Source organism: Bifidobacterium choerinum (assembly GCF_000741135.1).
Classification (GTDB): domain Bacteria; phylum Actinomycetota; class Actinomycetes; order Actinomycetales; family Bifidobacteriaceae; genus Bifidobacterium; species Bifidobacterium choerinum.
Window position 1 is genome coordinate 1 of record NZ_JGYU01000012.1, and the last position, 57,428, is coordinate 57,428.

The 57,428-nt window shown below is 64.1% G+C and carries 52 protein-coding genes and 2 pseudogenes (1 of these 54 running past the window's edge); 37 read left to right on the forward strand and 17 right to left on the reverse strand.

Annotated features, from left to right (window positions below; translation table 11 throughout):
• The 3 genes and pseudogenes from BCHO_RS09300 to BCHO_RS07690 form a co-directional block, all read right to left on the reverse strand.
• Positions 1 to 707 (reverse strand): annotated as a pseudogene (locus BCHO_RS09300) (hypothetical protein); the annotation flags it as partial.
• Between the two features lie 335 nt (positions 708 to 1,042).
• Complete coding sequence (locus BCHO_RS09755; RefSeq protein ID WP_420306754.1) at positions 1,043 to 1,177, reverse strand: LuxR C-terminal-related transcriptional regulator; 135 nt, start codon at positions 1,175 to 1,177, stop codon at positions 1,043 to 1,045.
• A gap of 9 nt (positions 1,178 to 1,186) precedes the next feature.
• Positions 1,187 to 1,654, reverse strand: coding sequence for a response regulator (locus BCHO_RS07690; protein WP_237743066.1), 468 nt, complete (start codon positions 1,652 to 1,654; stop codon positions 1,187 to 1,189).
• Between the two features lie 128 nt (positions 1,655 to 1,782).
• Between BCHO_RS07690 and BCHO_RS07695 the strand changes: the two genes are divergently transcribed.
• Entirely contained in the window at positions 1,783 to 3,390 is a 1,608-nt protein-coding gene (locus BCHO_RS07695; protein WP_024540601.1) for a bifunctional folylpolyglutamate synthase/dihydrofolate synthase, read from the forward strand.
• Positions 3,391 to 3,978: 588 nt separating this feature from the next.
• Here the strand turns inward: BCHO_RS07695 and BCHO_RS07700 are convergent.
• From BCHO_RS07700 to BCHO_RS07710, 3 genes and pseudogenes are all read right to left on the reverse strand, one after another.
• Positions 3,979 to 5,061: a hypothetical protein gene (locus BCHO_RS07700; RefSeq protein WP_156097599.1), complete on the reverse strand. Its 1,083-nt coding sequence runs from the start codon at positions 5,059 to 5,061 to the stop codon at positions 3,979 to 3,981.
• Between the two features lie 1,104 nt (positions 5,062 to 6,165).
• A pseudogene (locus tag BCHO_RS07705) lies at positions 6,166 to 7,158 on the reverse strand (lipid II:glycine glycyltransferase FemX); the annotation flags it as partial.
• Between the two features lie 56 nt (positions 7,159 to 7,214).
• Complete coding sequence (locus BCHO_RS07710; RefSeq protein ID WP_024540598.1) at positions 7,215 to 8,744, reverse strand: UDP-N-acetylmuramoyl-L-alanyl-D-glutamate--2,6-diaminopimelate ligase; 1,530 nt, start codon at positions 8,742 to 8,744, stop codon at positions 7,215 to 7,217.
• 179 nt (positions 8,745 to 8,923) lie between these two features.
• Between BCHO_RS07710 and BCHO_RS07715 the strand changes: the two genes are divergently transcribed.
• Complete coding sequence (locus BCHO_RS07715; protein ID WP_162146634.1) at positions 8,924 to 9,640, forward strand: sigma-70 family RNA polymerase sigma factor; 717 nt, start codon at positions 8,924 to 8,926, stop codon at positions 9,638 to 9,640.
• Positions 9,641 to 9,684: 44 nt separating this feature from the next.
• Positions 9,685 to 9,924, forward strand: coding sequence for a hypothetical protein (locus BCHO_RS07720; RefSeq protein ID WP_024540596.1), 240 nt, complete (start codon positions 9,685 to 9,687; stop codon positions 9,922 to 9,924).
• 87 nt (positions 9,925 to 10,011) lie between these two features.
• On the opposite strand, the gene BCHO_RS09760 is transcribed toward BCHO_RS07720, so the two are convergent.
• Both BCHO_RS09760 and BCHO_RS07725 read right to left on the reverse strand, forming a co-directional pair.
• Positions 10,012 to 10,086, reverse strand: a complete 75-nt coding sequence (locus BCHO_RS09760) for a 50S ribosomal protein bL37 (protein WP_369803150.1) — start codon at positions 10,084 to 10,086, stop codon at positions 10,012 to 10,014.
• A gap of 78 nt (positions 10,087 to 10,164) precedes the next feature.
• Positions 10,165 to 11,118: an aldose 1-epimerase family protein gene (locus BCHO_RS07725; RefSeq protein ID WP_024540595.1), complete on the reverse strand. Its 954-nt coding sequence runs from the start codon at positions 11,116 to 11,118 to the stop codon at positions 10,165 to 10,167.
• A gap of 104 nt (positions 11,119 to 11,222) precedes the next feature.
• Between BCHO_RS07725 and BCHO_RS07730 the strand changes: the two genes are divergently transcribed.
• Positions 11,223 to 12,257, forward strand: a complete 1,035-nt coding sequence (locus tag BCHO_RS07730) for a 4-hydroxy-3-methylbut-2-enyl diphosphate reductase (protein WP_272944788.1) — start codon at positions 11,223 to 11,225, stop codon at positions 12,255 to 12,257.
• A 40-nt stretch (positions 12,258 to 12,297) separates the two neighbouring features.
• Here BCHO_RS07730 and ybaK read toward each other — a convergent pair whose 3' ends face one another.
• The 3 genes from ybaK to BCHO_RS07745 all read right to left on the reverse strand — a co-directional run bounded on the left by ybaK (position 12,298) and on the right by BCHO_RS07745 (position 14,957).
• Positions 12,298 to 12,807, reverse strand: coding sequence for a Cys-tRNA(Pro) deacylase (ybaK, locus tag BCHO_RS07735; protein WP_024540593.1), 510 nt, complete (start codon positions 12,805 to 12,807; stop codon positions 12,298 to 12,300).
• Positions 12,808 to 12,914: 107 nt separating this feature from the next.
• Complete coding sequence (gene gap / locus BCHO_RS07740; protein WP_024540592.1) at positions 12,915 to 13,973, reverse strand: type I glyceraldehyde-3-phosphate dehydrogenase; 1,059 nt, start codon at positions 13,971 to 13,973, stop codon at positions 12,915 to 12,917.
• 231 nt (positions 13,974 to 14,204) lie between these two features.
• Complete coding sequence (locus tag BCHO_RS07745) at positions 14,205 to 14,957, reverse strand: thiamine diphosphokinase (RefSeq protein WP_024540591.1); 753 nt, start codon at positions 14,955 to 14,957, stop codon at positions 14,205 to 14,207.
• 104 nt (positions 14,958 to 15,061) lie between these two features.
• Here BCHO_RS07745 and BCHO_RS09430 point away from each other — a divergent pair, with 104 nt between their 5' ends.
• From BCHO_RS09430 to BCHO_RS07810, 13 genes are all read left to right on the forward strand, one after another.
• Complete coding sequence (locus BCHO_RS09430; RefSeq protein WP_029675357.1) at positions 15,062 to 15,493, forward strand: spermidine synthase family protein; 432 nt, start codon at positions 15,062 to 15,064, stop codon at positions 15,491 to 15,493.
• A complete protein-coding gene (locus tag BCHO_RS09405; protein WP_202805367.1) occupies positions 15,490 to 16,701 on the forward strand; it encodes a fused MFS/spermidine synthase in 1,212 nt (403 codons plus the stop codon). Before BCHO_RS09430 ends, BCHO_RS09405 begins: the two co-directional genes overlap by 4 nt.
• Positions 16,702 to 16,999: 298 nt before the next feature.
• The gene (infC, locus tag BCHO_RS07760; RefSeq protein ID WP_024540590.1) at positions 17,000 to 17,713 is read left to right on the forward strand and encodes a translation initiation factor IF-3; all 714 of its coding nucleotides are present in this window, start codon (positions 17,000 to 17,002) and stop codon (positions 17,711 to 17,713) included.
• Positions 17,714 to 17,730: 17 nt separating this feature from the next.
• Positions 17,731 to 17,922 (forward strand): 50S ribosomal protein L35, encoded by a 192-nt coding sequence (gene rpmI / locus BCHO_RS07765; RefSeq protein WP_024540589.1) that lies wholly within the window; start codon positions 17,731 to 17,733, stop codon positions 17,920 to 17,922.
• A gap of 47 nt (positions 17,923 to 17,969) precedes the next feature.
• Positions 17,970 to 18,353, forward strand: a complete 384-nt coding sequence (gene rplT / locus BCHO_RS07770) for a 50S ribosomal protein L20 (RefSeq protein ID WP_024540588.1) — start codon at positions 17,970 to 17,972, stop codon at positions 18,351 to 18,353.
• Between the two features lie 540 nt (positions 18,354 to 18,893).
• Positions 18,894 to 19,817 (forward strand): site-specific tyrosine recombinase XerD, encoded by a 924-nt coding sequence (xerD, locus tag BCHO_RS07775; protein WP_024540587.1) that lies wholly within the window; start codon positions 18,894 to 18,896, stop codon positions 19,815 to 19,817.
• A 106-nt stretch (positions 19,818 to 19,923) separates the two neighbouring features.
• Positions 19,924 to 20,763: a ParA family protein gene (locus tag BCHO_RS07780; protein ID WP_024540586.1), complete on the forward strand. Its 840-nt coding sequence runs from the start codon at positions 19,924 to 19,926 to the stop codon at positions 20,761 to 20,763.
• 294 nt (positions 20,764 to 21,057) lie between these two features.
• The gene (locus tag BCHO_RS07785) at positions 21,058 to 21,882 is read left to right on the forward strand and encodes an NUDIX hydrolase (RefSeq protein WP_024540585.1); all 825 of its coding nucleotides are present in this window, start codon (positions 21,058 to 21,060) and stop codon (positions 21,880 to 21,882) included.
• Positions 21,883 to 21,981: 99 nt separating this feature from the next.
• Positions 21,982 to 23,382 (forward strand): MFS transporter, encoded by a 1,401-nt coding sequence (locus tag BCHO_RS07790; RefSeq protein ID WP_024540584.1) that lies wholly within the window; start codon positions 21,982 to 21,984, stop codon positions 23,380 to 23,382.
• A gap of 294 nt (positions 23,383 to 23,676) precedes the next feature.
• Positions 23,677 to 25,611: a translational GTPase TypA gene (gene typA / locus BCHO_RS07795; protein WP_024540583.1), complete on the forward strand. Its 1,935-nt coding sequence runs from the start codon at positions 23,677 to 23,679 to the stop codon at positions 25,609 to 25,611.
• A gap of 183 nt (positions 25,612 to 25,794) precedes the next feature.
• Entirely contained in the window at positions 25,795 to 26,316 is a 522-nt protein-coding gene (locus BCHO_RS07800) for an alcohol dehydrogenase (protein WP_237743067.1), read from the forward strand.
• The gene (locus BCHO_RS07805) at positions 26,316 to 27,356 is read left to right on the forward strand and encodes a prephenate dehydratase (RefSeq protein WP_024540581.1); all 1,041 of its coding nucleotides are present in this window, start codon (positions 26,316 to 26,318) and stop codon (positions 27,354 to 27,356) included. Before BCHO_RS07800 ends, BCHO_RS07805 begins: the two co-directional genes overlap by 1 nt.
• A 56-nt stretch (positions 27,357 to 27,412) precedes the next feature.
• Positions 27,413 to 28,456 carry a prephenate dehydrogenase gene (locus BCHO_RS07810; RefSeq protein WP_051354857.1) on the forward strand — a complete coding sequence of 348 codons (1,044 nt, stop codon included), beginning with the start codon at positions 27,413 to 27,415 and terminating at the stop codon, positions 28,454 to 28,456.
• Here BCHO_RS07810 and BCHO_RS07815 read toward each other — a convergent pair.
• From BCHO_RS07815 to BCHO_RS07825, 3 genes are all read right to left on the reverse strand, one after another.
• Positions 28,446 to 28,694: a DUF6725 family protein gene (locus BCHO_RS07815; protein ID WP_024540579.1), complete on the reverse strand. Its 249-nt coding sequence runs from the start codon at positions 28,692 to 28,694 to the stop codon at positions 28,446 to 28,448. The two genes, BCHO_RS07810 and BCHO_RS07815, sit on opposite strands and share 11 nt — an antisense overlap.
• A 149-nt stretch (positions 28,695 to 28,843) precedes the next feature.
• Positions 28,844 to 31,678: an ABC transporter permease gene (locus BCHO_RS07820; protein ID WP_024540578.1), complete on the reverse strand. Its 2,835-nt coding sequence runs from the start codon at positions 31,676 to 31,678 to the stop codon at positions 28,844 to 28,846.
• 7 nt (positions 31,679 to 31,685) lie between these two features.
• Positions 31,686 to 32,471, reverse strand: coding sequence for an ABC transporter ATP-binding protein (locus tag BCHO_RS07825; RefSeq protein ID WP_152595891.1), 786 nt, complete (start codon positions 32,469 to 32,471; stop codon positions 31,686 to 31,688).
• Between the two features lie 646 nt (positions 32,472 to 33,117).
• Here BCHO_RS07825 and BCHO_RS07830 point away from each other — a divergent pair.
• Together BCHO_RS07830 and BCHO_RS07835 are read left to right on the forward strand one after the other, a co-directional pair.
• Positions 33,118 to 34,035: a tyrosine recombinase XerC gene (locus tag BCHO_RS07830; RefSeq protein WP_024540576.1), complete on the forward strand. Its 918-nt coding sequence runs from the start codon at positions 33,118 to 33,120 to the stop codon at positions 34,033 to 34,035.
• A 359-nt stretch (positions 34,036 to 34,394) separates the two neighbouring features.
• Complete coding sequence (locus tag BCHO_RS07835) at positions 34,395 to 36,020, forward strand: peptide ABC transporter substrate-binding protein (protein ID WP_024540575.1); 1,626 nt, start codon at positions 34,395 to 34,397, stop codon at positions 36,018 to 36,020.
• Between the two features lie 140 nt (positions 36,021 to 36,160).
• Here the strand turns inward: BCHO_RS07835 and BCHO_RS07840 are convergent, their stop codons facing one another.
• Entirely contained in the window at positions 36,161 to 36,448 is a 288-nt protein-coding gene (locus BCHO_RS07840) for a hypothetical protein (protein ID WP_024540574.1), read from the reverse strand.
• A 90-nt stretch (positions 36,449 to 36,538) separates the two neighbouring features.
• On the opposite strand from BCHO_RS07840, the gene BCHO_RS07845 reads away from it, so the two are divergent.
• From BCHO_RS07845 to BCHO_RS09435, 10 genes are all read left to right on the forward strand, one after another.
• Positions 36,539 to 37,465 (forward strand): ABC transporter permease, encoded by a 927-nt coding sequence (locus BCHO_RS07845; protein ID WP_024540573.1) that lies wholly within the window; start codon positions 36,539 to 36,541, stop codon positions 37,463 to 37,465.
• Positions 37,466 to 37,479: 14 nt separating this feature from the next.
• Positions 37,480 to 38,433, forward strand: coding sequence for an ABC transporter permease (locus tag BCHO_RS07850; RefSeq protein ID WP_024540572.1), 954 nt, complete (start codon positions 37,480 to 37,482; stop codon positions 38,431 to 38,433).
• A gap of 20 nt (positions 38,434 to 38,453) precedes the next feature.
• Positions 38,454 to 40,469, forward strand: coding sequence for a dipeptide ABC transporter ATP-binding protein (locus BCHO_RS07855; protein ID WP_024540571.1), 2,016 nt, complete (start codon positions 38,454 to 38,456; stop codon positions 40,467 to 40,469).
• Between the two features lie 121 nt (positions 40,470 to 40,590).
• A complete protein-coding gene (locus BCHO_RS07860; RefSeq protein ID WP_024540570.1) occupies positions 40,591 to 41,451 on the forward strand; it encodes an exodeoxyribonuclease III in 861 nt (286 codons plus the stop codon).
• Between the two features lie 182 nt (positions 41,452 to 41,633).
• Complete coding sequence (locus BCHO_RS07865) at positions 41,634 to 42,620, forward strand: DUF3710 domain-containing protein (protein WP_024540569.1); 987 nt, start codon at positions 41,634 to 41,636, stop codon at positions 42,618 to 42,620.
• 4 nt (positions 42,621 to 42,624) lie between these two features.
• Positions 42,625 to 43,428, forward strand: a complete 804-nt coding sequence (locus BCHO_RS07870; protein ID WP_024540568.1) for a DUF3159 domain-containing protein — start codon at positions 42,625 to 42,627, stop codon at positions 43,426 to 43,428.
• Positions 43,412 to 44,023 (forward strand): type 1 periplasmic-binding domain-containing protein, encoded by a 612-nt coding sequence (locus BCHO_RS07875; RefSeq protein WP_237743068.1) that lies wholly within the window; start codon positions 43,412 to 43,414, stop codon positions 44,021 to 44,023. The genes BCHO_RS07870 and BCHO_RS07875 overlap by 17 nt, the downstream gene beginning before the upstream one ends.
• Positions 44,024 to 44,104: 81 nt before the next feature.
• Complete coding sequence (locus BCHO_RS07880; RefSeq protein WP_024540566.1) at positions 44,105 to 45,424, forward strand: class I SAM-dependent RNA methyltransferase; 1,320 nt, start codon at positions 44,105 to 44,107, stop codon at positions 45,422 to 45,424.
• A gap of 150 nt (positions 45,425 to 45,574) precedes the next feature.
• Positions 45,575 to 46,603, forward strand: a complete 1,029-nt coding sequence (locus tag BCHO_RS09305) for an IS3 family transposase (RefSeq protein WP_024540565.1) — start codon at positions 45,575 to 45,577, stop codon at positions 46,601 to 46,603.
• Between the two features lie 131 nt (positions 46,604 to 46,734).
• A complete protein-coding gene (locus tag BCHO_RS09435) occupies positions 46,735 to 47,022 on the forward strand; it encodes a DUF262 domain-containing protein (RefSeq protein ID WP_024540564.1) in 288 nt (95 codons plus the stop codon).
• 118 nt (positions 47,023 to 47,140) lie between these two features.
• Here the strand turns inward: BCHO_RS09435 and BCHO_RS09440 are convergent, their stop codons facing one another.
• Positions 47,141 to 47,581: a hypothetical protein gene (locus tag BCHO_RS09440; RefSeq protein WP_202805368.1), complete on the reverse strand. Its 441-nt coding sequence runs from the start codon at positions 47,579 to 47,581 to the stop codon at positions 47,141 to 47,143.
• Positions 47,582 to 47,759: 178 nt separating this feature from the next.
• Between BCHO_RS09440 and BCHO_RS07895 the strand changes: the two genes are divergently transcribed.
• The 5 genes from BCHO_RS07895 (at position 47,760) to BCHO_RS07915 (ending at position 51,466) form a co-directional block, all read left to right on the forward strand.
• A complete protein-coding gene (locus BCHO_RS07895) occupies positions 47,760 to 48,134 on the forward strand; it encodes a hypothetical protein (RefSeq protein ID WP_198405412.1) in 375 nt (124 codons plus the stop codon).
• Positions 48,135 to 48,281: 147 nt separating this feature from the next.
• The gene (locus tag BCHO_RS07900) at positions 48,282 to 50,210 is read left to right on the forward strand and encodes a heavy metal translocating P-type ATPase (RefSeq protein ID WP_024540563.1); all 1,929 of its coding nucleotides are present in this window, start codon (positions 48,282 to 48,284) and stop codon (positions 50,208 to 50,210) included.
• A 22-nt stretch (positions 50,211 to 50,232) separates the two neighbouring features.
• Entirely contained in the window at positions 50,233 to 50,460 is a 228-nt protein-coding gene (locus tag BCHO_RS07905) for a heavy-metal-associated domain-containing protein (protein WP_024540562.1), read from the forward strand.
• Between the two features lie 49 nt (positions 50,461 to 50,509).
• Positions 50,510 to 50,791: a hypothetical protein gene (locus BCHO_RS07910; protein ID WP_033491400.1), complete on the forward strand. Its 282-nt coding sequence runs from the start codon at positions 50,510 to 50,512 to the stop codon at positions 50,789 to 50,791.
• Positions 50,792 to 50,851: 60 nt separating this feature from the next.
• Positions 50,852 to 51,466, forward strand: a complete 615-nt coding sequence (locus BCHO_RS07915) for a Crp/Fnr family transcriptional regulator (protein WP_202805369.1) — start codon at positions 50,852 to 50,854, stop codon at positions 51,464 to 51,466.
• A 72-nt stretch (positions 51,467 to 51,538) separates the two neighbouring features.
• Here the strand turns inward: BCHO_RS07915 and BCHO_RS07920 are convergent, their stop codons facing one another.
• A complete protein-coding gene (locus BCHO_RS07920) occupies positions 51,539 to 51,790 on the reverse strand; it encodes a membrane protein (RefSeq protein ID WP_024540560.1) in 252 nt (83 codons plus the stop codon).
• 57 nt (positions 51,791 to 51,847) lie between these two features.
• Between BCHO_RS07920 and BCHO_RS07925 the strand changes: the two genes are divergently transcribed.
• From BCHO_RS07925 to acnA, 3 genes are all read left to right on the forward strand, one after another.
• On the forward strand, positions 51,848 to 52,393 hold the full coding sequence (locus tag BCHO_RS07925; protein ID WP_024540559.1) for a hypothetical protein: 546 nt from the start codon (positions 51,848 to 51,850) through the stop codon (positions 52,391 to 52,393).
• Between the two features lie 530 nt (positions 52,394 to 52,923).
• A complete protein-coding gene (locus BCHO_RS07930) occupies positions 52,924 to 55,446 on the forward strand; it encodes a cation-translocating P-type ATPase (RefSeq protein ID WP_024540558.1) in 2,523 nt (840 codons plus the stop codon).
• 61 nt (positions 55,447 to 55,507) lie between these two features.
• Positions 55,508 to 57,428, forward strand: partial view of an aconitate hydratase AcnA gene (gene acnA / locus BCHO_RS07935; RefSeq protein ID WP_024540557.1) — the 5' portion only. 782 nt of this gene lie beyond the right edge of the window; 1,921 of the gene's 2,703 nt are visible here — the first part of the coding sequence; the start codon lies at positions 55,508 to 55,510; the stop codon falls past the right edge of the window.

The following is a 57,428-nucleotide window of genomic DNA, read 5'->3' on the forward strand; positions in this document are numbered from 1 at the left end:
GATTCCACGCGATTTTGTAGCATCGTCAAGCCATGGTTCGAGCACTGAGGCTCGTCGTGTTCTTCGATGCGCATATCGTTGATGGTGACGATTCTCACCGCGATGGCGGTCGTAAAGGTGATCTGCACCATGTATGAGTCACTTCCATGCTTCATTATGTTGTTACACAGTTCAGTGCGCATTGAATTGACGACGTTTGCCAATTGAGATTCGGGATTGCTGGTGCAAATAATGGATCCTTTGAAATGAGCAGTTTCGAGTCTATGCTGCTGTTTGATAATGTTTTGGCATAGTTGTGTATATCCATTGGTTGGATTATGCGAATCATCGCGTAAGGCGGCGGCTGTGTTTGCCGATAACGGCGTGATCACATGGTTTCGCAGTGTTTGCAAAGTATCTTCAAGTGTTGCGATGATTGTCGGCAGAGGCGTTTGCGTTGTGCTGTCGCCGGGTGAGTCTTGCATGCTGCGACAGAGCAGTAGCATGTATGATAATGATCCGGCAACTTCGTCATGCAGTGTTGAGAGCAGCTGAGGCTGTTCCCCTTGGCGCTGTTCGGCATATTTCATTTGGGTGTATTTGCGATTGCAGCGCAGCATTATGCCCATGATATTTGCGAGCAGAAACGAACAAACGAACGTTACGGCACTGGCTGTGGTCATTTGCTGTTGATACATGGTGAGTGTTGCGGTACTGGCGGCGACCATCACACCTATGGGGATTGACCAGCGTGGTCGGATCTCGGCTCCTGGAACGCCGAGTGCTACCTAGGCGCTCCAGAATATGGTGGGCATGTGCACGACGAAAGGCGGTAGGAATGCCGTTGCCGTAAAGACGCAGATCACAATGCTGAATACAATTGGTTTCCATGCAATCGCAATGGTGAGGAGTAGGAATAACCAGCTGAATATAGTTTCAAATAGTGAAAGATGATGCCATACCATCAGCCATTCGATGCAGTAGAACGCGACGCAGCAACAGACGGCAATGAGGATTACGCTGTGATTTGTCAAAGCGCGACGTAGTGTGTTCATGAGTGCCCCTAAATCCAATCGTTGCGCACACAAGTTACGATCGCTTCGGTGCGTGAATGAACGTTCAGCTTTCTGCATGCGCGTTTCACGAATGTTTTCACGCTCGACTCGGACACGTTCATCAAGTGGCAGATGGCGAGCATTGTCTTGCCCTACGCATAGCAATCGAGCGCCCGCAGTTCGGCGTCGGACAGCGGGTTGGCGTGCGGGCTCTGCGGGAACCAGCGGGTCAGCGAATCGTCGTGCAGCAGCATGCCCGCCAGGCGGACGATCTCCTCGACCCGCGATTCCTTGGGCAGCACCACTAGGCCGGGTTCGGCGACCAAGTCGGGAAATGCGGAGATGCCGATGACCACCATTTCGGGGTGGCGTTCGCGCAGTGTATGGAACAGCTCACGTCCGTTCATGCCCGGCATTTCGATGTCGGTGAGCACGATTGCGGGGTGAGTGCCTTCCTGCCCGCAACGGGTCAGCGCCTGCCCGGCGTCGGTGAGCGCCCACAGCACGTCCATCGGTGTGTTCGCGAAACCATGCGCGAGGAAATCGGCGACCAGCGGGTCGTTGTCCACAATGCCGAGCGTGTACCGCCGATCCGTTGCCATGCTCACATCGTCATCCATACCGCCCCCCCATGTTTAACCATGTAGGAAACACCATAGCGTGCGCTCGCGGTGGACGGTCTGGCACGGGCATAGAATGGACGGTTGTATCAATCGCTGACGCAGACAGCGGGAAGGGCGGAACACGCATGGCAGACAAGAGCAGCATCCACGACGTCGAACGCGACATCATGAGCCGTCCGAGCGAGAGGAACACGACGAACCTCGACCTCAAACGGATGAAGATGATCCTCGACCTGCTCGGCAACCCGCAGGACTCGTTCCGCGTCATCCACATCACCGGCACGAACGGCAAAGGGTCGACGGCGCGCATGGCGGAGGCGATCTGCCGCGCGTACGGCATGCGCACCGGCCTGTACACGTCGCCGCACCTCGAACACGTCAACGAACGCATCGCGATCGACGGGCAGCGTTTGTCCGACGACGACTTCGTCGACCTGTGGGATCAGGTCAAGGACTTCGTCGCGCTCGTCGACAAGAAGATGGACGAGGAGGGCGCGCCGCGCATGAGCTTCTTCGAAGTGCTCACGGCGATGGCGATCTGGAAGTTCGCGGACGCGCCGGTCGACGTCGCGATCGTCGAAGTCGGCATGGGCGGACGTTGGGACGCGACGAACGTGCTCGACGCGGACGCCGCCGTCATCGGACCGATCGACATGGATCACATGGCGTGGCTCGGCGACACCGTCGAACAGATCGCGCAGGAGAAGGTCGGCATCATCAAGCAGGGCTCGACGGCGATCATCGGCCGGCAGCCGCACGAGGACGAGGTCATGCCGATCATCGAACAGGCGGCCGCGGAGAACCATGCGACGCTCGTGCGCGACGGCGTGGAAGCGGAGGTCGTCACGCGCGTGCCCGCCGTCGGCGGACAGGTGATCACGCTGCACACGCCGAGCGGCACCTACGCCGACGTGCCGCTCGACAAGTTCGGCGAGCATCAGGCGCACAACGCGCTTGCGGCGCTGTGCGCGGCCGAGGTCGTCATCCCGGTCACCGGCGCGCTCGACGGCGATCTGGTCGCCGAGGCGCTGAGCTCGGTGAAGATTCCGGGACGCATCGAACAGGTGAGGAACTCGCCGACGATCATCATTGACGGCGGACACAACGTCAACGCCGCCGAAGCGCTGCGCGCGGCGATCGAGGAGAACTACGACTTCACTCAGCTCGTCGCCGTCGTTGCGATGATGGAGGACAAGCAGGTCGAGGAGTATCTCGGCGTGCTCGAGCCGATCGTCAGCGAGCTCATCGTCACCGAGAACTCGTGGAGGGACCGCGTGATGCCGGCGGACAAGCTCGCGAAGATCGCGCGCGGCGTGTTCGGGCCGGAACGCGTCACCTGCATCCCGTCGCTGCCCGACGCGATTCAGGAGGCCGTCAACCGTGTGGACGCCGACGACGAGCTCGGCGTCGGCTACGGGCACGGCGTGCTCATCTGCGGCAGCTTCGTCACCGCAGGCGACGCGCGCATGCTGCTCAAGGAATCGATTCATCCGGATCTGCAGAAGACGAAGGAGGAGCGTGTGCATCAGGTCGCGGTGACGCCCGAGGCGCGCGGTGCCTCGGATGCTGCGTCTGCGAATGTTGCGTCTGCGGATGCGGAGATGGACGCCGCCGAGCGTGAATACGAATCCGACGAGGACACCGATTTCGACGTCTTCGACGTGCGCGGCATCATCGGCGCGGACGATGCGGACGATGCGGACGATGGCGCGGACGGCGCAGCAGGAAACTGATTGAGTCGCCGTCAGTGGCATTCTATGGGTGTGACACCCATAGAATGCTGCCGATGGGCTGAGCGGCGGCATTTTGTGGGTGGGGTTACCCATAGGATGCCGTCTGTTGGTTATATGGCGGTATTCTGTGGGTGAGGTTACCCATAGGATGCCGCCGATGGGTTGAGCGACGGCATTCCGTTGGTGAGGTTACCCGTGGAATGCCGCCGCTGACATGTGTGGCGCCGTTTTGTTGGTGACTCACCTATGGAATGACGTCTATAGGCTGGTAGATGGCATTCTATAGGTGTGCCCACCTACAGAATGCCGTCGCTGGGTTGATGGATGGCATTCCGTGGGTGCGGTTGCCCATAGAGTGCCGTTGCTGATGTGTACGACGGCATTCCATTGGCGGCTCACCGAGGGGATCCCATTCGTGGACTGGGAATTGGCGTTTTGTGGGTGTGCCCGCCTGCAAAATGTCATTGGCGGCATGTGCAGTGGCATTTTGTAGGCGTGCTCACTCGTAGATGGCCGCCTGCAGGTCGGCGGAAGGCGTTTTGCGAGTTGGACGCACTCTTAGATCGACCTTGTGCGGGGTGCCGCAAATCAGCGAATGCGGGGGACGCCAGCCTCATCGAGTTTGCGGTACAGACGTTCGCGATGGATGATGTCGTCGAAGTTGAAATGCACGATTTTCGTGACACCACATGCCCTGAGATGATCATCGCGCTCGCATTGCATGCTCACATGCGTGTTCACTTCGGTCCATGTCGCACCGTACTTCGCCATGCCATCGTATTCACCGACGATGATGGATCCGTCGGGGAACACCCATGCGAAGTCGACGCGTAACGGGAAGTCGGGATTGTTCGGGTTGGGGAACGGATACTGCAGTTGGGGAGGCAGATAGCCGCCCTCCTCGATGACGGCGCGCGCCCGCGATTCGGCGCCGTTGTCGCTGCGAGGATCGGCGTGGGTGACAATGGCGTTGATTCTGTTTGCATCGTCGAGAGATGAGACAGGGAATTGCGTCAGCGACGTGATGTCGAAGCCACCGCCCCTGATCGCCGAATCGGCGAGCGGCAATGCAAGCTCGAACGGTAGCAGACGGGCGCAGTCGAACAAGGTTCGCGCGAGGGATGTGACCTGCACGCCGCCGGACATCGTCGTCGGCATATCGGGAACGTACAGTGTGCGCTTCACGAAACCGTGTTTGATGCAGACATAGGTGCTGCTGCGTGCAGGAGAGGCAATCGTCAGTTCGCCATCCGGATGGATCTCGTAGGGCTGCTCGATATCGAACATGCAGATGGCGCTTTCAGCGGCGAAGACCCATGTCGGATGGATCGTCGACAATGCTCTCACGATGGCTCGTTTGCGTTTGGTCGGATTGAGTCGTTCCCACACATCGGCGCGAATGTACAGCAGCGGGTATGGGTTGACGAGTTCGCCCGATGCGAAGCGGCGGGCGCACTTGCGGCGCATGTTCGCGTCGGCCGGTATCGCGCACCGGCCCTGTCGTTCCGCGGCGTCCAGAAGCTCTTCGATTTGCGTGTCCTTGTTCATGCCACGACGGTACGAACGTCGCGCATCGGAACGCAAGCGTGAACGGGGTATGTGACCGGAAGGGTGTGTCGCGCCCGAAAAGTGGATAACCGGCAGTCTTAGCGGAAAAATGTGGATAACCATGTGGAAAACAAGATGTCGGTATGGCGCCGGGCATCGGTGTCGCAGGAATGACACAGTGGCTGTGGCTCAGTCATATGCCGATCCGTTGTCATGGTGCAGTTCCGTTGTCATGGTGCAGTGGCATTCCGTAGGCGATGCCATGCGTCTTCACTGACCGTTTCATAGGCACATTCACTCGTAGAGCGCCGCTGATGGGCTGCGTGGCGGCATTCTGTAGGTGATATCACTCAAATACTGCCGTCGCCGGAGTGATCTGTGACATTCTATGGGTGAGATTACGCGGATATTGCCATTGGTGTGGCGGTGAATGGTCTTCTGCTGGTACGGCCACCTATGAAATGCCGTCTGCAGGATGATCAATGGCATTCTGTCGGTGTGGTCACCTGTGGAATGCCGTCTGCAGGATGATCAATGGCATTCTGTCGGTGTGGTCACCTGTGGAATGCCATTGTCGGGTTGAATGGTGGCATTTTGTAGGTGAGGCTACGCGAATACTGCCATCGATGGGGTGGAGGATGGCATTCCGTAGGTGTGCCACTCATGGAATGCCGTCGATGATTTGCGGCGTGACATTTTGTAGGTGAACTTACGTATGGACCGCCGTTGGCAGAGGTTGTGGTGGCAGTCGGTGGCTGAGTCCGATCACATACCGCCGTTGGTAGAGGTTGAGGCGGCAGCTGTTGTTGGGATCGATCACATACCGCCATTTGAAAGACATGGAAGCGGGCCGATGACCGTGAAGAGGTCGCCGGCCCGCACAGCGCAGTGGGAGAATGGAGACTACTTGGCGGAGTCTCCCTGCTGCTCGGCGGCGGTCTTTTCCGTCTGTGCCGGCTGCTTCGCGGTCTCCGTCTGCATCTGGGGCTGCTGCGTCGTCTGCTGCGGGACGGATGCGGCAGCCGCCTGCACTGCCTGCACGGCCTCCGTCTGGGGCTGCTTCGCATCGGTCTTCGTCTGTGCGGCCTGGGACGCCTCCTGCCTTACATCAACCACCGTCCGCGCCTTCGTCTGCTGCGCCGCCTTCATCTGCGCTTTCTGCGCGGCGGCCTTCTTCTCGGCGGCCTCACGCTGCTCGGCCTTCTCGGCGTTGCCGTGCACCTTCGGGCGCAGCGCGCGGCGCACGTCTTGCAGCAGCCGCAGCGACTTGTAGAACGTCTTCTTGATCGGGACGTCACGGCCGGCGGCGATCGTCGTCGTGGTGTCGGAGAACTTCGTCTTGAACTCGTTGAGCGACTTGAGCGACGGCGCGAAGTCGTTGCCGATGCCCATCAGGTCGAGTTTCTCGTAGCCCATCTGTCCGAGCTCGCAGGCGACCGTGTACAGCAGCTTGTCCGGCACATGCTGCCGCTTGACGGACGTGAGCATCGACGCGTAGTAGTAGACGCCGGTCCTGCCCTGCAGCGTGACGATCGTCCATGCGACGACCTTGCCGTCGATGCGCGCGCCGAACACGCGGCAGTGTTCGGGGCCGAGCGCCTTGATCATGTCCGTGTAGTCGCTCATCGGCGCCGGCATGAAGCCGTCGCGCTTCGCCGTCTCCACCATGACCGCGTAGTAGTCGGTGAAGTCCTTCGTCGCGATCGCGGTCTCGTCGGCGCACGTCGCCGGCGATTCGCGCAGCGCCTTGCGCACGTCGCGCCTGCCACGCTTCTTCATGCGCGCGAGGAGCTCCTCGTCACCGCCGGTGATGTCGAGCACGACCGTCTCGTTGTACGGCACCGTCGACAGCACCGGATACGTGTTCCTGTCCGACCATGTGTCGATGCGCAGGAACACGACATGCCTGTCATGCGATTTGACGAAGTCGACGAGTTCGGCGATGACCGCCTGTTCGAGCCGCTCGTCCGGCTTCGTCTTCCAGACCGGGCCGTGCATCGCGCGCAGATAGTGGTAGCCGTGCGTCTCCATGTCGATCAGCGAGATGACGGCGACCACCGCGTTGTCGTCGCGGATGACGAGGCAGCCCCACGGCGCGCGTCCCTCGACGCCCGCCTGGAAGTCCGCCCACACCGACGTCTGCTCGATCGGCAGTTCGATGCCGTTGGCGTCGGCCTCGCGTTCCATCGTCTGCGGACTGACGCGTTCGATCGTGATCATGATGTCCTTTCGTTCCTTGGCGTCCCTATTCTAAGCGTTGCGCGCGTCCGGCGCGTTCAGCTGAACAGACGCCTGATGATGCTCGAGTCGCCCTCGTACGGCACATGCCTGTTGTGCATCTTGATCCAGCGTTCGTCGCCCTTGCCGATCAGCAGCAGCACGTCGAAGCCGTCATGCTCTCGCGCTTCGGCGACGACGTCCTCGACGGCGCCCGCGCGGTCGATGATGATCGACGCGTCGACGTCCGGATTCGTCACGTAGCCGAGCATCTCCTCGGCGATCGCCATCGGATCTTCGGTGTTCGTGTCCTCGGTCGTGAGCATGATGCGCTGCACGCGGTCCTGCGCGGCCTCGATGATCTCCCGGCGGCGGTCGAGCGCCTTGTCTCCCGCCGACCCGGTGAGCAAGGTGATCCGCGGACGCCGCGCGCCGTACTTGCGTTCGACGAAGTCGAGCAGCGCGTTGACGGAGGCGTAGTTGTGCGCGTAGTCGACGATGGCGACCGTGTCCGACTGCGGATCGCGCGTCTCCTCCATCCTGCCGGCGATGTGCACGTCGGCCATCGACTGCAACGCGCGCGGATCGTGGATGTCGATGCCGACGATCTGCGCGAGCGCGAGCGCCGCGCAGGCGTTCGCGTAGTTGAAGTCGCCTTCGAGCGCGAGGCTCAGCTCGCCGATCGGCTGGCCCTGCGTGAACAGGAAGGTCGTGTGCGTGTCGTCGATCGGCTGCGCGGTAACGTCGGCGGTCGCCTCGTCGATCGAGAAGGTCGTGACCGGAACGTTCGCGATCGTCGCGTCCTCGGCGACGAGATTCGCGTAGTCGCCGGGCACGCCGAGCACGAGCGCGTGCGTGTTGCGCACGATCTGGCGCTTGCAGTGCAGGTAGTCCTCGAAGGAGGGGTGTTCGATCGGGCTGATGTGGTCGGGGGAGATGTTGAGGAACGCGGCCGCGTCGAAGGTCAGGCCGTAGACGCGGTTGACCTTGTACGCCTGCGAGGAGACCTCCATGACGAGGTAGCGCATGCCGTTGTCGACGGCCTCGCGCATCATGCGCGCCGCGTCGAGCGATTCGGGCGTCGTCAGGTCGGATTCGACGTAGTGGACGCCGTCGACGCAGTTGTCGACCGAGGAGAACAGCGCGCACTCGTTGCCGCTCATCGCGTTGATGATCGCGTGCGTGAAGTATGAGGTCGTCGTCTTGCCCTTCGTTCCGGTGACGCCGATGAGCTTGAGCTCGCGTTCCGGATAGTCGTAGAAGGCCTGGGAGAGCAGGCTGAGCGCCTTGCTCGCGTCGTCGACGATGAGGCCGGGGGCGCGCGTGACGCCGCTGTAGTCGTGTTCGGCGACGTAGGCGGCCATGCCGCGCCCGTCGGCGCCGTCGAGGTATTCGGCCTTGAAGTTGCCCTTGCAGCACATGAGCGTGTGCGGCTCGATCTGCTTGGAGTCGTAGGTGATGTGCGCGAAGGGGACGTCGGAATCGGGGATCGTGGACGCAAAGTCGGTCCAGCGGTCCGGTGTGATGATCTCCCGCAGCAGATCGTGCTCGCCCAGCAGTGCGGCTGCGGATTGCAATGTCAGCGTCATGGCTCGTGCGCTCCTTGAGGTACCCGGTGATGTCGTCCAAGCATTCTACCGCGCGGCTTGCATCGGGCCGCCGGCTCGGCCTGCGGCGGACCATAACGCCGTGGGCTTGAGCGCCCGGATCCGCGTGCGGTCTGCGTACAATGGAAGGCGTGACCGAACAAGAGACGAAAGCCGAGACGATGGAGGCCAAGCGCGCGCGCTTCGAGAAGCTCGCGATGCCCGCCGTCAACGCGCTCTACCGTCAGGCGATGAAATTCACCAACAATCCGGAGGATGCGCAGGACCTCGTCCAGGACACCTTCGAACGCGGCTTCAAGGCCTTCGACTCGTTCAAGCCGGGATCGAACTTCGAGGCGTGGATGACGACGATCGAACGCAACGCCTTCTTCAACCAGTACGCAAAGGCCAAGCGCCGTCCGCAGCGGGCGAACGACTCGACCGGCGAATACGACGACTGGGACATCTACGCCGCCTCCGAGCACGCCTCGCAGGGCCTGCGCTCGGCGGAGCAGGAGTATCTCGAGGCCTTCGCGCCCGAGGAGATCATGGCGGCGCTCAACAAGCTGCCCGAGGAACGCCGGCAGGTGTTCATCGACGCGGCGATCGACGGCAAGTCGTACCAGCAGGTCGCCGACGAGCAGGGCATCAAGATCGGCACCGTCATGAGCCGGCTCAACCGCGCGCGCACGCAGCTGCGCAAGGAGCTCGCCGAATACGCGGCGGCGCGCGGCTACGGCAAGGGCTCGGACGGCGCGAAGACGACGCGCCGGCGCGGCCGCAAGCCTGCCGCCGACGTCGTCGCCGTCGTCAGCGGAAATAAAAAGACGTCGAAGACCGTTGAATCTGATAGCGACCACGAACTCGTGGACAATACGGCGAAGGGCGGTGCGCGATGAACGCGGAGGAACGGCCCGGACGGGAACAACTGGGAAACGACGAGATGAACGATGCGAACAAGGAAGCGAGCGGCGGCGACTGCTTCGATCCGGACACCTGCTGCGACCATTACGAGCAGATGATGATCCGTGCGATGCGCGCGGTGCTGAGGCCCGAGGAGGCGCCCGAATGCCTCTATGAGAAGCTCAGGATGACGCTCGACGCCTGCTGCGGGCACGCCCATGTGACGCATACCGTCGTCACGCACACCGTCGTGCGCCACCATGGCGCCGACGGGCAGTGAACGGTCCGCGGATACGAAAGAAGGCCCCTTGGGAACCTCGGTTCCCAAGGGGCCTTCTTTCGCGTTGTTCAGAACGAACCCGGCGAATCAGGCATTTGGCCTTTTGCCGTGGTTCGCAGCCTTTTTGCGACGAGCCTTACGCTTGCGTCCGCGCATTCCCATGATGGACTCCTTTGGATAGAACAATCAATGCTAGCCTTGATTAGCCTACAGGATTATCGCATGGCGTGCCGACGTGGCTCAGTCGAGCATGCCGATGAACATGCGCGTCTCGCTCGTCTGGGCGGGTTCGATGCGGATCAGGTCGATGCCGGTGTTGAACGCGTTCGCGTACGCCGTCTGCGGTTCGACGGCGACGCCGGCGGGGCGGATGGCCGCCGGGAAGCCGGTGCCGGTGCAGATCTGGAACGACGTGACCGTCGCGTCGCCGCCGACGGCGACGCGCCTGCCGTCCGGACGCGTCAGCGTCGCCGTCGCGTTGCCGGACATGTCGTGGCGCACGTCGGTGAGCGCGTCGTCGTACGGCTGTTCGTCGAGCGCGCGCGGTGTGCGGAAGTCGAACTTCGTGCCGTCGACCGGCTCGGTGCCGACCGGGATGAGGTCATCGTCGACCTGCACATGCGTGGCGGCGTCGATTTCGAGCGTGCACTGCGCGTTCTGCGCGTCGATCTCGTCGCCGTAGCCGTCGAGACCGTTCGCGATCCACGGGTGCATCGCCAGCGCCCACGGCGCCGCATGGTCGGAATGGTTGTGCGCGCGCACGAGGATGTGCAGGCCGTCGTCGTCGAGCGTGTAGGTCACGGTGACGAGCAGGTCGAAGGGGTAGTAGGGGGCCGGCGGCATGCGCCACGACAGCGTCGCCTCGCATTCGTCGAGCCGTTCGAGACGCCAGTACTGGTCCTTCGCGAAGCCGTGGATCGCGTTGTCGCGGTCCGGCTCGTTGATCGGCAGCTGGTAGTCGACGCCGTCGAAGCCGTAGCGGCCGCCGGCGACGCGGTTCGGGAACGGGATGAGCAGCTGCCCTTCGCAGCAGCCGACGATGTCGTTCGCGCCGAGAGGAACGGTCACGTCGACGCTGTCGCAGGTCAGGACGCGCAGCGTCGCGCCGAGTTCGGTGATGACGGCACGGTACCGGCCGTGCTCGATCGTGTACTGGTCGCCGGTGCGCGGCGGCAGATTGGTCGTCAGGGACATGGCATGCTCCATTGGTTGCCTGGGGCGGCCGCGCATGCGTCAGGCGCGGCCACCCCGGAGGGTTGATGATTCACCGAGCCATCATAGTCGTCGCCGGCTGCGACGTGTACGTCGTTTGCTATCGTGGGGAGTCGTTTCGAAACAGGAGGGCCGAGGACATGGCACGACGCATCATTCTGGCGAATCCGCGCGGGTTCTGCGCGGGGGTGGACCGCGCGATCCAGACGGTCGACACGATTCTCAGGGCCGCGCATGGGCCGCGCGCCGACGGACTGCCGCCGGTCTACGTGCGCCGGCAGATCGTGCACAACCGGCACGTCGTCGAACAGCTCGCCTCCCGCGGCGCCGTCTTCGTCGAGGAGCTCGACGAGGTTCCCCACGAGGCCGCGGCCGCCGGCATCCCGGTCGTGTTTTCGGCGCACGGCGTATCGCCGGCCGTGCAGCGCGAGGCGGACCGGCGCGGGCTGGCGGTCGTCGACGCGACGTGCCCGCTCGTGGGCAAGGTGCACCGCGAGGTGCTGCGCTTCGTGCGCGAGGGGTATGAGATCGTCTACATCGGGCACAACGGCCACGACGAGGCCGTCGGCGTCGTCGGCGAGTCGCCGGAGCATGTGCATCTGATCGAGCACGCCTCCGACGTCGACGGCCTCGACTTCGCGCCGGACACGAAGCTCGTGCTGCTCACGCAGACGACGCTCAGCGTCGACGAGACGGCTGACGTCATCGCCGCGCTGCAACGGCGCTTCCCGTGGATCGAGCTGCCGCCGAGCTCGGACATCTGCTATGCGACGTCGAACCGGCAGGAGGCCGTCAAGCTCGTCGCGCGGCAGGCGGACTGCATGGTCGTCGTCGGTTCGGCGAACTCGTCGAACTCGGTGCGGCTGATGGAGGTCGCGAACGAGGCGCTCGGCGCGCGCGGCGAGGCGCACCGCGTCGACGACGCCGACGAGATGGATCCGTCATGGTTCGACGGCGTCGAGTCGGTCGGCGTCTCGTCGGGCGCATCCGTCCCCGACGAACTCGTCGCCGGCGTCGTCGCAAGGCTGCGCGGGCTCGGTTTCACCGAGGTCGATGCCGTCGAGACGATCCAGGAGAACATGCATTTCGTGCTGCCGAAGGAGCTGCGCGCGCGGCGCTGACCTGTGCGATGCGCCGGCCAGCGCGCGCCGCGCTTCGCGCTCAGTACGATTTGTTCGTCGTGCCGATCGGCGCGACGGTGGCGCCGAGCACGTCGACGAGGTCGTGCGGGTCGACGCCGAGGCTCAGGCCGCGCTTGCCGCCTGAGACGAGGATGACGTCGAAGTCCATCGCCGAGGCGTCGAGCACGGTCCTGTGCCGCGTCCTCTGGCCGAGCGGGGAGATGCCGCCGACGACGTAGCCGCTTTCGCGCATCGCGACCTTCGGATCGGCCATCTCCGCCTTCTTCGCGCCGACGGCGTGCGCGAGCTCCTTGAGGCTCATATGGCCGTTGACCGGCACGATGCCGATGACGCGTTCGTCGCCGGTGTCCGCCATCAGCGTCTTGAACACCTGCCGTTCGTCGTAGCCGAGCTTGCGCGCCGCCTCGAGGCCGTAGCCCTCCGCGTCGTCGTTGCTGTGCTCGTATTCGTGGATCGTGAACGTGACGCCCGCCTTCTCCAGCTGCGCGATCGCCGGCGTCGCGGCCGCCTTCTGCTTCTTCTTGCCCATGGCACCAGTGTAGGGCGGCCACAGGGCAACGAAAAAGGGGCTTTCGCATCAGCGAAAGCCCCTGCCGTCAGCGATGCCGTTCAGGCATCAGCATGACATGAGGTGACTCACTCGGAGAGCTCGGCGAAGTACTCGAGCGTGCGCACCATGTTCGACGTGAAGCCGTACTCGTTGTCGTAGAAGGCAACGGTGCGGGCCATCGTCACGCCGTCGACGGCGTTGACGTCGGTCTGCGTCGGATCGAAGACGCCGCCGTGGGTGTCGCCGATGATGTCGCCGGAGACGATCTCGTCATCGTTGTAGCCGTAGTAGTCGCAGTTCTCGAACGCGTCCTTGAACGCGGCGTTGATCTCGTCGGCGGTCGCCGGCTTGTCGAGGACGGTGAACAGCTCGGTGATCGAGCCGTCCGGGACCTGCACGCGCTGGGCATGGCCCTGCAGCTTGCCGTTGACCTCCGGGACGACCTTGCCGATCGCCTTCGCGGCGCCAGTCGAATGCGGGATCGTGTTGACGGCGGCGGCGCGCAGCGCACGGCCGGTCTTGTTGCCACGCGGGCCGTCCAGGATCATCTGGGTGCCGGTGTAGGCGTGGATCGTCGTCATGAAGCCGGCCTTGATGCCCCACTTGTCGTTGAGCAGCTTGACCATCGCGGCCATCGAGTTGGTCGTGCAGGAGCCTGCGGAGACGATGTTGTCGTCCTTCTTGAGGATGTCGTGGTTGACGCCGAAGACGACGGTCGGGGTGGTCTCGTCCTTCGCCGGGGCGGAGATGAGGACCTTCTTGGCGCCGGCGTCCAGGTGGGCCTGGGATTTCTCGGCGGAGGTGTAGAAGCCGGTGCACTCGAGCACGAACTCGACGCCGTCGTTGGCGACCCACTTGAGGTCGCGCGCGTCGCGCTCGGCGTAGACCGGGTATTCCTTGCCATCGACGACGATGGCGGTGTCGGTGGCCTTGACGTCGACCGGGGTGCCGTCGACGTGCTTGAAGACGCCGTGGGTGCTGTCGTACTTGAGCAGGTAGGCGAGAGCGGCCGGCGAGGTCAGATCGTTGATCGCGGTGACCTCGATGTCGGCGGCTTCGCCACCCTTCTCCTGCAGCTCGAAGATGCGGCGGAACGCGAGGCGGCCGATGCGGCCGAAGCCGTTGATACCAATCTTAACTGTCATGTAGTTTCTCCCTTGGGGACAGCTTCGGGACGTTCGCACGCCCTTCGGCTTGGTTAACCAACGACTCTCACTCTAATGGCTTTGCTTGACTTAGGCCATTCTCCGCGCGCGCCGAAAACCGTTGCAATTGCCGTGCGAACGTATGCACATCGTGCTACGTGCGCGCGGTGTCGCACGCCGCCGCGCGAGGCCGTCGGACGCCGCGGTCGTCGTCGCATATGCCGCCCGCGCTCAGCGCCGCACGAGCGCCGACGTGACCTGCGTCGACGGCGCGCCGAGGTCACCGTGCGCATGCGCACCGACGAGCGCCGGCAGCGGCGCCGCGTCGTCGAACACGACGATCAGGATGCCGCGGCGCACCGCGATGCGCGACGCGAGGCCGTCGACGAACTCGTTGCTCAGGCCGTTGACCTCGAGGTTCGTCATCGTCGCGTCGTCGAGCCCGTACTTGAGACCTTCCTCGCACACGCCCTCGGCGACGTCGGTGTGCGCGAACACCGAGACGTACCGCGTCGCGGGCACCGCATGCGCCGGGAATTCGAGCGCGGCGTCGGCGAGCGCCGTGACGACGCGGCCGTCGCCGTGCAGATAGGCGATGCCGCCGTGCGCGGCGACGAGCGCGGTCTGCTGGATGTTCGATATCGTATGGTCGACGCGGCCGCCGAGCGCGCCGTAGACGTGGAACTCGCGCGCGCCGTGCCTCCAGCCGATCTTGAGCGCGCTCAGCAGGTCCGGGTCGTCCTTCTGCGACGGCAGCGCGACGGTGCGCGCGCCGATCGCCTCGCGCGCAGTCGACGTCGAATCGAAGTCGCCGACGACGACGTCGACTTCGACGCCGAACGCGCGCGCATGGTCGTAGCCGCCGTCCGCGGCGACGACGAAGGCGCCCCGTGGCGGCATCTGCGGTGCGCCGTAGTAGTCTCCGGCGCCGAAGACGACGCAGACCGGCGACGACGGCCGTGACGACGATGATGGATGCGGCATGGTCCCTCGATTCCCTCGCTCGCTATGATTTTCGATGATAATCGCGGCCCGCGCCCACGCCGATATGCGCGCGGCCCGCGCGAGGGAGACAAGAGGGAGGCACGATGCAGGTCGAAGGCGACGAGGACGTCAGGCGTCCGATCCTCAAGTCCAAGGTGTTCCTGTACGTCACCGAGTTCTTCTCGGGCATGGCCGTCATGGCCGCCGAGCTCGGCGCGCAGCGGCTGCTCGCGCCGTACTTCTCGAGCTCTCAGATCGTGTGGACGATCATCATCGGCACGATCATGATCGCGCTCGCGCTCGGCGCGGTCCTCGGCGGCTGCTGGGCGGACAGGGACCCCGATCTGGACAGGCTGTACATGCGCGTGCTCGTCGCCGCCGTCTGGATCGCGCTCGTGCCGCTCGTCGGCAAGTACATCGTGCTGCTCGTCTCCGGCGCGCTCATCGTGACGGTGTCGACGAACTTCCTCGTCGTCGCGGCCTTCGTCAGCTGCATCGTCATCTTCGTGCCGCCGCTGTTCCTGCTGGCACGGTGACGCCGGGGCTCAACAAGTTCGCGACGACGTCGCTCGCCGACAACGCGTCGGTCGTCGGAAGGCTGTCCGCATGCAACACGGTCGGCTCGATCCTCGGCACGTTCCTGCCGACCTTCGTGACGATCCCGGCCGTCGGCACCTTCGTCACGTTCCTTATTTTCTCCGGCGCGCTGCTCGCATTGCCGATCGTCTACTTCCTGTCCGCGCACGCGCACCGCGTCGCCTGCGCGGTCTCGGTCGTCCTGTTCGCGATCTCGGCGCTGTGTTCGCCGATGACCGGCTTCGCGTTCTGGATGAACAAGGACACGCTCGCCTACGAGGGCGAGTCGATGTACAACTACCTGCAGGTGCAGAACCTGCCCGACCGCACGATCCTGCCGACGAACGTGCTCTTCGGCGTGCAGTCGGTGACGATGAAGAGCGACGAGCCGACCGGCATGTACTACGACGTCGCGCTCGCCGCGCCGGCGCTCGCGACGCACGCCGACTCGGCGCTGATCCTCGGCATGGGCACCGGCACCTATGCGCGTGCGCTGCGCCGCCACTCGCCGCAGACGAAGGTGACCGGCGTCGAGATAGACGGCAAGATCACGCGTCTGGCCGGCGAGTACTTCGACGAGCCGAGCGACATCGACGTCGCGACCTACGACGGGCGCGCATGGCTCGCCGCGAGCAAGGAGCGCTTCGACGTCATCATGGTCGACGCGTATCAGGACATCACGATCCCGTTCCAGATGAGCTCGCGCGAGTTCTTCCGGCTCGTCTACGGCCATCTGGCCGACGGCGGCGTCATGGTCGTCAACATGAACATGATCAGCGACGGACACGGCTCGATCAACGAGGCGCTCACCGACACGATCGCGTCGGTGTTCGGCGCGGGCAACATCGTGACGGCGGACGTGCCGAACACGACGAACCGCGAACTGTTCGCGCCCAGGCGCGCCGGCGCGTCGTCGCCGTCGATCGGGCAGCGGATCGCGGCGATGCGCGCCGGGGGCACGCGGCTCGACCGCGCGGTGCGGCAGGTCGACCCGGTGTTCCGGCCGGTCGCCGTGGACGCGGACGCGACGGTGCTCACCGACGACAAGGCGCCGGTCGAACTGCTCGGCATGCGCGCTATCGACGGCATCATCGCCGAACAGGCCGGCCCGTACCGTGAGATCCTCGAACGTGACGGCATCGGCGGGCTGCTGCGCGCCGTGCAGTAGAGGATGACGGATATGGACGTGCGGACGGCGCGCCGCAGACGGCCGTGTCGCGAAAGTCCGGGGATGTGGTATTATCGTTCAGGCTTGAGAAATCAAGAAAGTGGGAAACCCACCTGGAAGTCCATCATGACTTCGGGTCATAGGCACGGCCTTCGCGGTGATTCGTCACGGCGTCGGCGTTGCGCGCGGCCGGTGGACGGCATGTCCGGCTCGGCGTCGCGCGGCAGGGAACGGCAGATCGGATGATCGACGGTGTTCCACGATGCCTGTGCATCGATCATGATGACGCCCGGATGGCGTGACCACTGCAGGAAACCATAGGATTGGAGTCATCATTAGCGACGAACCACGCATTAACGACGAGATTCGCGTCTCACAGGTGCGCCTTATCGGACCGAACGGCGAGCAGGTGGGGGTCATCGCGACTTCCGTCGCACTGAACCTGGCCAAGGAAGCGAACCTCGATCTCGTCGAGGTGGCACCCAACGCGAAGCCTCCGGTTGCCAAGCTGATCGACTACGGCAAGTTCAAGTACAACGAGAAGATCAAGCAGCGCGAAGCGCGCCGCAACCAGAGCACCGCGGAAATCAAGGAGATCCGTTTCCGCCTCAAGATCGACGAACACGACTTCGAAGTCAAGAAGGGCCACGTCGAGCGCTTCCTCAACGGAGGCGACAAGGTCAAGGTCACGATCATGCTGCGCGGACGCGAGCAGTCGCGCCCGATCGGCGGCGTCGAGCTGTTGCAGCGCCTCGCCGACGAGGTCTCGGATTCGGGAACGATCGAATCCGCGCCGAAGCAGGAGGGCCGCAACATCATCATGACCCTCGCCCCGAAGGGCAAGAAGGTGCACACGCAGTCCGAGCAGCGCCGCCGCGGTGCGGAATCCCGCGCCGAACGCCAGGCGCGCCAGGCCGCCCGCCTCGCCGCCAAGCAGGAGGCCAAGGCCCAGGAGGCGAAGGAAGCACAAGCCGTCGTCGCCGAAGCAACCGAGACTTCAGCAACGAAGTAACAACAAGGAGGGCAGCAATGCCGAAGATGAAGACAAAGACCGCGGCCGCCAAGCGCGTTCGTGTGACCGGTTCCGGTAAGCTCATGCACGCTGGCTGCGGCATGCGCCACAACCTCGAGCACAAGTCCGCTCACAAGCGCCGCGACCTGAAGCGCGACTCCGCTCTGCCGACGTCGCAGGCCAAGAAGATGAAGGGCCTGCTGGGCTGAGACCGGCAAGTCGAGATCGTTTCAAGAAAGAAAGCTGAGGAACAACAATGGCACGTGTCAAGCGCGCAGTGAACGCCCACAAGAAGCGTCGTACAGTACTCGATAGGGCCTCGGGCTACCGTGGCCAGCGTTCCCGCCTGTACCGCAAGGCGAAGGAACAGCTGCTGCACTCCTTCAACTACAACTACCGCGACCGCAAGGCGCGTAAGGGCGACTTCCGCAAGCTGTGGATCCAGCGCATCAACATCGCCGTGCGCAACGAGGGCATCACCTACAACCGCTTCATCCAGGGCCTGCGCCTCGCCGGCATCGAACTCGACCGCCGTGCGCTTGCCGATCTGGCCGTGAACGATCCGGAGACGTTCAAGACGATCGTCGAGCAGGCGAAGGCCGCGCTGCCCGAGGACGTCAACGCTCCGGTCGCCGCCTGAGCCGAGGACGCCATGCCGACGCGCCGGCGCATCGAACGATGGCCGGCCGCGGCGGAGCATGCTTCAAGAGCCGAACCCACCTCGCGCGGGTTCGGCTCTTCGCATAGCCGTCGACGGCTGTGGCGGCCGCGTCGGCTGGACGACTGCGGACGCCTGTGGCGTTTTGTGGGTGAGTCACCAAAGCAATGCCGTATTGGGTGCCGCAGGTGGTCGTTTGTGTGTGAGGTCACCTACGGAATGCCACATCAGCTGGCACAGCTGGCATTCTGCATGTGCGTCACCGATGGAATGCCGTGTCGGATGCTGCAGACGGCATTCTACGGGTGAGGTCACCAATGGAATGCCACATCAGTTGTCGCAGTTGGCATTCTGTGGGTGAGTCGCCAATGGAATGCCGTGTGATCGGCTGCGGATGGTCGTTCGTAGGTGCGGCACCTGCGGAATGCCGGCGTGCGGCGGTGGACGGGCCGCAGCGGGGTGCGTCGGCGGATATAAACGGATATAAATAGGAACAGACGGCATCGGCGAAGGAGGATGGGGATGGCGAACGGGCTGCGGATGGCGGAGTCGAAGTTCCTCGCGTACATCGACGTCGAACGCGGATTGGCGAAGGCGACCGTCGAAGCGTACGAACGTGACCTCGACCGCTATCTGCAGTGGCTCGACGCGCGCGGCATCGACGACGCGCGCGCGATCACGCCGCTGCACGTCGAGGCCTTCATCCAGTCGCTCGCGATCGACGGGCAGAGCGCGACGAGCCGCGCGCGGCATCTCGCGAGCGTGCACATGTTCCACCGCTTCATGCTCGGCGAACATCTCGTCGACGACGACGTCTCGCAGCAGGTGAAGGCGCCGAAGGCCGGGTCGGCGCTGCCAGACGTGCTCGACGTCGACGAGGTCGCCGCGCTGCTCAAGGCGGCGCGCCCCGAGGGCACGGACGACGCCGCCGGACTGCGCGACGACGCATTGCTCGAGTTCATGTACGCGACCGGCTGCCGCGTCAGCGAGGCCGTCGGCACGAACCTCGACGACTTCGACTTCGACGAGCAGGTCGTGCGGCTGACCGGTAAAGGCGACAAGCAGCGGCTCGTGCCCTTCGGCGACTACGCGCGCGACGCGTTGGACGCCTACCTCAGATACGGACGCACGCCGCTGCAGGAGAAGGCGAAGGGCGCGCCGGAATTGCGCGCGGTCTTCCTCAACCTGCGCGGGAGGCGGCTGTCGCGGCAGTCGGTGTGGGAGATCATCCGCCGCGCCGGCGAGCGCGCGCACATCACGCGGTCGCTGCACCCGCACACGCTGCGGCATTCGTTCGCGACGCACCTCATCCAGGGCGGCGCGGACGTGCGCACCGTGCAGGAGCTGCTCGGGCACGCGTCGGTGAAGACGACGCAGATCTACACGCACATCAGCCCCGAAGCGCTCATCGAAACGTACATCACCGCTCATCCACGCGCCAAATAGGCGGTTGCGGGGAGCCCGAAGCGGTACACTGGAAACTTAGTGAAGACAGGACGTCGTCGCAGCGTCGGCGGCGTCGGCACATGCATGACCTGATAAAGTGAGCGGTATGCCTACGGATTTGCTTGGACGAGAATACGAGACCTTCCCGGTACCCGAGCCGTTGCAGCAGCACGGTCCGGCGCGGGTCATCGCGATGTGCAACCAGAAGGGCGGCGTAGGCAAGACGACGAGCTCGATCAACATCGCCGGCGCGCTCGCGCAGTACGGCAGGCGCGTACTCATCGTCGACTTCGACCCGCAGGGCGCGGCGACGGTGGGTCTCGGCATCAACGCGAACGTGCTCGACAACACGATCTACACGGCGCTGTTCGACCCGAAGATCGACGTGCACGACATCATCCAGCCGACGAAGTTCGAGGGGCTCGACATCATTCCGGCGAACATCGACCTGTCGGCCGCCGAAGTGCAGCTCGTGACCGAGGTCGGCCGCGAGCAGATCCTCGCGAGCGTGCTGCGCCCGGTCATCAAGGAGTACGACGCGATCATCATCGACTGCCAGCCGTCGCTCGGTCTGCTCACCGTGAACGCGCTGACGGCGGCGGACGGCGTCATCATCCCGGTGGCCGCCGAGTTCTTCGCGCTGCGCGGCGTCGCGCTGCTCATGCAGTCGATCGAGAAGGTGCAGGCGCGCATCAACCCCGGACTCGAGGTCTTCGGCGTGCTCGTGACGATGTACACGCACACGTTGCACTGCGACGAGGTCGTGCAGCGCATCTACGAGGCCTTCGGCGACAAGGTGTTCCATTCGGTCATCTCGCGGTCGATCAAGCTGCCCGACGCGAACGTCGCGGCGGCGCCGATCACCTACTACGCGCACAACCACAAGACCGCGCGCGAATACCGCGAGGTCGCGCGCGAGCTCATCGCGAAGGGGATCATCGCCTGATCCGTCTGTTTTTTTCGATCGCGCGGCCACTGCGCCGCGTGGGGCGAAGGCTCCGCGGCCACGAATATATCGTGGCCGCGGAGCCTTCGCCGTTTGCGGCGTCCGGCGTCTCCCCGTGCGGATTCCGCATGCCCGGCCGTCGTATCGACCACAATATGGACAGCACTTATAGTCATATTGACTATAAGTGATACGCTGACGATGACCGCGGCGGCGGCTCCGGCCGTCGGACCGCCGACGGATATGCGGACATGAACGACGACAAACGACGATACGCGTGGAGGAGTGCGGACGGTGGGCATCGGCAACGTCAGCGAACGCCGCGACGAGGCGCCGCAGGTGGGCGTCACGTCGGTCATCCTCGCGCTCGGACCGGCCGACGGAGGCGCGCGCCGCCGCCTGTGGCTGCCGCTCGTGCGTCGCGTGCGCGAGCCGTTCCTCGGCGCGTGGGCGCTGCCCGGCGGCCCGCTCAGGGCCGGCCGCTCGCTCGAACGCTCGGCCTACGAGACGCTCGCGTCGACGACCGACCTGCATCCGGGCTATCTCGAGCAGCTGTACACCTTCGGCGACCCTGAGCGTTCGCACGGGGGAGTGCCGATGGTCTCGATCTGCTACTGGGCGCTCGTCGGCCAGGTGGACGTCGCCTCGCTCGAACCGAAGCACAACGTGGCCTGGTTCGCCGAGGACGCGCTGCCCGAGCTCGCCTTCGACCACCGTCGCATCGTCGACTACGCGATCTGGCGGTTGCGGCATCGTCTCGACATGCCGAAGGTCGTGCGCGAACTCGTCGGCGGGACCTTCACGCTGCGCGAACTGCACGCCGTGAGTGAGGCGGTCGAGGGACACCCGATCGATCTTGCCAACTTCCGCAGGCGCACGCTCGCCTCGGGAATGCTCGAGGAGACCGGAGAGCATCGCCGCGTCGGCCGCCAGCGGCCGGCCGCGCTCTACCGTTTCCGCGCCGACGTCGCGCCGGCGGACGACGGCGCGCTGCCGCAGGGATTCGACGCCGGCGACCTGTCGCGGATCGCCGCGCATGCGGCGGACGAACGCACGGCGGGCGGGCACGACGGCCATCCCGACGCGATCGCCGCGTTGACGACCGACGTGCGGCCGTAGCGGCGCAATGTGATCGATCAGCCCCGGCCGACCAATCGGTTCCAATCACACAATCCAATCCAATCAACCATCACCACTCGCAGCACATGGGAGGTACCAATGACCGCTGCAGAACGCACATTCGGCGTACCCTCGCGCGGCGCGGACGCGGACGCCCCGGAATCGCGCGCCGACATCACGACGCCCACGCGCAACGAACGCCTCGACAGGCTTCCGCTCAACCGCGCGCACCGCAAGCTGCTCGTCGCCTCGGGCATCGGCTGGGCCTTCGACGCGATGGACGTCGGCCTCGTCTCCTTCGTCGTCGCTGCGATCGCCGCCGACCCGCACTTCAACCTCGACGCCGTGCAGAAGTCGTGGGTGCTGTCGATCGGCTTCATCGGCATGGCGATCGGCGCCGCGCTCGGCGGCTGGTTCGCCGACCGCTGGGGACGCAAGACCGTGTTCACGGCGACGATGGTCATCTTCGGCATCGCCAACGGCGCGATGGCGTTCTCGTGGACGCTCGCGATGCTGCTCGCCGCGCGCTTCGTCATCGGCCTGGGCCTCGGCGCCGAACTGCCGGTCGCCTCGACGCTCGTCTCCGAGTTCTCGCCGGCGAAGCAGCGCGGACGCATCACCGTGCTGCTCGAATCCTTCTGGGCCGTCGGCTGGATCGTCGCGGCCGCGATCGGCTACTTCGTCATTCCGAACACCGGCGACTGGGGCTGGCGCTGGGCGCTGCTCATCGGCGCGCTGCCGCTGCTCTACGCGATCGTCGCGCGCCGTCAGCTGCCCGAGTCGGTCCGTTTCCTCGAGGCGCAGGGCCGCGACGAGGAGGCCGAGCGTTCGGTGCGCTACTTCGAGGCGGCGAGCGGCGTCGAACCGGTCGAAAGCCGCAAGGCCGTCAAGCTGCCGAAGATCCGCACGCGCGAGCTGTTCGGCCGCAGATACCTCGGCGTGACGGTGGCGATCTGGGCCACCTGGTTCTTCGTCAACTTCTCGTACTACGGCGCGTTCACATGGATGCCGAGCCTGCTCGCCGACCAGTTCGGCTCGCTGACGAAATCCTTCGGCTACACGTTGGCGATCTCGCTCGCGCAGCTGCCCGGTTACTTCCTCGCCGCATGGCTCGTCGAACGCTGGGGACGTCGCCGCACGCTGAGCGTCTTCCTCGCCGTCTCCGCCGTCGCCGCGTTCCTGTTCTCGCGCTCGGCGAACGTGACGCAGGTGCTCGCCTTCGGCATGCTGCTGTCGGCCTCGAACCTCGGCGCGTGGGGCGTCCTCTATGCGGTGACGCCGGAGATCTACCCGACGCGTCTGCGCGGCGCCGCCTCCGGCGCGGCGGCCGCCTGTGGACGCGTGGCCGCGATCATCGCGCCGCTGCTCATGCCGTGGTTCCTGTCGATGGCCGGCGGCGACAAGTCGATCGCCTTCGTCGTCTTCGCCGTCGCCTTCGTGCTCGCCTGCGTCGCCGCGCTCTTCCTGCCCGAGAAGACCGGCGCCGCGCTCGACGACTGATCCGCGGAGACGAAAGCGGCCGCCCGTGTCCGGAACTTCCCGTCGATTGCGACGGATCCGGACGCGGGCGGCCGCTTTCGTCTCCGCATTCCCCCCCGACGACAACGGAATCGGACACGGGCGTTCTGCAGGCGTCCGTGTCTCCAACCGGGCGTCGCGGAACCGGACGCTGAGCCCCGCGCATGCCGTGTCAGCATCGTCGCGTACCATATCGATGGTTTGTGTACGAATGGTGAACCGGACAGGGTTCGGCACGGTTACGCAGGAAATCAATGGCTTTAGGAGAAAACATTCATGGCGGTTCGCGGCGATATTCGTAATGTGGCAATTGTGGCTCACGTCGACCACGGCAAGACCACGCTCGTCAACGCAATGCTTCAGCAGTCCCATGTATTCAACGAACGCGAGGAAGTCCCCGATCGCGTGATGGATTCCAACGACCTCGAGCGCGAGAAGGGCATCACGATCCTCGCGAAGAACACGGCCGTACAGTACACCGGCCCGCTCGCCGAGAAGTACGGCCACCCCGAAGGCATCACGATCAACGTCATCGACACCCCGGGCCACGCCGACTTCGGCGGCGAGGTCGAACGCGGCATCTCGATGGTCGACGGCGTCGTGCTGCTCGTCGACGCCTCCGAGGGTCCGCTGCCGCAGACCCGCTTCGTGCTGCGCAAGGCGCTCGAGGCGAAGCTGCCAGTCATCCTGTGCGTGAACAAGGTCGACCGTCCCGACGCGCGCATCGACGAGGTCGTCGGCGAGGCCTCCGACCTGCTGCTCGGCCTCGCGCAGGACGTCATCGAGGAGGGCGTCGACCTCGACCTCGACTCGCTGCTCGACCTGCCGGTCATCTACTGCGCGGCGAAGGCCGGCTACGCGTCGACCGACCAGCCGGCGAACGGCCAGCTGCCGGACAACGACAACCTCGAGCCGCTGTTCGAGGCGATCATCAAGAACATCCCGGCGCCCGAATACGATCCGGACGCGCCGCTGCAGGCCCACGTCGCGAACATCGACTCCTCCGACTTCCTCGGCCGTCTCGGCCTTGTGCGCATCTACAACGGCACCCTCGAAAAGGGCAAGACCTACGGCCTGTCGCGCGTCGACGGCTCGATCGAGAACTTCCGCGTCTCCGAGCTGCTGCGCACGCAGGGCCTCGACCGTCTGCCGGTCGAATCGGCGGGACCCGGCGACATCGTCGCCGTCGCCGGCGTCAACGACATCATGATCGGCGAGACGATCGTCGACCCGAACGACCCGCGCCCGCTGCCGCTCATCCACGTCGACGACCCGGCGATCTCGATGACCTTCGGCACGAACGACTCGCCGCTCGCCGGCACCGAAGGCAAGGACCACAAGCTGACGGCCCGCATGATCAAGGACCGCCTCGACCGCGAGCTCATCGGCAACGTCTCGATCAAGGTGCTGCCGACCGAACGCCCGGACGCCTGGGAGGTGCAGGGCCGCGGCGAACTCGCGCTCGCCGTCCTCGCCGAGCAGATGCGCCGCGAAGGCTACGAGCTGACCGTCGGCCGCCCGCAGGTCGTCACGAAGACGATCGACGGCCAGCTGTGCGAGCCGATGGAGTCGACGACGATCGACGTGCCGGAGGAGTACATGGGCACCGTCACGCAGCTGATGGCCGACCGCAAGGGCCGCATGGAGTCGATGTCGAACCACGGCTCCGGCTGGATCCGCCTGCAGTTCACGGTCCCGTCGCGTGGCCTCATCGGCTTCCGCACCGCGCTGCTGAGCGCGACGCGCGGCACCGGCATCTCCTCGTCGCTGTCCGCCGGCTACGCGCCGTGGGCTGGCCAGATCGTCACCCGCCAGAATGGCTCGATGGTCTCCGACCGCCAGGGCGTCGCCACGCCGTACGCGATGCAGCGCCTGCAGGCGCGCGGCAACTTCTTCGTCGAGCCGCAGTCGCCGGTCTACGAAGGCCAGGTCGTCGGCGTCAACAACAAGCCCGACGAGCTCGACGTCAACATCACGCTCGCCAAGCACATGACGAACATGCGCTCGGCGACCGCCGACGTCCTCGAGACGCTGACGCCGCCGATCAAGATGAGCCTCGAGGAGTCGCTCGACTTCGCGAACGAGGACGAGTGCGTCGAGGTCACGCCGGAGTCGATCCGCATCCGCAAGATCATCCTCAACCGCGAGGACTGGTACAAGTGGCGCGCCAAGCAGCGCCGCGCGAACAACAACGCGCAGAACGCGAAGTGAGCCGTATCCGACGGCGCACGATCTGACGGGGCTCCGCACATCATGTGCGGGGCCCCGTCGTCTCTATGCGGCCGCGCGTCCATATCGGCCGTGCAATACTGCCGCGCATGGCCCGGTACACCCGCGCGGGCCGGCACGATGCCTTCGCGACGTCTTCGCATGGTTCGCCTACACTGGGTGGCTATGAGCACCTCCGACCCCAATCCGATGCGGTCGCGCGACGCCGTGCGCCGCTCCGACCTGCCATGGAGCCACCGGCAGAACGTCTTCGTCCGCAGCCTCGTCACGATCGCCAGCGCCGTCGCGGCGGGCGTGCTCGGCACGCTCGCGCACCGCATGGGCGCGTCGGCGAACATCCCCTACGGTCTCGTGCTCGCGTTCGTCCTCATCGGCGCCTCCGCGTGGTGCGCCCGCGCGCGCGGCGGCGTCCCCGGCCTGGCATTGCATCTGAGCGTCTCCTATCTGGCCGTCTGGTGCATGGCGATGCCGGGGCCCGGCGGCGACCTGATGCTGCCGATCGGCTTCCATGCGACGACGATTCCGTGGTGGTCGCAGCATGCGGGGTACATCTGGCTGTACGGATCGCTCATCGTCCAGCTTCTGCTGCTCATCTGCCCGGCGCGGTGGTTCCGCGTCGCGCCGGCGGCCGCCCCGCGGAACGACGCCGCTGCCGCATCCGCCGACGCCGCGGGGAAGGCCATCTGATGGGCGCGCGTCGGCTGTACTATCTGGGGCCGGAGGGCACCTTCACGCATCAGGCGGCGATCGAGGCGTCGCGGCTGCTCGCCGCGGGCGCCGCCGCCGACGTCACGTTGGAGCCGTGCGCCGACGCCGCGTCGATCGTGCGCGCCGTCGGCGAGGGGAGCGGATGGGGCGTCGTCGCCTGGGAGAACAACGTCGAAGGCTACGTCGTGCCGAACCTCGACATGCTCATCGACGCGCGCGACGTCGCCGGCTTCGCGCGCGTCGGCGTCGACGTGACCTTCTGCGCCTTCGTCACGCCGACGACCTACGAGCGGGCGATGGCGGCGCGCAAGGACGGCGAATCCGAACTCGACGCCGTCTGCCGCGTCTGCACGGGCGCGTCGGCGCATCCGCACGGACTCGCGCAGTGCCGTCGCTTCACGCAGTCCCATCGGCTGCGCGAGATGCCGGCGGCGTCGAACGCGGCCGCCTGCCGCGACCTCGTCGACGGCCGCATCGCCTTCGGCCCCGAGATCTGCGGAAGCCTGTACGGGCTGCGCCTCGTCGCACGGGGCGTCGAGGACTTCCACGGCGCGCGCACCGAGTTCCTCGTCATCGCGCGCCGCGACGACGTGCACGACGAACTCATGGCCGCACGCGCGCGCGGCGTCGCCGAATTCGAATCGATCCTCACGTTCATTCCGTTGGCGACCGGTCCGGGCGTCCTCGCCGACGCGCTCGACGCGATCCGCGACGCCGGACTCAACATGACGAGCTTCATCTCGCGCCCGATCAAGGGCCATGACGGCACCTACAGCTTCATTGCGACGCTCGACGCGGCGCCATGGGAGCCGCGCTTCCACGCGCTGCTCGTCGAAATCATCGAACACGGCGACTGGATCAAGACGCTCGCCGTCTATCCGCGCCGCGAGCGGCCGCACCCGCCGGTGGACGAATGGATGCTTCCGCAAGGCGGGGTACGATGCACTATGGAGACCAACGAGACATTGTCCGCTTCCCGAAGCGATGATGCGACGATGCGAAAGGAACTGCTGTGGTAGAAGAGGTAGCTGGCTCCGTAGAGGTGACGGACACGACGATCGAGGAGACGGTGACGATGCCCGACATCGGCCCGGAGGGCATCGACTGCCCGCGGCACATCGCCATCGTCGGACTCGGGCTCATCGGCGGCTCACTCGCGCTGCGCCTGCACTCGGCGGGCATCCATGTGAGCGCGTGGAACCACCGCCCGCATCCGTACGTGGCGGCGCGCGCCGTCGGCATCGACTGCAAGGACAGCCTCGAGGAGCTCGTCGCCGAGCATCCGGACGTCATCGTGCTGTGCAACTCGCTCGTCGCGATGCCGAAGATCCTCGAGACGATCAGGCCGATCATCGATCCGGCGCGCACGACGCTCACCGACGTCGGCAGCGTCAAGGGACTCGTACGCGAGCAGGTGCATGCTGCCGGCATCACCGACTGCTACGTCGGCGCCCACCCGATGACCGGCAACGAACACTCCGGATGGGCGGCCGCCGACCCGTCGATCTTCGACAACGCGCTGTGGGCGCTCACCTACGACCACCATACCGATTACGCGCGCATCGTGCAGGTCGCCGGCATGATCACGCGAGGCCTGCGCAACACGATGATCGTCATCGACGACGAGACACACGACCGCGCCGCATCGCTGATCTCGCACATGCCGCACGTCGTCTCGACGGCGCTCATCAACGAGCTGACGGCGAACCCGGACCGCAACATCGCGGCCGCGCTGTCCGCCGGATCGTGGCGCGACATGACGCGCGTCGCGCTCACCGACCCGGCGCGCACGGCGGCGATGATCGTCGAGAACGCCGACAACGTCGAGACGCTGCTGCGCAGCATGGCGCGCCGTCTCGAATCCTTCGCCGACGCATTGCACGACGACGACAAGGCGACGCTGCGCCGCTTCTTCGCCGAAGGACAGCCGTATCGCGACTACAAGGCGAGGCAGCGCGAGGCGATCACGACAGGCGAGACGCAGACCGTGTTCACGACGATCAGGATCAGCGCCGACGACTGGCGCCGCGACCTGCTCGAATCGGCCAAGCGCGGCGAGCACATCGTGCGCTTCACCTCCGGGCACCACGCGCTCGCCGAACGTCAGTTCATCGTCTGACCGGGCGCTCCGGCACCGGCTTGAGGATCGCGATGTCCTCGGGGCGGATGCTGACGTCCTGCGCCGGCCGCGAGCCGTTCGCCGCCGCGTCGCGCGTCATCTCGAGTGTCTCGCCGTCCCATGAGCGGACATGGCCGACGACGTCGCGGTACTGCATGCGTCCGGTGCGTTCGTCGACGCCGGCGTGGAGGCGCACGACGACGCGCGCGCCGGCGGGGATGTGTTCGGGAAGTCTCATGACGGCCGCCTTTCTGATCGTCCTGCATGCGGCCTGCCGTCGCATGCAGGACGGCATTGTAGTCGGCGCGCCCAATCGACATATGCACGCGGAACGAGGCGGGCCCCGCGCACGATGTGCGCGGGGCCCGCCTCGTCGTACGTTTCGGGTCACTCGCTCGCGACGGCGTCGAGCACCGGCTGCTTGAGCGCGCGGTGCGCAGGCGAGATGCTGGCGACGAGGCCGACGACGATCGCGACGACGAGGAACAGCACGAGCTGGCCCCACGGGATCGTCAGCGTCGTCAGGCCCTGCTCCTCGTAGGCGACGCGGATGACGACGCCCGCCGCGACGCCGACGACGATGCCGACGAGCGTGCCGAACACCGACAGGATGACCGCCTCGATCGCGAGCATGCCGCGCACCTGGCCGTTCGACGTGCCGATCGCGCGCAGCAGTCCGATCTCCTTCGTGCGTTCGGAGACGTTGAGCGCCAACGTGTTGACAATGCCGAAGATCGCGATGACGATCGACAGCGCGAGCAGCGCGTAGATGATCGCGAGCATCGAGTCGATCATCGAGCTCATCGACGACTTGAACTCGTCGCGCGTGAGGATCGAGACCGTGTAGAACGGCTTCGCGGTCTTCTTCAGGTCCTCGCCGAGCTTCGCGACGTCCGCGCCGGGTTTCGCCTGCACGTACATCTGCGTGATCATCATCATGTCCTCGTCCGTGAGTTTCTCGGCCGTCGGCAACGAGACGAAGATGCTGTCCGCATACAGCGCATCGTCGATGATCGCACCGATCGTGACCTTCGCCGTCTTCGTCTCGGTCTTCGTCCTGACGAACTGCTTCGGGTCGACGTCCTGCCCCTGCCTGACGACGTCCTCGGCCTGTCTCGCCTTGGCCTGGGCGCCCGCGGCGTCGCCGGCCGCGGCGAGGCTCTGCGCCTCGCGCTGCAGCGCCGTCGCCTGCTCCTCGATCTTCTTCCGGTACGCCTCCGAGGCCTGCTTCGTGGCCGCCTCGTCGACGCTCGTGTTCTCCGATTCGAGATCGATGACGTCGCCGATCTTCCAATGCTCGTCGTCGGCGACCATGCGGCCGACGGCGACCTGTCCGTCGACGATCACCGTCGCGGCGTCGCCGTCCTGCTTTTCGATCGGAGCGAGCCTCGTGAGCAGGTCGGACTTGACGGCGGCCGTCATGACGTCCTTCGCCGCGTTCGTCACCTTCACCGTCGGCAGCATGTACACGGCCGACGATGCGCCGACGCCTTCGGTCTTCTCGATCGCGTCGACGGCCTTCGTGGAGATCGGCTGCGTCATGCTCGCCGTCATCGCCACGTAGTCGGCGTTGACGTTGTTGTCGACGAGATTGCTCACCGAGGTCTTCATCGACGACGCGACGACGCCGAGGCAGCTGACAATCGCGATGCCGACGAACAGCGCGGCCGCCGTGTTCGCGGTGCGCCGCTTCGCGCGGCCGATGTTGCGCGTCGCGAGCTTGCCGGTGACCGGGAACAGCTTCTCGGGGATCCAGCCGAGCACCTTCGCCGACGGGGCGACGAAGGCCGGCGCGCAGACGATCGCGCCGATGATGATGAAGGCCGCGCCCAGACCGAGCGTCCAGCCGGAGCCGAGGTCCTTGAGCCAGGCCCAGTCGACGCGCTTGTCGGCGTCGAGGTAGCACAGCGTCCACCAGGCGGCGCCGACGACGACCATCGCCGCACCGATCCAGCCGCGCGTCCTGACCGGCTTCTCCGGGTTGACGGTCTCGTTCATCGCCTGGATCGGCGGCGCCGTCGCGGCCGTCTTCGCCGGCAGCGTCGCGCCAACGATCGTGACGACGACGCCGACGATCAGGCCGATGACGACGTCGGTCGCCGACGGGGCGGGGGAGCCGGACAGCGGCATGCCGCTGCTCGTCATGCCCTTGGCGATGAGCTCGAGCAGACCCCAGCCGAGCAGCACGCCGATGCCGGAGCCGACGAGGCCGAGGATGACGGCCTGCACGAGGACGCTCGCGAAGACCTGCAGCGGCGAGGCGCCGACCGAGCGCAGCAGCGCGTAGCCGCGCATGGATTCGCGCACGATCATCGTGAAGGTGTTCGCGATGATGAACGCGCCGACGAACAATGCGATCGCCGCGAAGATCAGGATCAGCGGCTGGATGAAGCCGAGCTGGTCCTGGATGCTCTTCGTCGCGTCGTCGCGCACCGAGTCTCCGGTGACGGCGTGCGCGTCGGCGCTCTTCGGCAGCTCCTTGTTGATGCGGTCGGCGAGCCGCTGCTGCGCCTCGGCATCGAGCGGCGTCGACTTGTCGCCGTAGACGCCGATGAACTGGACGCTCGACGTGTCCTCGCCCTCCTGCTGCAACGTATGCTCGACGAAGCTCGGCGGTGCGAGGATCAGGATCGCGCCGAGCTGCGTCGACGGCGACGTGAAGACGCCGGAGACGGTCTTCTCGTGCGCCTCGCCGTCGACGACGATCTTCGCCGTGTCGCCGGTCTTCAGCCCGGCCTTGCCGGCCGTGTCCTCGAGCAACGCGATCTCGTCGTCCGTTTGCGGGTAGCCGCCGGAGACGAAGTGCGCCGAACGCCACGGATCCTGCTCGTCGACGCCGATGACGAGCGTCGGTGCGCCGACCGTCGCCATCGCGTCGCCGTTGTGGTCGAGCAGCACGACGTTGCTCAGCTGATGCGTCGCGTCGGCGCTGACGACGCCGTCGACCTTCTCGATGTCGGCGATGACGTCGGTGCTGATCTCGTTGTAGGTGCTGTTGTATTCGGCGAAGCCGTCCTCGCCGTCCTGTTTCTGCTCGGTGGCGCCGCGCACGTAGACGTCGGCGTCCGAGTTCGACCCCATCATCTGCGCGACCTGGTCGTTGAGCATCTCGCGGAAGCAGAACGAGCCGACGACGAAGGCGACGCCGAGCGCGATCGCGATGATCGACATGATGAAGCGGCGGAAATGGGCCCTGGTGTCTCGTAGACCTATGCGGAACATCGTTGGCTCAGTCCTCCTTGGTGGTCACGGGCTCGACGTCGACCGGGCCGTTGTCCGGGTCGTCGTGCTCGGCGAAGACGGCGAGGATGTCGTCGTAGGTCGGATGGTCCATGTCCTGCGTGATCGAGCCGTCGGACAATACGAGCACGCGGCCGGCGAAGCTCGCGGCGCGCGGGTCGTGCGTCACCATGACGATCGACTGCCCGTAGTCGCGCACGCACTGGCGCAGGAACCCGAGCACCTCGCGGCTCGAACGCGAGTCGAGGTTGCCGGTCGGCTCGTCGGCGAAGATGACGCTCGGACGCTCCATCATCGCGCGGGCGCAGGCGACGCGCTGCTGCTGGCCGCCCGAAAGCTGGCTCGGGCGGTGATCGAGGCGGTTTTCAAGGCCGACGACGGAGACGACCTTGTCGAACCAGTCGCGGTCGATCGGACGGTGCGCGATCTGCAACGGCAGCAGGATGTTCTCCTCGGCCGTCAATGTCGGCACGAGGTTGAAGGACTGGAAGATGAAGCCGATCTCCTTGCGTCGCAGCTGCGTGAGCTGCTTCTGGTTCATCGACGAGACCTCGAGGTCCTCGACGAGGACCTCGCCGCTCGTCGGCACGTCGAGGCCGGCCATGCAGTGCATCAGCGTCGACTTGCCCGAGCCCGACGGGCCCATGATCGCCGTGAGTTCGCCGCGTCGGAAGTCGACGCTGACGTGGTCGAGCGCCGTCACCTGGCTGTCGGTGTCGCCGTAGGTCTTATACAGATCGACCGCCCTGGCGACGATCGGGTCGGTTTTCGGCATGGTGGCGCCTGTTGATTTCCTGTTCATGTGAACCTTTCGCGTGTATGTTCGTGCAATCGCGCATGGATGCGCAAGTTCGCGCGGGGGCCATGCGCCCGATGTCGTTACCCGGTCCCCAATTATCCGCCGCCGCGCATGCGCGGGGCCGTGACCGCCGTCACGATATGCGATGCCGTTCGGCGTCGCATATGACAACGGTCACCGTGCGGCCCTGCCGCCGCGGCGTCCGTCCATATCGGAACGGGGGCGGATCTCCACGACCGAAGCGTATCGTGCCGGACGGCGTCGGAGATCGGAATGTCCATTTTCCCGGACCGATCTCCTGTCCGCCGCCGTGGCCACGTCGCGGGCCGCTTGCCTTCCACTATCGCCGACATCGGCTTCACAGTCCGCCATCTTGCGGTTGCATCGGGCGCAAACGCAGGCAACCATGCGTTGCATCGGCGTCGTTCCAGCGATTGTCCGGCATCCGCGCCGCCATGTCGATGATGTATCGAATCTCACGATGCGAGACCGGGGCGGTTGCGCGTCCCAATTGCGCGACCGCCCCGGCGACGTCGGCGCCGATAGCGTGCGGGCGGTAGAGTGGTCGCACGGCGGCGACGGGACGGCCGGGCTGTGACGGAACGGACGAGGGAGCGGGACGATGGCGGATGCGCGACGGATGGTCGAGGAATACATGGGGTATCTGCGCGGCGCGAGGGGGCTGAGCGAGCATACGGTGGCCGCCTACCGCTCCGACCTGCTCGCCTGCGTCGACGTGCTCGCCTCCTTCGGGAGGACGTCGCTCGACGACGTGACGCTCGACGATCTGCGGATGTGGATGGCGCATGATGCGAAACGGATTGCGAAGAGCAGCCTCGCGCGCCGGACGATCGCCGTGCGCGGGTTCTTCGCGTGGGCGCAGCGGCACGGCCGTCTTGCGCACGACCCGGCCGCCTCGCTGAGCACGCCGAAGCTGTCGAAGACGCTGCCCGCCGTGCTCAACGAGACGCAGGCAGAGGCGCTGATGGACACGGCCGACATGGAGCCGTCGGACGAGCGCGACCCGCATCGGCATGCGCTCGCGCTGCGCGACTGCGCGATGCTCGAGGTGCTTTACGCGACCGGCATCCGCGTCGCCGAGCTCGTGTCGATGGATCTGGACAGCGTGCGCTACGGCAACCGCACGATCACCGTCACTGGCAAGGGGAACAAGCAGCGCGTCGTGCCCTTCGGCGCGCCGGCGCAGCGCGCGCTCGAGCAGTGGACGGGCGAGGGCAGGCCGCGTCTGGCGAACGCGCGTTCGGGAAGCGCGTTGTTCCTCGGCGCGCGCGGCGGCCGCGTCGACCAGCGCGTCGTGCGCGGCGTCGTCCACCGCGAGGCGGCGCGCGCCGGCGTCCCCGACATCTCGCCGCATGCGTTGCGCCACAGCGCGGCGACGCATATGCTCGACGGCGGCGCCGACCTGCGCGAGGTGCAGGAGATGCTCGGACATGCATCGCTGCAGACGACGCAGCGCTACACGCATGTCTCGATCGAACAGCTCAAGGCGCGCTACGCGCAGGCCTTCCCGCGCGCATAGGCGGATGCGGTTTCACGTAGTGAGAACGCTATGGGGCATCGCCGCGATGTCGTCGCGAGCGGACTGCAAACGCTCGCAGCGCCGCGACAATCGACGAAACGGTGGGGCGGGTGCGGGCTAACCCATTGCAGCGGCGCCGTTCCGCGGCGGAATCGAGCATCGCCTGCGCCGGCGGGGGAGTCGCTCGGAGCGACGATCGGGCCGTTGGCGCTGACAGCGTTATCGTCTCAGGTGGTTGCGTGGCTGTGGCACAATGGGTAGTTAATCGGCGATGGGGTCGGAACTCGAACGGTTTCGGCCCCATCGTTTTCGGCGGGGCTCGCCCCGCCGTCCGATCTCAAGGAAAAAGGAGTAATCCCATGAAGAAGAAGGCAATCGCCGTCGTCGCAGGTGCCTGCGCCCTCGGCATGCTGCTCGGCGGCTGCGGCGCAGCGGGCGACTCGTCGAACGCCGGCGGCAACGTCATCACCGCCTACAACTCGGAGCCGCAGAACGCGCTGATCCCGGGCAACACGAACGAGACCGGCGGCGGCAAGGTCGGTCAGCTGCTCTTCGCGAACCTCGTGCGCTACGATTCGAAGGGCGACACGAAGATGGAGGTCGCCGAATCGATCGAGCCGAACAAGGACGCGACCCAGTACACCGTCAAGCTCAAGGACGGCTGGAAGTTCACCGACGGCACGCCGGTGACGGCCGAGTCCTTCACGAAGTCGTGGAGCTACACGGCGAACGCGAAGAACGCGCAGAAGTGCTCGTCGTTCTTCAGCATGATCAAGGGCTATGACGATCTGCAGAAGGACGGCCTCAAGGGCGACGAGCAGCTCTCGGGCCTCAAGGTCATCGACGACAAGACCTTCACCGTCGACCTCGACCAGCAGGATTCGGTCTTCCCGATCAAGGTCGGCTATCTGGCCTTCGCGCCGCTTCCGGAATCCTTCTACAAGGATCCGAAGGCCTTCGGCGAGAAGCCGGTCGGCAACGGCATGTACAAGTTCGACAAGTGGGACCACAACTCGCAGATCGTGCTGACGAAGAACGCCGACTACAAGGGCGAGGAACAGCCGAAGAACGACGGCGTCACCTTTAAGATCTACACGTCGCCGGATTCGGCCTACGCGGACGTGCAGGCCGGCAATCTCGACGTCATGGACACGGTCCCGGCCGCCGACACGAAGACCTTCGAGAAGGATCCGTCGGTCGAGGCCTACAACAAGGCCGGTTCGGTCATTCAGACCTTCACGATCCCGGCGAACATGAAGCATTGGGAGACCAACACCGAGGAAGGCCAGCTGCGCCGCCAGGCGCTGTCGATGGCGATCGACCGCCAGCAGATCGTCGACAAGGTGCTCAACGGCGTCGGCACGCCGGCCACCGACTTCACGGCGCCGGTCATCCCGGGCTATTCGAAGGACCTCAAGAACGGCAAGTACCTCAAGGCCAATCCGACTGAGGCGAAGAAGCTGTGGGCCAAGGCCGAAGCCATCGCCAAGTGGGACGGCACGCTCACCTTCTCGTTCAACGCCGACGGCGGCGCGCAGCCGATCTATGACGCGGTCGTCAACCAGGTGAAGAACACCCTCGGCATCAAGGCCGCGACGAACCCGATGCCGACCTTCCAGGAGTTCCGCAACGCGGTCTCCGACCGCAAGATCGACGGAGCGTTCCGCACCGGCTGGCAGCCGGACTACCCGTCGGCCGAGAACTACCTGTATCAGCTCTATGATTCGGACGCGGCCGACGGCAACGGCTCGAACGACGGCGACTACAAGAACGCCGAGGTCGACGAGCTGCTGAGCAAGGCCGCCGCCGCGACGAACACCGACGAGCAGATCGACCTGTATCACCAGACCGAGGAGATCCTGCTCGAGCAGCTGCCGGCCGTCCCGCTGTACTACTCGAACGCGGACGGCGTCGCCGCCAAGGGCGTCAAGGGCTTCGAGATGGACTGGCAGAACCAGCCGATCTACGAGAACATGACGAAGTGAGCCGGCGCGGGACGTCGAACGGGTGAGGCCGTTCGGTGCCGCGACACTGCATGAGGAAGGGCTCCGGAACCATCGAGGTTCCGGAGCCCTTCCTCATATCCGTTCCCGTCGTCGCGACGGCGACGTGCAGCGTTCGCCGCTCAGTCCCGCCCCGTCTCCTCGGATTGCTCGGATTCGTCGTCGAAGAACTCGATGCGGACGGTCACGGTCAGCTGTTCGTGCATGAGGTCCCCCTTCCGGTCACTTTTCGAATAAATGACCGGTTTAACGCCGTACTTCGTCCAGTCCGCCGCGATGCCCACAGTGTGGGACGCGGTGCGGTGGAAGGAATCGGCGCGAATCGGCGCCTGGGCGCGCCGTTCGCTCAGAACGTGGGCAAAATGGCCGTGGAAACGGCAAAAGAGGGGCGAATCCGTCCGGTAAGTCAAGTCATGCGGTAGACTTACTGGATACCGCGACCGCGAGCGGCATGACGCGTCGTGCCCTGATGCGGTCTGTAAGACAACAAGGAGCAACCAATGGGCAAATATCTTCTGCGCCGCATCCTGCAGATGATCCCCGTGGTTCTCGGTACGACACTGTTGGTGTATGCGCTCGTCTTCGCACTCCCGGGTGACCCGGTCAAGGCGATGTTCGGAGACAAGCCCGTCAATGAAGCCGTCGCTGCCCAGATCCGCGCCGAATACAATCTGGACAAGCCGTTCATCGTGCAGTACCTGCTGTTCCTGAAGAACGCGCTGAGCCTCAACTTCGGCGAGACCTTCGCCGGACAGCCCGTCATCGCGGAGATCGGGCGCGCGTTCCCGGTCACGATCAAGCTCGCGTTGATGGCGTTCTGCTTCGAGGCGATCTTCGGCTGCGTGTTCGGCGTCATCTCCGGCCTGAAGAAGGGCAAGTGGTACGACTCGGTCATCCTGATCGTCTCGCTGCTGCTGATCTCGGTGCCGACCTTCGTCACCGGCTTCCTCGGACAGTACCTCCTCGGCGTCAAATGGCGCATCCTACCGGTGACCGCCGGCTCGAACCCCGGATTCCTCGACCTGCTGATGCCCGCGATGGTGCTCGGCTCGGTCTCGATGGCGTACATCATCCGACTGGCGCGTTCCGAGGTCTCGTCGAACATCGCGATGGACTATGTGCGCACCGCGCGTGCGAAGGGCATGAGCAACACGGCCGTCACCTTCCGCCACATCCTGCGCAACTCGATGATCCCGGTCGTCACCTATCTGGGCCAGGACCTCGGCGCGCTGATGGGCGGCGCGATGATCACCGAACAGATCTTCAACATCCACGGCGTCGGATTCCTCACCTACCAGAGCATCCTCAAGGGTGAGGCGAACATGGTCGTCTCGGTCGTCACGCTGCTCACGCTCGTGTTCGTCGTGTGCAACCTGCTGGTCGATCTGCTGTACGCGGCGCTTGATCCGCGCATCCGCTACGCGTGAGGGAGAGTAGGACAATGACAGACATCACGAAACCGCTGCCGGGCCAGGAACGCTACGTCGCGCCGCTCGACGAGACGCCGCTGCAGACCGTGGACACGGTTGACGAATCGGCCCCAGCGACGAGCATGTGGGCGGACGCATGGCGCACGCTGCGCAAGAACCCGCTGTTCATCATCTCGGGCATCCTCATCATCTGCATCGTCTTCGTCGCGCTCTTCCCGGGCGTCTTCACGAAGAACGACCCGAACTACTGCAACCTCGACAATTCGCTCGAACCGTCCAGACCGGGCCATCCGTTCGGATTCGACCTGCAGGGATGCGACGTCTACTCGCGCGTCGTCTACGGCACGCGCACGTCGTTGAGCGTCGGCATCCTGACGACGCTCATCGTCGTCGCCGTCGGCACGCTCATCGGCGCCGTCGCCGGCTTCTTCGGCGGCTGGGTCGATGCGGTCCTCAGCCGCATCGTCGACATCTTCATGGCGATTCCGATGCTGCTCGGCGCGATCGTCGTGCTGCAGATGTTCCGCACGGTCACGTCGATCTGGAAGGTCGTGCTCGTGCTCGCGCTCTTCGGCTGGGTCTCGACGGCGCGCATCGCGCGCGGCGCCGTGCTTTCGTCGAAGAACCTCGAGTTCAACACGGCGTCGACGGCGCTCGGTTCGACGCCGACGCGCAACCTGTTCCGCCACATCCTGCCGAACTCGGTCTCGCCGATCATCGTCATCGCGACGACGTCGCTCGGTTCGTACATCGTCTCCGAGGCGACGCTGAGCTTCCTCGGCATCGGCCTGCCGTCGACGACGGTCAGCTGGGGCGGCGACATCTCGAAGGCGCAGTCGATCCTGCGCACCGATCCGATGGTGCTGTTCTACCCGTCCGTCGCGCTTGCGATCACCGTGCTGGCGTTCATCATGATGGGCGACGCCGTCAAGGACGCGCTCGACCCGAAGAGCCGCACGGCCTGAGATTCCCGTAGGAGTAAGCAATGACAGAAGATACGAATATCGAGCAGAAGCTCGACGACCTGCAGCGTCAGGAGGGTCCGCTCCTCGAGGTCAAGGACCTGCAGGTCGACTTCACAACCGACGACGGCCGCGCCGTGCACGCGGTGCGCGATTCGTCGTTCAGCGTCTATCCGGGCCAGTGGGTCGCGATCGTCGGCGAATCCGGCTCCGGCAAGTCGACGTCGGCGATGGCCTGCCTCGGCCTGCTGCCGGGCACCGGCAAGGTCGTAGGCGGCTCGATCAAGCTCAACGGCACCGAGATCTCGCATTACACGCAGAAGCAGTTCGTCACCGTGCGCGGCTCGAAGATGGGCCTCGTGCCGCAGGACCCGATGAGCAACCTCAACCCGGTGTGGCGCATCGGCACGCAGGTCAAGGAGGCGCTCGTCGCGAACAACATGGACGTCGCGCATGAGAAGCGCTCCGAACTCGCGAAGGCGCTCGCCGACGCGGACATCGAGATCAAGAGCGAGGGCGACGAGACCTTCCTCGGCTCGAAGGAGCTGCCCGAGCTCATCGAGGCCGCCGAGCAGGCGCTCGTCAAGGTCGGCGTGACCGGCGACGCCCTCGAGAAGAAGATGGCGTACTTCCACTCCGAATGGGTCCCGGGCTCCGAGACCCGCTGGCGCGTCGCCGACGACCTGATCAAGGCCGGCGTCAAGGACGACGACGCCTGGTACATCGCGAAGAAGTACGTCCTCGGATCGACGATGAACGACCGCATCGCCGGCCTGCTCGACGAGGCGGGCCTGCCGGACGCGGCCGTGCGCGCACGCCAGTACCCGCACGAGTTCTCCGGCGGCATGCGCCAGCGCGCGCTCATCGCGATCGGCCTGGCGTGCCGCCCCGAGCTGCTCATCGCCGACGAGCCGACCTCGGCGCTCGACGTGACCGTGCAGAAGAGGATCCTCGACCATCTGCAGGGGCTCACCGATTCACTCGGCACGGCGGTGCTGTTCATCACGCACGACCTCGGCCTCGCCGCCGAGCGCGCGCAGCACATCGTCGTCATGTACAAGGGACAGGTCGTCGAATCCGGCCCGTCGCTCGAGGTGCTCCAGCACCCGCAGCATCCGTACACGAAGCGTCTCGTCGCCGCCGCCCCGTCGCTCGCCTCTCAGCGCATCGTCTCCGTCGAGGAGCGCGGCGACGACGCGAGCGCGCTGATGGAGCACAAGGTCAACGAGGATTCGCTCGAGCACGCCGACGTCGTCATCGACGTCGAGCATCTGACGAAGGAGTTCAAGCTCCCGCGCCGCAAGGAGATGTTCAAGGCCGTCGACGATGTCAGCTTCAAGGTCAAGCGAGGCACGACGCTCGCGATCGTCGGCGAGTCCGGCTCCGGCAAGTCGACGGTGGCGAACATGGTGCTCAAGCTGCTCAAGCCGACGAGCGGCACCGTCACCTACAACGGCCAGGACATCAGCCAGTTCAAGGGCAAGTCGCTGCTCGCCTTCCGCAGGCACGTGCAGCCGGTGTTCCAGAACCCCTACGGCTCGCTCGACCCGATGTACTCGATCTTCCGTTCGATCGAGGAGCCGCTGCGCATCCACGGCATCGGCGACAAGACGAGCCGTGCGGTGCGCGTGCGCGAGTTGCTCGACATGGTCGAGCTGCCCGAATCGGTCATGCAGCGCTACCCGAACGAGCTGTCCGGCGGCCAGCGCCAGCGCATCGCGATCGCGCGCGCAATGGCGCTCAACCCGGACGTCATCGTCTGCGACGAGGCCGTGTCCGCGCTCGACGTGCTCGTGCAGGACCAGGTGCTCCATCTGCTCAACGACCTGCAGACGAAGAACGGGCTGAGCTACCTGTTTATCACGCACGACCTGGCCGTCGTGCGCCAGATCGCCGACGACGTCGTCGTCATGCAGCACGGCAGGCTCGTCGAGCACGGCACGACCGACGAGGTCTTCCTGCACCCCAAGCAGCAGTATACGAAGGACCTGCTCGACGCGATCCCGGGCGGCAAGCTCGAACTCGGCCTCGACCTGTGAGGTCCGACGCTCCGTCGTCATGAAGGCGGCGCGCACCTTTTCCGGGGCGCGCCGCCTTCGCATATGCGCGCGCCGTGAAGCCGCTGGCGTCCGGGCAGGCACGCGGGTAGGCTCGTGAGCCATGACGATGACGATTACGACCTCGAACCTCAACGGCATCCGCGCCGCGAAACGCAAAGGCATGGAGAAGTGGCTCCTTCGGCACACGCCCGACGTGTGGTGCATGCAGGAGACGCGCGCCCCGCAGGACGTCCTCGACGAGATCTTCCAGGAGATCGGCGCCGACTACGTCGAGGCGGGGAAGGTGGGCAGTCCCGGCGACGTCCACGCGATCGACGACGTGTGCCGGATTAAGGGACGCGCCGGCGTCGGCCTCGTCAGCGTGCTGCCGATCGGCGACCCGCGCATCGGGCTGCCCGGACTCGACGAGGACGTCGACACCGGACGCTGGATCGAGACGGACGTGCACACCGCGCAGGGCTACACGGTGACCGTCGCATGCGTGTACGTGCACGCTGGCGGCGACGGCGACGACATCAAGGAAGTGCAGAAGTACCGCTTCCTCGACGCGATGACGGCGCGCATGGAGCAGCTGCGCGAGGAGGCCGCGCGCGGCGGCAGGCAGGCGGTCGTCTGCGGCGACTTCAACATCGCGCACCGGCCGATCGACCTGAAGAACGCGAAGGCGAACGAGACGACGCACGGCTTCCTGCCCGCCGAACGCGCGTACATCGACAAATGGCTCGACGAGATGGAGTACGTCGACGTCATGCGCGACCTCGCCGGCGACATCCAGGGGCCGTACACGTGGTGGAGCCAGCGCGGGCGCGCCTTCGACAACGATGCCGGCTGGCGCCTCGACTACCAGTTCGCGACGCCGGAGCTCGCGCAGACGGCCCGCGGATTCGTCGTCGACCGCGCCGAGGAATGGTACAAGCGCTGGTCCGACCATGCGCCGCTGAGCATCACCTACGACGTGTGAGCGGCGCCGGAGCGTACGGCCGCGGACGGCTTATGGAAAGGTCGTGACGGAACACGGCGCTCTCCGGCGCGTTCCACCACGCCCGTGCTAGGCTAGTGGCGGTAAATCATGGGCGTGCCGCGTCTTGGGCGAGGACGTCGACGGCATAGGCACGCGCACAGCAGACAGGAGACGAGGCACAGATGGGACTGTTCGGATTCGGCAGGAAGAAGAAGGAGAGGGAAGCGGCGAAGGAACGCGAGGAACGTCTCGCGCAGGCCGTCGCCTCCCAGACCGAGGACGTCGCGAAGGAGGACGCCGACGATATCGACGTCACCGCCGCCGAGCAGCCTGGCCATGACCGCGAGGTCGCCGACGAGGAGCGCGCCGCCGAGGCGAAGGCCGTGCGCGACGACGAGTCCGAGGGCCTGCCGGAGGCCGCCGACGCCGAGGACGGCGACGAGGCGCTCGCGGTGCCGACCGAGGCGGTCATGGACTATCAGGGCCGCGGCGAGCAGTTCGGCCCGTGGGACATCAGCGAGGACAACGGCCCCGACTACGACGAATACCTGTCGCTTGGCTCCTTCTACATCCCGTTCGTGCAGGGCATCCAGCTGCGCCTCAAGGCGAGCAAGGCGGACAACACATTGCTCGGCGCGACGGTGACGATCGGACGCTCGAGCCTCGAGCTCGAGGCCTTCGCGGCGCCCAAGACGATGGGACTGTGGGACGACGTGCGCGACGACCTCGTCGCCGCGAACCCGGCAGCCAAGGTGGAGCCCGGCATCTTCGGCGCCGAAGTGCGCCTGCCGATCCAGCTGCCGAACGGCAAGAAGCACATCACGCGCATCATCGGCGTCGACGGCCCGCGCTGGATGCTGCGCGGCATCTTCTCCGGCCCCGCCGCCGACGATCCGGACAGCCCGGAGGCGAAGGTGCTCGACCGCTTCTTCTCGTACATCGTCGTCGACCGCGGCGAGGAGCCGCTTGCGCCGCGCGACCTGATCCCGATGGCGCAGCCGCTCACGCCGGGCGAACGCCGCGCGATGGCCGAGGCCGCCGACGGGGACGATACGGACGACGCGCCCGCCACGATCGACGGCAAGCCGACCGGCCCGATGAACTCCGACCACGAGGTGGAGCAGAAGACGACGCTCTCGCGCGGGCCGATGTTCTCCGAACTGCGCTGAGATGATGACGCAGCCACGCCAACGCACCGGGCTCGGTGCGCTCGCATCCTCCGACGGCGACGACTTCTCGGTCATCCAGGCGATCGGCGGCCCGCGCGGCGTCGTCGAATCGATGCTGCCGGGCGTCGTCTTCGTCGTCATGTTCATCGTCACGAGCGACCTCAAACTTACCGTCATCGTCTCCGCGGCGCTCGCGGCGGCGCAGGTCGTCGTGCGCTTGTGCCAGCGGCAGTCGGTCATGGGTGCGCTTTCGGGGCTCGTCGCCGTCGCGATCTGCCTGATATGGGCATGGAAGAGCGGCGAGGCGCGCAACTACTACATGTACGGCTTCATCACGAACGCCGCGTACATCGTCGTGCTGCTCGTCTCGCTGCTCGTTAAGGTGCCGGGCCTCGGCTTCCTGATCGAGTTCATCCGTTCGCTGCCGACCGAGCGTTTCCGCGCATGGCTCGACAGCTGGCGCTCCGACCGTGCGCTGATGCGCGCCTATACGATGATCACCTGGCTGTGGATAGGCGTGTTCGCGCTGCGTCTGGTCGTGCAGGTGCCGCTGTATCTGACCGACCGCGTCGGCTGGCTCGGCACGGCGCGGCTGCTGATGGGTATTCCGTTCTGGGCGCTCGCGATCTGGGTGTCCTATCTGATCGTGGCCGATCCGATGCACCGGCACAAGCAGCTCGAGCTCGCACGCGCCGAGCAGGAGGGTGAACGGGAGGCCGAGGCGCGCGACGGCGATACGAATGACGGTCATGCGAACGATGGCGATACGCAGGGCGGCCGGACGGACGATCATGGGACGGGGGCCTGACATGGGCAACGGCATCATCCTCAAGGTGGCGGTGGGCGTGTGCTGTGCGCTCGCCGTCTTCGCGCTCGCCTCATGCGCGCCGAAGAACGCCGCCGTCGGCGACACCGGATCGTCGAGCACCGACGCCCCGGCGCATGTCGATTCGCCGGGCGAGACGCAGACCGTCGCGATCGTCGGCTCCGCGAACGGCGCGGACGGCCTCGTCGAGGAGGCGTTGGACGCCGACGGCTACAAGGTCGTCCTCACGCCGGTGACGGACGCGGACAGCATGACTGATACAGATGCTGCGACGGCCGCGCGCATCCAGGCGGTGCGCGACGCCGTCGGACGCAACGTGAGCCTGATCGTCATCGGCGAAGCGGACATGGCGCATCAGACCAAGCAGTGGCGTGAGGTGCTGCAGGCGGCGCGCAGCGCCGGCATCCCGGTCGTGCTGCTCAATCCGGTCGAGGCGCCGGACGACGCGACGCTGTTCGCCGCGACGTTCATCGTCAACGACCGCATGATGGATGCGACGCCGGTCGGCGAGGCGGCGCGCCGGGTCATCGAGGACGAGCCGCACGAGCGCGACATCGTCGTCACGACGCTGCACTGAGCGCGTCGGCATCACCACACGAACGCAGATACGAACGCAAGCAACGCGCGCCGTGCGCACGGCCGCGGGACAGGAGAGGGCATGGAAGCCACGGTGGACATCGAACGGTACGCGGATCAGGGACGATGCGTCGCGCACATCGACGGGCGCGTCGTCTTCGTGCGCTTCGCACTGCCCGGCGAACGCGTGAGGATCGCGCTCGACGAGCCGGCCGACCGCAAGGACCGTTTCTGGACCGGCGAGGTCGTCGAGGTGCTCGAGGCGAGCCCCGACCGCGTCGAGCCGGCATGGCCGCTCGCCGGACCGCTTGCGATGGGCGGCGGCGTCGGCGGCGCCGACCTCATCCACGTCTCGCTCGAAGGACAGGAACGCTGGAAGGAAGCCGCGGTCAAGGACGTCATGGCACGCCTCGGACACGTCGAACTCGACGAGGTGCCCGTCTACGCGATGCCCGGCGACGAGGAGGCGGGCGGCCTCAACTGGCGCACGCGCATCGAGATGATCACCGACGACGAGGGCAGGCCGTCGATGCACCGGCGCGGCAGCCATCTGCGCGTGCCGATCGATACGATGCCGCTCGCGACGCGCGCCGTGCTCGAGGCGGCCGCGATGAACGACGTCTGGGACGGTGCGCTGCCGGCGAACGCGCAGCTGCGCGTCGCCGTGCCCGAACCGCGCGTCGACGCCGCCGACGTCGCGACGCCCGAGGCGCTGCGCCGCGCGATCGGCGACAACTACGCCGTCATCGTCGACGGCAAGGTGCGCCACGGCAGCCGCAACCTCACCGAACGCATCACCGTCGACGGCCGCGAGTTCACGTACACGGTCGACGCCGCCGGCTTCTGGCAGATGCACCGCGAGGCGTCGCAGGTGCTGCCGCAGTACGTTGTCGACCAGATCCGCGAGGCGATGGACGGCCGCGCGCCGCGCAACGGGCGCAACCTCGTCATCTGGGACCTGTATTCGGGCTCCGGCTTGTTCACGTTGCCGCTCGCGACGCTGATCGACGACCATGCGAAGCTCGTCAGCGTCGAAGGCGCGAAGACGGCCGTCGCGAACGCCCGCAGGAACCTCAAGAGCGCGGGCATCCACACGGTGCAGGCGTTGTGCGGCGACGTGCTCAAGACGCTCGAGAAAGACATCGATCCGCAGCGCGCGCACCCCGACATCGTCGTCCTCGACCCGCCGCGCGCGGGCGCGAAGGCGAAGGTGTGCACGAAGATCGCGAACTCCGGCGCGCCGATCGTCGTGTACATCGCGTGCGACCCGGCGTCGCTCGCGCGTGACACGGCGACGCTCACCCAGCATGGATATGCGCTCCATTCGATCGCCGCGTTCGACATCTACCCGATGACGCACCATGTTGAGACGGTAGCATTGATGTCAAGAGTCAGAGGCTAAGGGGTGAGAAAAGCCTTATTTTAAGCCATTCCTGCACACCTGACCTTTTTGCAAAAGGATGGTCCAACTAAGAAAAAACTCTCTGGGGGAACTTATCGAACTGAGGTGGTGCCGATTTTTTGGACTCTTTGGTGGGAAAGGAGTCCACTGATGGTGAAGTACACGAGGGAGCAGAGGCTTCGTGCGGTGAGGTTGTATGAGCAGTACGATCGCAGCGCGGCGTCGGTGATCAACGAGCTGGGGTGTCCGTCCCGGCAGATGCTGGTGCGCTGGCATCGGGCATGGGTCGAGGCCGGCCGCGACGACGGCGGCTCGCTTGGCGACGGGCGCGGGGAACGCTACACGCCCGGGCAGAAACGCGCGGCGGTCGATCATTACCTGCGGCACGGGAGGTGCGCGGCGCGCACGATCCGCGCGCTGGGCTATCCGTGCAAGGCGCTGTTGGCGCGCTGGGTCGACGAGCTGGAGCCGGGCCAACGCCGGATCAGTCGGGCTCCCGTGGATGCGGGGACGCGTCGCAAGGCGGTGGTCGAATATGCCTCGGGCTCCAGGACGAGTCGGCAGATCGGCGAGGAGCTGGGGGTCAGTGCCGATGTCGTGCGAAACTGGAAGCACAAGATGCTTGCGGGCGACGACAAGGAGCGTGCGATGGGCGACGACGCGGACAAGGGCGGAACGCCGAAGTCCCGCGAGGACCGGCACCGCGATGACGGTGGCAGATCCCTTGAGGGCATGCGGCGGGAACGCGACGAGATACGTTCGCAGCTGACGCGGATGCGCGCCGAGCGCGACGAGCTGGAGATCGAGCTGGAGATCATCCGCTACACGAAGGAGCTGTTGGGAAAAGGGCGGGGTGCAGACCCCGACAACCTGACCAACGCCGGGAGGACCCGTCTGGTATTGCATCTGGCCGACAGGTTCGCCATGAAGCCACGCGACCTGCTGGGAAGGTGCGGCCTGTCGCGCAGCACATTCTACGACAACGGGAAGCGTCTGGGCCGGCCCGAGCGGGACGAGTGGCTGCTCGATCCCGTCCGGCGGGCGTTCGAGCAAAGCCGGGAACGATACGGATACCGGCGTATATGGCGCATGCTGCGCGACCGGGGCATACGCGTGTGCGCCCGGCGCGTCATGAAGCTCATGACCCGGCACGGCATCGCCCATTACCATGTTAAGTAGATTCCAACTGAGGAATCTACTTAACATGGTAATGGGCAGGCATAAATGCAGAAAATTGACAAAACAGACACGCTCAAAACAATTCTGAGTGGTCGCAAGTACATCGTCGATTATTTCCAGCGGGAATACCGGTGGGGCAGAAGCAGATCGAGCAGATGCTCGCCGACTTCCAGGGCACATTTGAGGAATTTTATGATCCGGATAATCATGATACGCCGGAAGAAGTCATGAACTATGGCTTTTACTATATGGGATGCATCATCTGTACTGGCGGTTCCGTAAAGAAAATCATCGATGGCCAGCGGCGTCTGACCTCGCTAACACTTCTCATCATCTATCTGAACAACCTGCAAAAAGAAACTGTCAAGGACGAGGATCTCCTTGTCCCGCTGGATGACATGATCTATTCAAATGGATGACATGATCTATTCAAAGGCTTTCAGTAAGAAGAGCTTCAATATCGATGTGGCTGACCGCGGAACCTGCATGCAGGCTCTATTGCGAAAAGATGAAACCTATGTGCTAGTGAATGAGAGCTCACAGAATATGCTTGACCGGTATTAGGACATAGAGGACATCTTCCCTGACGAGTTGAAGGGAGAAGCGCTTCCTTACTTTATTAACTGGCTGATAGAGAAGGTCCTCCTTCTGGAGGTCGACACACCGTCTGACGACGAAGCACACACGATTTTCCTGACAATGAATGACCGAGGCCTGAGTCTGAACAGCGCCGAGATAATGAAGGCTTGCATCATCCGGCAGGTTGCAGAAGCTGACCGCATTGAGGTGAATCGGAAGTGGCAGGACAACATCAACCGTATCAAGAACGCCTCTTCTTACGATACGAGCGGCATGGTGAATACGCAGGACGTTGAATTCATCTCTATCTGGCTTCGCGCAAAATATGCCAATTCCATGCAAGACACCAAGCGCGGTGCTAAAGATGAGGATTACGAACTTCTCGGCGACAAGTTCCATACCTGGGTAGTCAACAACGCCCGGACGGCGATGGGCCTTGTAAAGTCGAAGGACTACAAGGAATTTGTTCTCATTGAAATGACACGTGTCACTGATGTCTATCTTCTGATGAAAGGCTATGGCAGCAAGCTGACTCCCGGAACACTTCCATGGCTTCCCGGATGGCAAGGATGCCCAAGTGCCAACCCTTGCCCAGGACACCGACCAGGATGGCTTTATCGACCTCTTGGAAACCGAACCGGTCTCCGGCACGACTATGGTGCCCCTGGACGTGGCTCCGCACGAAATGTGCATCCCCCACGACAACTACCCAGTTGCCGACGCAAACGGCTATTACAGCTATGAAAAAGATGTCGACTTAGCCAAGCTGGAAGCCAAGTTCAAGGAAGTCTTCAATGACCAGGACCTGGCCCTGGACAAGCGGGTGGTCTACATCCACGGCATGCCAGCTGACCTGGAATTGCCAGAAAGCGTTGGCGGCAAGATCAACGACCATTACGGCCAACACGTCACTCTTCCAATCGCGGCTGGTAAAATCAACCGCGTCGGCTAAAACTAAGCCATTCAGAGGATTAAATTCCCCTGGATGGCTTTTTTCGTGAAAAAATTTTTGCAAAATCTCAATCTTGATAGAAATCAATGGAGGAATTCTGCTTTCCCGGTATGTTAAAAGCATCAAAGCAAGGAGGTCAAAAGATCAATGCAAAAATGGTTAATGAAAAATCGCAACCGGCTGACGGCCGCTACGGGCATCTTAATCGTCCTGGCCTTTGCCGCAAAATGGTTATTTAAAGGTGAAGCAGCAGAGTCCGGCCTGCTCCTGGCCGCCTCCCTCATCCCCGGCTTCCCGATCGCCGCATCCGCTTGGCAGGCCCTGAAAGTCAAAGTCATCAGTATCGACTTGCTGGTGACCCTGGCCATCTTAGGTGCCTTCGTCATCCAGGAATTCGAAGAATCCGCCATCGTGGCCTTCCTCTTCTTGTTTGGGGCTTACCTTGAACAAAAGACCCTGGCCAAGACCCGGTCAGCCATCGAGGAACTGGTGGAGATGGTGCCAGAAACCGCCCTCCGGCAGACGGCAGACGGCGACTTTGAAGAAGTTGACTTAGACGACCTGGACGAAGGGGACATCGTTTTGGTCAAGACCGGCGGCAAGATCCCGGTTGACGGGGAAGTCGTCTCCGGTTCCGGGACGGCCAACGAAGCCAGCATTACCGGTGAATCCATGCCTTTAGACAAGAAGCCCGGCGACCCGGTCTATGCCGGTACTATTTTGGAAAACGGGATCATCCGGATCGAGGCGGAAAAAGTCGGGGATGAGACGACTTTTGGCAAGATCATCGAACTGGTGGAAGAAGCCCAGGACTCCAAGTCCCAAGCTGAGCGTCTAATTGACCGCTTCTCCAAGTACTACACCCCAGTCGTCCTGCTCCTGGCCATTATTGTTGGCCTCATCAGCCAAGACCTGGAACTGGCTGTAACCATCCTGGTTCTCGGCTGCCCGGGTGCCTTGGTTATCGGGGTTCCGGTCTCCAACGTGGCCGGAATCGGCAATGGGGCCAAGCAGGGGATCCTTTTTAAAGGCAGTGAAGTCATCACCAAGTTCAGCAAGGTCGACACGATCATGTTCGACAAGACCGGGACCTTGACTTACGGCGACCCCCGGGTCAGCCAGGTGAAAAAGTACGGCCAGGGCCAGCTGGCTGAACAGCTTTTGGTTAGCGTGGAAAAAGAATCTGCCCACCCTTTGGCGAAAGCCATCACTGGCTACTATGAAGACCTGGAAGCTAAAGAAGTTGAAGCTTCCCAGGTCCTCCAGGGCGGCGGGATCGTTGCTCAAGTAGCTGGCCGGCAGGTCCTGGTCGGCAACCGCTACCTGCTTGACCAGTACCATGTCCCAGTCACAAAACAAATGGAAAGGGACATGGAAGAGCTGGCGAGTGCTGGTAATTCCCTGGTTCTGGTGGTCGTTAACGGGCGGCTGGAACTTGCTTTAGGCTTAAAGGATGAGATCCGGGCCGGGGTCAAGGAAGACCTGGCTGCTTTAAAGAAGCTGGGCGTCAAGAACCTGCTCCTCTTGTCCGGTGACAACCAGAAGACGGTTGACCTGGTAGCGGAAGAACTGGGCCTCACTGAGGCATATGGCCAGCTTTTGCCAGAAGACAAGGTCGAATTTGTCAAAAAGCGGCAGGCGGCCGGTGAAATCGTGGCCTTTGTCGGCGACGGGATCAACGACAGTCCGTCACTGGCCCGGGCAGACATCGGGATTGCCATGGGCAGTGGGGCTGACGTGGCAATTGAGACTTCAAACGTGGTCCTCATGAACGGCAGCTTTGACCGGATTCCGCGGGCCCTGGCCCTGGCTAAGGCCACCCGGCGGAACATGATTGAGAACATCACCATCGCTCTGGCTGTCGTAGCCGTCCTGCTGGTCAGCGTGTTAGCCAGCTCATGGATGAACATGGCCATCGGGATGTTTGTCCACGAAGGCAGTATCCTGATTGTAATCTTAAACGCCATGCGCCTTCTGGCCTACCGGTCAAAATTACAAAAATCGCGAAAGTTGATAGAAAACAATTTTTCGCAAGCAGCAGGCCTGTATACTAAGGGCATCGAAAGTATCCAATAGAAAAAAGAAAGGACAAGAAATCATGCAAAAAGCAATTTTACAACTTGAAACATTAGCCTGCCCGACCTGCATGCAGAAGATCGCGGGGGCCATCGCCAATGTCGACGGGGTTGAAAAGACCAGCGTTAAGGTCCTCTTCAACGCAAGCAAGGCCAAGGCCAACTTCGACCCGGAAAAAACCAATTTGGACACGATCACTCAAGCTGTGAAGAATATCGGCTATGACGTCTTGAAGGCCAGCGCTAAATAAGAGAAAAAGCAAAAACAAGAAAAACGACTAATCAAGAAAAAAGGAGAAAATGATGATCAAGGAATTTTTTACCAAGAACGATGAAATGTTAGACTTATATACGAAGGCAATTACCAAGGCCCATGGCGCCCACCACCCGGAAGTCTTTGAAGTCCGCAAGGTTTATGAAGACATCCAAAAGAAAGTGAAGGCCGGCCAGGAAGACTTGACTGCCGACTTCAGCAGGCTGCGGTCCTTGACCGCGGATTACGCCATTCCGGCCGACGCCTGCGGGGCGATGACTAAGGCCTATCAGACCCTGGAAGAATTCGACCACTTGGTCCAGGGCTAATTTTTACCAGCAGAGGAGAGCAAAATGCAGCATATATGTGTCAGCCTTGTTCCCTTATTCATGGACCTGCCAGGAAAAGACCAGCTTAAGATCAATTCCCTGGCCATCCACCGGCGCTATCAAAAGGGTGAGACGATTTTTCAGCCAGGGGATGAAAAGCTGCAGATCGTGGCCCGGGGAAGCATGAAGGTTTACCAGCTGTCCGCCAGTGGCCGCGAGCAGCTGCTCCGGGTTGCCCAGCCGGGTGACTATGAAGGGGAAAAGCAGCTTTTTGGCCTGGAAAACGACAGCTTCTTCGGCGAGGCCATGGAGAATACGGAAATCTGCAGCTTGGGCAAGGCCGACTTCAACCGGGTCCTCCTAGGAAATCCCCAGCTCTCCCTCAAACTGCTGGAACTCAGCACCCAGAAGCTGCTGGCCACGGAAAGACAGACCCAGTTCCTGGCCATGGAGCGGGTCGAAGAAAGGCTGGCCAGCTACCTGCTCGACTTGGCTAAAGTGGCTGGAAGCGACCAGGTCCAGCTGTCCATGAAGATGAAAGATATCGCCTTCTACTTGGGAACTACTCCCGAAACCCTCTCCCGCAAATTCAAACTCCTCGAAAAAATGGGCTATTTGAAAAGGACAGGCAAGCAGGTGAAAATCCTTGATGAAGATGGCCTGCTGGACTTGTAATAGACAAGAAAAATCTCCCTCTAGATTACTAGGAGGAGATTTTTACTATCGAAAAAGAAAGATGAAGACGGCTTAGTGCAAGGCAGTTACAAAAGTGATCAGGCCGAAGATAATGCCAGGGACATTGGCAATAAAGACCGGCCAGTCCTTGTATTTCTGCAAAAGGGCGTAGCTGCACCAAAAGGAGCTGTCGATGGAGGCAACCAGCGGCTGCATGGGATTGCCATATTGGCCGTGCAAGTTGTTGATGATCAGCGGAATATATGAGACGTACATCAGAATTGACATGATGCTGGCAATCCGGCCGACAAGCATGGCTTTCATGCGATTCCTGACTTCAGTAAGCAAAGCATCGCAGACCGGGCTGAGATCTATCTGAGAATGGCAAGTGACATCTGGAATCCAGACGCCATTAAGGAAATCGTTGGTGGATGGGCCGATGACGATGAGAAGGACTTCTTCAAGAACGAGAAGGGCCGTGAATTTACAGTCGGCTATGCAGAAAGGAGCTGGCCAGACGCTCTGGAATACGGATTCCTGTCTGCGAACTTTGGCGGCAGCGGGAAATCTATTTATAACGTTCAGGTCGGAGATACGGTTTATTGCCATATCGCTGGATATGGCTTTGTAGGTATTGGCGAATGCACATCAACCGCTGTGCCGATGAAGAACTTCAAAGTGATGGTCGACGGCGCTTCAACTCCTGTAGCAGACGCGCCGTGGAAATCCGAGGAATCCAAGGAGAAACTTGATCCCAACAAGGAAGTATTTATCGAAGTTGCATGGAAGAAATATGTGACGGATATTAACGACGGCTACTGGGAGAAAGGAATGACGACAGTCCCGCTTGTAGTCTACATGCTTAATGACAAGACGACGCATCAGAAGGTCAGAGACCATTTCGGATACGCCGACAGCGCCGATTAAATCTTTCATCGGTGGCCATACTTTTTAACGATTGCAGATTGGAGGTGTCGCGGAGCCAGTAGCAGAATGCCAGTCGAGAATCTGCGACGGTAGAAAACCGGACATTGAAAAGCAAAACCGGACATTCAAATAGAAAACCGGACATTGGAGTCATGACGGAACCGGTTCAAGAAGAAACGACTTGATCGGTGACCGACCAAGATACCGACCAAGTTAGCGGCAGACAGGGTTGAGACCGTAATAATGAAGTAGCCAGCTGCAATGGAGCAGGTCGAGACGGTGGCCTCCCTCCTGCCTGCCGTATAAATATGGTAGAGAAAGCGCATGGACAAGTTTCCGCAAACGGAGAGCACCTGTAAAAACGCCGATTTTCGGCTTTGGGCAGTTCCCGCGTAAGGACGGAAAATGTAGACATTCAGGTGCTTGTTTCAAGCCATGTGGAGACGGTCGCCGTCTTCACGAAGTGAGCGCAGCCACTGGCTGGCGGAGCATACAACGGCGGGTGCACACGGTCGAGTAGACTGGCGCGCATGAGCGAAACGACGAATGCGGCAACGGCCGTGCAACCGAAGATGCCGGATGTGTCCGAACGGGGATTGACGGCGGCGCAAGTCGAGGACCGCATCGAACGTGGACAGACGAACGCCGTCACATCGTCGACGTCGCGCTCACTTGCCGACATCGTGCGTGCGAACGTGTTCACGCTGTTCAACGGCATCATCCTCACCGCGATGGTCATGGTGTTGATCGCCGGGTCATGGAAGGATGCCGTCTTCGGGTTCGTCATCATCATCAACACGGGCATCGGCATCGTCACCGAGCTGCGCGCAAAGTACACGCTCGACAAACTGTCGATCCTCGTCGCCTCTGATTACCTCGTGCGCCGCGACGGCAACGACGTGGAGGTTTCGCACAACGACATTGTGCTCGGCGACCTCATATGGCTGAGGTCGGGAGAGCAGGTGCCCGCGGACGCCACGATCGTGCAGACATGGGGGCTCGAACTCGACGAGTCGATGATCACCGGCGAATCGCGCACCGTGCGCAAGAAGGAGGGCGACACCGTCTACTCCGGCTCGACCGCAGTGTCCGGCATGGCGCTCGTGCACGTGACCGCGGTCGGCGCGCACAGCTACGCCGCCACACTCACCGCGCAGGCGAAGGTGTACAAGAAGAACGTCTCCGACCTCAACAAGGGCATCAACACGATCCTCAAGTTCATGACGTTCCTCGTGGTGCCGCTGTGCATCCTGCTCATCCTCACACAGATGAAGACCGTCGGTGGCTGGTCCGCGGCCATCGCGAGCGGCGCATGGCGGCAGGCGGTCGTCTCGTCGGTCGCCGGCGTGGTGGGCATGGTGCCGGAAGGCCTCGTGCTGCTCACCTCGCTCAACTTCGCGCTCGCGGCGATCAGGCTCGCGCGCAAGAACACGCTCGTGCAGGACCTCGACTCGGTGGAGACGCTCGCGCGCGTCGACTGCCTCAATCTCGACAAGACCGGCACGATCACCGACGGCGGCATCGTCTACGACGACTTTATCGCACTGCCCGCCTGTGCCAGCAAGCGGCAGGCGATGCAGGCTCTCTACGACCTGGCGAACGAGGAAAGCCCGAACGGCACCGGCCGTGCCGTGCTCGCGGGGCTCGGCAAGCAGGGATTCACCGGCAGCGCGCAACTCGAACGCGTGCCGTTCTCGAGCGCGCGCAAATGGAGCGCGGTCGCGTTCCACGACGAGCCCGAAGCAGGCCAGGGCGGCGTGTGGTACATGGGCGCGCCGGAAGTGCTGCTCGCCGGATTCGCGAACCAGTACCCGGACGTGCTCAAGCAAGTCAACGACTACGCGAACAACGGCATGCGCGTGCTGCTCATCGCGCACGCCGCCGGCGAAGTCCCCGCCGATTTCGAGACCGACCCGAAGCTCGAGGTGGGCGCGCAGCCCGTGGCGATCGTGCTGTGCTCCGAGCATATCCGTGACGACGCGGAGCCGACGCTCGCGTGGTTCCGTGAACAGGGCGTGCGCTGCCGCGTCATCTCCGGCGACAACCCGGTGACGGTCGGTGCGATCGCCGGTAAGGTCAAGCTCACCGGCGACCGCAAGCCGGTGGCCATGGATGCGCGCGAACTGCCGCAGGACGTCGATGAGCTGGCGCGCGTGCTCGAGAACGTCGACGTGCTCGGTCGCGTGCTGCCCGAACAGAAGAAGGCGATTGTACAGGCGCTGCACACGCAGAAGCATGTGGTGGCGATGACCGGCGACGGCGTCAATGATGCGCTCGCGATCAAGGAGGCCGATCTGGGCATCGCGATGGGCAACGCGGCGCCGGCGACGAAAGCGGTGGCCGAAGTCGTGCTCGTCGACTCGAAATTCTCGCATCTGCCCGACGTCGTGGCGCGCGGACGCCAGGTCATGGCGAACATGGAGCGCGTCGCTAGCCTGTTCCTGACGAAGACCGTCTATTCGGCGCTGATCTCGTTCGGTGTCGTGCTCAGCATGATCCCGTTCCCGTATCTGCCGCGGCACATCAGCTACATCGGCGCGTTGACGATCGGCGCCCCGGCGTTCCTGCTCGCGCTCGCGCCGAACACGCGCCGCTACATTCCCGGGTTCCTGCGCCGCGTCTTCGCGTTCTCGGTGCCGTGCGGCATCGCGACGGCGCTCTCGGTGCTGCTGTCCGCATGGTTCGTGCCGAAACTCATGGGGTGGAACGTCGACGGCTCGGCGCAGTACCAGCTGCTGTGGCGGTCGATGTGCGCCACGGTGCTCTTCGTGATGGGCCTCTACGTGCTCGCGCGCGTGGCGACGCCACTCAACTCGTGGCGCGGCTGGCTCCTCGCGGCGTTCGCGGCGGCGGGTGTGATCGGCATGTGCATCCCGTTCGTCGCGCATTTCTTCGCATTCCAGCTGCCGGGCGGCAAGGGTCTGCTCGCGCTTGGTGTGCAGATCGTGATCGCCACGCTGCTCTTCGCGCTCAGTGTGTGGCTGTTCCCCAAGTTCCTGCCCGTGACCATGCGTTCGGTCATCTCACAATACAAGCGCATATCGAAGCGCTGAAACATGCACACGGTATCGTGTGAGCCAATCACCAGTTCCACAACACGTTCGGAGGAAACCCATGTCCATGCGCGACGACCAGCTGGACGTCCTCAACGTCGGGGAGCAGTCGTACGACTACTACCGCATCGCCGACCTTGAGGGCATTGACCACCTTCCTTATTCGCTCAAGGTGCTCGTCGAGAACCTTGTGCGCAACGAGGACGGCGCCAACATCACCGACGAGCACGTGAAGGCGCTGCTCGATTGGGACCCTGCAGCCGATCCAAGCCATGAGATCCAGTTCACGCCGTCGCGCGTCGTCATGCAGGACTTCACCGGCGTGCCGTGCGTCGTCGACCTGGCCACGATGCGCGACGCCGTCAAGGAGCTCGGCGGCAACCCCGAGGTGATCAACCCGCAGGTGCAGTCCGACATGATCATCGACCATTCCGTGCAGATCGACGCCTACGGTGTGGATGACGCCGTGCAGATCAACATGGACATCGAATACGAGCGCAACGGCGAACGCTACCAGTTCCTGCGCTGGGGCCAGCAGGCCTTCGAGAACTTCCGCGTGGTGCCGCCGGGGACCGGCATCATCCACCAGGTCAACATCGAATACCTCGCCCAGGTCGTCATGCGCAAGGCCGCCGCCGACGGCAAGACGCTCGCGTACCTCGATTCGTGCGTCGGCACCGACTCGCACACCACGACCGTCAACGGACTCGGTGTGCTCGGCTGGGGCGTCGGCGGCATCGAAGCCGAGGCCGCCATGCTCGGCCAGCCGATCTCGATGCTCGTGCCGCGCGTCGTCGGCTTCAAGCTCAAGGGGTCGATCCCCGAAGGCGTCACAGCGACCGACGTGGTGCTCACCATCACCGACATGCTGCGCCAGCACGGCGTCGTCGGCAAGTTCGTCGAGTTCTACGGCGAAGGCATCGCGTCCGTCCCGCTCGCCAACCGCGCGACGATCGGCAACATGAGCCCGGAGTTCGGCTCGACGTGCGGCATCTTCCCGATTGATAACGTCACGCTCGACTACCTGCGCCTGACCGGCCGTTCCGACGAGCAGGTGGCGCTCGTCGAGGCGTATGCGAAGGCGAACAAGCTGTGGCACGATGTCAACGACCCGCAGTATGTGGAGCCGCAGTACTCCGAATACCTCGAGCTCGACCTGTCGACGGTCGTGCCGTCGATCGCCGGCCCGAAGCGCCCGCAGGACCGCATCGAGCTCAACCATGCGAAGACGACGTTCGAAGAGACACTGCCCGGCTATGTGACCGAGAAGACGAACGGCAACCCCGTGCACGTCTCGACCGATTTCCGCGGCGACTTCGACATCCAGAACGGCGACGTGGCAATCGCCTCGATCACCTCGTGCACCAACACCTCGAACCCCTCGGTCATGATCGCGGCCGGCCTCATCGCGCGCAACGCCGTGGCGAAGGGCCTCAAGCCCAAGCCATGGGTCAAGACCTCGCTCGCCCCGGGCTCGCAAGTCGTGGCCGACTACTTGAAGCAGGCTGGCCTGCAGGAGGACCTCGACCGCCTCGGCTACCAGCTCGTCGGCTTCGGCTGCGCCACGTGCATCGGCAACTCCGGGCCGCTGCTGCCGGAGATCTCCGAAGCGATCAACGCGAACGACCTGACGGTGACCGCCGTGCTGTCAGGCAACCGCAACTTCGAAGGCCGCATCAGCCCGGACGTCAAGATGAACTACCTCGCCTCGCCGCCGCTCGTCATCGCCTATGCGCTCGCCGGCACGATGGACTTCGACTTCGAGACGGAGCCGCTGGGCACCGACCCGGAAGGCAAGCCGGTGTACCTCAAGGACATCTGGCCCACGAACGACGAGGTCGAGCAGGTGGTGAGCGGCAATGTGAGCCGTGAGATGTTCCTCAACGACTACGCTTCGGTGTTCGAAGGCGACGCGCGCTGGAAGGGCCTTGACGTGCCCAAAGGCGAACTGTTCGCATGGGATCCGGAGTCGACGTATGTGC

Coding starts and splice junctions, on each gene's coding strand:
- BCHO_RS09755 (WP_420306754.1), bottom strand. CDS start 1,177: ATGCTCGCCATCTGCCACTTGATGAACGTGTCCGAGTCGAGCGTGAAA.
- BCHO_RS07690 (WP_237743066.1), bottom strand. CDS start 1,654: ATGGATGACGATGTGAGCATGGCAACGGATCGGCGGTACACGCTCGGC.
- BCHO_RS07695 (WP_024540601.1), top strand. CDS start 1,783: ATGGCAGACAAGAGCAGCATCCACGACGTCGAACGCGACATCATGAGC.
- BCHO_RS07700 (WP_156097599.1), bottom strand. CDS start 5,061: ATGGTTATCCACATTTTTCCGCTAAGACTGCCGGTTATCCACTTTTCG.
- BCHO_RS07710 (WP_024540598.1), bottom strand. CDS start 8,744: ATGACGCTGACATTGCAATCCGCAGCCGCACTGCTGGGCGAGCACGAT.
- BCHO_RS07715 (WP_162146634.1), top strand. CDS start 8,924: ATGGAGGCCAAGCGCGCGCGCTTCGAGAAGCTCGCGATGCCCGCCGTC.
- BCHO_RS07720 (WP_024540596.1), top strand. CDS start 9,685: ATGAACGATGCGAACAAGGAAGCGAGCGGCGGCGACTGCTTCGATCCG.
- BCHO_RS07725 (WP_024540595.1), bottom strand. CDS start 11,118: ATGTCCCTGACGACCAATCTGCCGCCGCGCACCGGCGACCAGTACACG.
- ybaK (WP_024540593.1), bottom strand. CDS start 12,807: ATGGGCAAGAAGAAGCAGAAGGCGGCCGCGACGCCGGCGATCGCGCAG.
- gap (WP_024540592.1), bottom strand. CDS start 13,973: ATGACAGTTAAGATTGGTATCAACGGCTTCGGCCGCATCGGCCGCCTC.
- BCHO_RS07745 (WP_024540591.1), bottom strand. CDS start 14,957: ATGCCGCATCCATCATCGTCGTCACGGCCGTCGTCGCCGGTCTGCGTC.
- BCHO_RS09430 (WP_029675357.1), top strand. CDS start 15,062: ATGCAGGTCGAAGGCGACGAGGACGTCAGGCGTCCGATCCTCAAGTCC.
- rpmI (WP_024540589.1), top strand. CDS start 17,731: ATGCCGAAGATGAAGACAAAGACCGCGGCCGCCAAGCGCGTTCGTGTG.
- rplT (WP_024540588.1), top strand. CDS start 17,970: ATGGCACGTGTCAAGCGCGCAGTGAACGCCCACAAGAAGCGTCGTACA.
- xerD (WP_024540587.1), top strand. CDS start 18,894: ATGGCGAACGGGCTGCGGATGGCGGAGTCGAAGTTCCTCGCGTACATC.
- BCHO_RS07780 (WP_024540586.1), top strand. CDS start 19,924: ATGCCTACGGATTTGCTTGGACGAGAATACGAGACCTTCCCGGTACCC.
- BCHO_RS07790 (WP_024540584.1), top strand. CDS start 21,982: ATGACCGCTGCAGAACGCACATTCGGCGTACCCTCGCGCGGCGCGGAC.
- typA (WP_024540583.1), top strand. CDS start 23,677: ATGGCGGTTCGCGGCGATATTCGTAATGTGGCAATTGTGGCTCACGTC.
- BCHO_RS07800 (WP_237743067.1), top strand. CDS start 25,795: ATGAGCACCTCCGACCCCAATCCGATGCGGTCGCGCGACGCCGTGCGC.
- BCHO_RS07805 (WP_024540581.1), top strand. CDS start 26,316: ATGGGCGCGCGTCGGCTGTACTATCTGGGGCCGGAGGGCACCTTCACG.
- BCHO_RS07810 (WP_051354857.1), top strand. CDS start 27,413: ATGCCCGACATCGGCCCGGAGGGCATCGACTGCCCGCGGCACATCGCC.
- BCHO_RS07815 (WP_024540579.1), bottom strand. CDS start 28,694: ATGAGACTTCCCGAACACATCCCCGCCGGCGCGCGCGTCGTCGTGCGC.
- BCHO_RS07820 (WP_024540578.1), bottom strand. CDS start 31,678: ATGTTCCGCATAGGTCTACGAGACACCAGGGCCCATTTCCGCCGCTTC.
- BCHO_RS07825 (WP_152595891.1), bottom strand. CDS start 32,471: ATGCCGAAAACCGACCCGATCGTCGCCAGGGCGGTCGATCTGTATAAG.
- BCHO_RS07830 (WP_024540576.1), top strand. CDS start 33,118: ATGGCGGATGCGCGACGGATGGTCGAGGAATACATGGGGTATCTGCGC.
- BCHO_RS07835 (WP_024540575.1), top strand. CDS start 34,395: ATGAAGAAGAAGGCAATCGCCGTCGTCGCAGGTGCCTGCGCCCTCGGC.
- BCHO_RS07845 (WP_024540573.1), top strand. CDS start 36,539: ATGGGCAAATATCTTCTGCGCCGCATCCTGCAGATGATCCCCGTGGTT.
- BCHO_RS07850 (WP_024540572.1), top strand. CDS start 37,480: ATGACAGACATCACGAAACCGCTGCCGGGCCAGGAACGCTACGTCGCG.
- BCHO_RS07855 (WP_024540571.1), top strand. CDS start 38,454: ATGACAGAAGATACGAATATCGAGCAGAAGCTCGACGACCTGCAGCGT.
- BCHO_RS07860 (WP_024540570.1), top strand. CDS start 40,591: ATGACGATGACGATTACGACCTCGAACCTCAACGGCATCCGCGCCGCG.
- BCHO_RS07865 (WP_024540569.1), top strand. CDS start 41,634: ATGGGACTGTTCGGATTCGGCAGGAAGAAGAAGGAGAGGGAAGCGGCG.
- BCHO_RS07870 (WP_024540568.1), top strand. CDS start 42,625: ATGACGCAGCCACGCCAACGCACCGGGCTCGGTGCGCTCGCATCCTCC.
- BCHO_RS07875 (WP_237743068.1), top strand. CDS start 43,412: ATGGGACGGGGGCCTGACATGGGCAACGGCATCATCCTCAAGGTGGCG.
- BCHO_RS07880 (WP_024540566.1), top strand. CDS start 44,105: ATGGAAGCCACGGTGGACATCGAACGGTACGCGGATCAGGGACGATGC.
- BCHO_RS09305 (WP_024540565.1), top strand. CDS start 45,575: ATGGTGAAGTACACGAGGGAGCAGAGGCTTCGTGCGGTGAGGTTGTAT.
- BCHO_RS09440 (WP_202805368.1), bottom strand. CDS start 47,581: ATGGAACTTGTCGCCGAGAAGTTCGTAATCCTCATCTTTAGCACCGCG.
- BCHO_RS07900 (WP_024540563.1), top strand. CDS start 48,282: ATGCAAAAATGGTTAATGAAAAATCGCAACCGGCTGACGGCCGCTACG.
- BCHO_RS07905 (WP_024540562.1), top strand. CDS start 50,233: ATGCAAAAAGCAATTTTACAACTTGAAACATTAGCCTGCCCGACCTGC.
- BCHO_RS07910 (WP_033491400.1), top strand. CDS start 50,510: ATGATGATCAAGGAATTTTTTACCAAGAACGATGAAATGTTAGACTTA.
- BCHO_RS07915 (WP_202805369.1), top strand. CDS start 50,852: ATGGACCTGCCAGGAAAAGACCAGCTTAAGATCAATTCCCTGGCCATC.
- BCHO_RS07920 (WP_024540560.1), bottom strand. CDS start 51,790: ATGAAAGCCATGCTTGTCGGCCGGATTGCCAGCATCATGTCAATTCTG.
- BCHO_RS07925 (WP_024540559.1), top strand. CDS start 51,848: ATGGCAAGTGACATCTGGAATCCAGACGCCATTAAGGAAATCGTTGGT.
- BCHO_RS07930 (WP_024540558.1), top strand. CDS start 52,924: ATGAGCGAAACGACGAATGCGGCAACGGCCGTGCAACCGAAGATGCCG.